The sequence below is a fragment of the Paraburkholderia sp. BR10923 genome (genome assembly GCF_040948765.1).
GTDB lineage: Bacteria > Pseudomonadota > Gammaproteobacteria > Burkholderiales > Burkholderiaceae > Paraburkholderia > Paraburkholderia youngii.
The window spans coordinates 111,412-167,677 of sequence record NZ_JBFPKO010000019.1 but is presented as its reverse complement, the minus strand read 5'-3'; the positions used below and the strand labels follow the sequence as shown (position 1 = coordinate 167,677).

General features: G+C 65.2%; 51 protein-coding genes (2 of these 51 running past the window's edge). 20 read left to right on the top strand and 31 right to left on the bottom strand.

What is annotated here, in order from left to right:
• On the top strand, positions 1–11 hold the end of the coding sequence (locus AB3X94_RS29235; RefSeq protein WP_176105652.1) for a hypothetical protein. It extends 208 nt beyond the left edge of the window; the window shows 11 of its 219 coding nt (coding positions 209–219); the start codon falls outside the window, past its left edge; the stop codon is at positions 9–11.
• Between the two features lie 176 nt (positions 12–187).
• Positions 188–1,687, top strand: coding sequence for an acetyl-CoA hydrolase/transferase family protein (locus tag AB3X94_RS29230; RefSeq protein WP_176110329.1), 1,500 nt, complete (start codon positions 188–190; stop codon positions 1,685–1,687).
• Between the two features lie 112 nt (positions 1,688–1,799).
• Here the strand turns inward: AB3X94_RS29230 and AB3X94_RS29225 are convergent, their stop codons facing one another.
• From AB3X94_RS29225 to AB3X94_RS29215, 3 genes are all read right to left on the bottom strand, one after another.
• On the bottom strand, positions 1,800–2,054 hold the full coding sequence (locus tag AB3X94_RS29225) for a GlsB/YeaQ/YmgE family stress response membrane protein (RefSeq protein WP_176105653.1): 255 nt from the start codon (positions 2,052–2,054) through the stop codon (positions 1,800–1,802).
• A gap of 162 nt (positions 2,055–2,216) precedes the next feature.
• A complete protein-coding gene (locus AB3X94_RS29220; RefSeq protein WP_176105654.1) occupies positions 2,217–2,924 on the bottom strand; it encodes an MgtC/SapB family protein in 708 nt (235 codons plus the stop codon).
• Between the two features lie 474 nt (positions 2,925–3,398).
• Positions 3,399–4,562 carry a metallophosphoesterase gene (locus tag AB3X94_RS29215; RefSeq protein WP_368591700.1) on the bottom strand — a complete coding sequence of 388 codons (1,164 nt, stop codon included), beginning with the start codon at positions 4,560–4,562 and terminating at the stop codon, positions 3,399–3,401.
• 429 nt (positions 4,563–4,991) lie between these two features.
• On the opposite strand from AB3X94_RS29215, the gene AB3X94_RS29210 reads away from it, so the two are divergent.
• Positions 4,992–5,339, top strand: coding sequence for a hypothetical protein (locus AB3X94_RS29210; RefSeq protein WP_176382735.1), 348 nt, complete (start codon positions 4,992–4,994; stop codon positions 5,337–5,339).
• 59 nt (positions 5,340–5,398) lie between these two features.
• Here the strand turns inward: AB3X94_RS29210 and AB3X94_RS29205 are convergent, their stop codons facing one another.
• The gene (locus AB3X94_RS29205) at positions 5,399–5,983 is read right to left on the bottom strand and encodes a malonic semialdehyde reductase (protein ID WP_368613403.1); all 585 of its coding nucleotides are present in this window, start codon (positions 5,981–5,983) and stop codon (positions 5,399–5,401) included.
• Between the two features lie 140 nt (positions 5,984–6,123).
• Between AB3X94_RS29205 and AB3X94_RS29200 the strand changes: the two genes are divergently transcribed.
• The 7 genes from AB3X94_RS29200 to AB3X94_RS29170 all read left to right on the top strand — a co-directional run bounded on the left by AB3X94_RS29200 (position 6,124) and on the right by AB3X94_RS29170 (position 16,090).
• Positions 6,124–6,726, top strand: coding sequence for an alpha-ketoglutarate-dependent dioxygenase AlkB (locus AB3X94_RS29200; RefSeq protein ID WP_368591698.1), 603 nt, complete (start codon positions 6,124–6,126; stop codon positions 6,724–6,726).
• Positions 6,727–6,907: 181 nt separating this feature from the next.
• Positions 6,908–7,894 (top strand): ABC transporter substrate-binding protein, encoded by a 987-nt coding sequence (locus AB3X94_RS29195; RefSeq protein ID WP_176105659.1) that lies wholly within the window; start codon positions 6,908–6,910, stop codon positions 7,892–7,894.
• Positions 7,895–8,148: 254 nt separating this feature from the next.
• On the top strand, positions 8,149–9,795 hold the full coding sequence (locus AB3X94_RS29190; protein WP_368613402.1) for a sugar ABC transporter ATP-binding protein: 1,647 nt from the start codon (positions 8,149–8,151) through the stop codon (positions 9,793–9,795).
• A complete protein-coding gene (locus AB3X94_RS29185; RefSeq protein ID WP_176123189.1) occupies positions 9,792–10,835 on the top strand; it encodes an ABC transporter permease in 1,044 nt (347 codons plus the stop codon). Before AB3X94_RS29190 ends, AB3X94_RS29185 begins: the two co-directional genes overlap by 4 nt.
• The gene (yjfF, locus tag AB3X94_RS29180) at positions 10,832–11,932 is read left to right on the top strand and encodes a galactofuranose ABC transporter, permease protein YjfF (RefSeq protein ID WP_176105662.1); all 1,101 of its coding nucleotides are present in this window, start codon (positions 10,832–10,834) and stop codon (positions 11,930–11,932) included. The genes AB3X94_RS29185 and yjfF overlap by 4 nt, the downstream gene beginning before the upstream one ends.
• 408 nt (positions 11,933–12,340) lie before the next feature.
• Positions 12,341–13,255 (top strand): polyphosphate kinase 2 family protein, encoded by a 915-nt coding sequence (locus AB3X94_RS29175; protein WP_368613401.1) that lies wholly within the window; start codon positions 12,341–12,343, stop codon positions 13,253–13,255.
• A 78-nt stretch (positions 13,256–13,333) separates the two neighbouring features.
• Positions 13,334–16,090, top strand: coding sequence for an HAD-IC family P-type ATPase (locus AB3X94_RS29170; protein ID WP_368613400.1), 2,757 nt, complete (start codon positions 13,334–13,336; stop codon positions 16,088–16,090).
• A gap of 20 nt (positions 16,091–16,110) precedes the next feature.
• Here AB3X94_RS29170 and AB3X94_RS29165 read toward each other — a convergent pair whose 3' ends face one another.
• The 9 genes from AB3X94_RS29165 to AB3X94_RS29125 form a co-directional block, all read right to left on the bottom strand.
• Entirely contained in the window at positions 16,111–16,920 is an 810-nt protein-coding gene (locus tag AB3X94_RS29165; protein ID WP_368613399.1) for a class I SAM-dependent methyltransferase, read from the bottom strand.
• A gap of 605 nt (positions 16,921–17,525) precedes the next feature.
• Entirely contained in the window at positions 17,526–18,461 is a 936-nt protein-coding gene (gene mdcH / locus AB3X94_RS29160) for a malonate decarboxylase subunit epsilon (RefSeq protein WP_368613398.1), read from the bottom strand.
• A complete protein-coding gene (locus AB3X94_RS29155) occupies positions 18,461–19,159 on the bottom strand; it encodes a malonate decarboxylase holo-ACP synthase (protein ID WP_368613410.1) in 699 nt (232 codons plus the stop codon). The genes mdcH and AB3X94_RS29155 overlap by 1 nt, the downstream gene beginning before the upstream one ends.
• The gene (mdcE, locus tag AB3X94_RS29150) at positions 19,159–19,974 is read right to left on the bottom strand and encodes a biotin-independent malonate decarboxylase subunit gamma (protein WP_368613397.1); all 816 of its coding nucleotides are present in this window, start codon (positions 19,972–19,974) and stop codon (positions 19,159–19,161) included. The genes AB3X94_RS29155 and mdcE overlap by 1 nt, the downstream gene beginning before the upstream one ends.
• Positions 19,971–20,855, bottom strand: coding sequence for a biotin-independent malonate decarboxylase subunit beta (locus AB3X94_RS29145; RefSeq protein ID WP_368613396.1), 885 nt, complete (start codon positions 20,853–20,855; stop codon positions 19,971–19,973). The genes mdcE and AB3X94_RS29145 overlap by 4 nt, the downstream gene beginning before the upstream one ends.
• Positions 20,852–21,172, bottom strand: a complete 321-nt coding sequence (locus AB3X94_RS29140; protein ID WP_176105670.1) for a malonate decarboxylase subunit delta — start codon at positions 21,170–21,172, stop codon at positions 20,852–20,854. The genes AB3X94_RS29145 and AB3X94_RS29140 overlap by 4 nt, the downstream gene beginning before the upstream one ends.
• A 5-nt stretch (positions 21,173–21,177) precedes the next feature.
• A complete protein-coding gene (locus AB3X94_RS29135) occupies positions 21,178–22,146 on the bottom strand; it encodes a triphosphoribosyl-dephospho-CoA synthase (protein ID WP_368613395.1) in 969 nt (322 codons plus the stop codon).
• A 2-nt stretch (positions 22,147–22,148) separates the two neighbouring features.
• Complete coding sequence (mdcA, locus tag AB3X94_RS29130; RefSeq protein ID WP_368613409.1) at positions 22,149–23,819, bottom strand: malonate decarboxylase subunit alpha; 1,671 nt, start codon at positions 23,817–23,819, stop codon at positions 22,149–22,151.
• Positions 23,820–23,863: 44 nt separating this feature from the next.
• On the bottom strand, positions 23,864–24,634 hold the full coding sequence (locus tag AB3X94_RS29125) for a GntR family transcriptional regulator (protein WP_176105672.1): 771 nt from the start codon (positions 24,632–24,634) through the stop codon (positions 23,864–23,866).
• Positions 24,635–24,840: 206 nt separating this feature from the next.
• On the opposite strand from AB3X94_RS29125, the gene AB3X94_RS29120 reads away from it, so the two are divergent.
• The gene (locus tag AB3X94_RS29120) at positions 24,841–26,139 is read left to right on the top strand and encodes an MFS transporter (protein ID WP_176105673.1); all 1,299 of its coding nucleotides are present in this window, start codon (positions 24,841–24,843) and stop codon (positions 26,137–26,139) included.
• A 31-nt stretch (positions 26,140–26,170) separates the two neighbouring features.
• On the opposite strand, the gene AB3X94_RS29115 is transcribed toward AB3X94_RS29120, so the two are convergent.
• Positions 26,171–27,103 (bottom strand): DMT family transporter, encoded by a 933-nt coding sequence (locus AB3X94_RS29115; RefSeq protein ID WP_368613394.1) that lies wholly within the window; start codon positions 27,101–27,103, stop codon positions 26,171–26,173.
• Between the two features lie 102 nt (positions 27,104–27,205).
• Between AB3X94_RS29115 and AB3X94_RS29110 the strand changes: the two genes are divergently transcribed.
• Positions 27,206–28,063 (top strand): LysR family transcriptional regulator, encoded by an 858-nt coding sequence (locus AB3X94_RS29110; protein WP_176368242.1) that lies wholly within the window; start codon positions 27,206–27,208, stop codon positions 28,061–28,063.
• Between the two features lie 26 nt (positions 28,064–28,089).
• Here AB3X94_RS29110 and AB3X94_RS29105 read toward each other — a convergent pair whose 3' ends face one another.
• From AB3X94_RS29105 to AB3X94_RS29080, 6 genes are all read right to left on the bottom strand, one after another.
• A complete protein-coding gene (locus tag AB3X94_RS29105; protein WP_368613393.1) occupies positions 28,090–29,145 on the bottom strand; it encodes an ABC transporter ATP-binding protein in 1,056 nt (351 codons plus the stop codon).
• Between the two features lie 57 nt (positions 29,146–29,202).
• On the bottom strand, positions 29,203–30,807 hold the full coding sequence (locus AB3X94_RS29100; protein ID WP_368613392.1) for an ABC transporter permease: 1,605 nt from the start codon (positions 30,805–30,807) through the stop codon (positions 29,203–29,205).
• On the bottom strand, positions 30,808–31,839 hold the full coding sequence (locus AB3X94_RS29095) for an iron ABC transporter substrate-binding protein (RefSeq protein ID WP_368613391.1): 1,032 nt from the start codon (positions 31,837–31,839) through the stop codon (positions 30,808–30,810).
• Between the two features lie 71 nt (positions 31,840–31,910).
• On the bottom strand, positions 31,911–33,215 hold the full coding sequence (gene efeB / locus AB3X94_RS29090; RefSeq protein ID WP_368613390.1) for an iron uptake transporter deferrochelatase/peroxidase subunit: 1,305 nt from the start codon (positions 33,213–33,215) through the stop codon (positions 31,911–31,913).
• Positions 33,216–33,252: 37 nt separating this feature from the next.
• The gene (locus AB3X94_RS29085; RefSeq protein ID WP_368613408.1) at positions 33,253–34,347 is read right to left on the bottom strand and encodes a hypothetical protein; all 1,095 of its coding nucleotides are present in this window, start codon (positions 34,345–34,347) and stop codon (positions 33,253–33,255) included.
• A gap of 181 nt (positions 34,348–34,528) precedes the next feature.
• Positions 34,529–36,052 (bottom strand): carbohydrate porin, encoded by a 1,524-nt coding sequence (locus tag AB3X94_RS29080; RefSeq protein ID WP_176105680.1) that lies wholly within the window; start codon positions 36,050–36,052, stop codon positions 34,529–34,531.
• 280 nt (positions 36,053–36,332) lie between these two features.
• On the opposite strand from AB3X94_RS29080, the gene AB3X94_RS29075 reads away from it, so the two are divergent.
• The 4 genes from AB3X94_RS29075 (at position 36,333) to hutC (AB3X94_RS29060) (ending at position 39,529) form a co-directional block, all read left to right on the top strand.
• Positions 36,333–37,010, top strand: coding sequence for a hypothetical protein (locus AB3X94_RS29075; RefSeq protein ID WP_176105681.1), 678 nt, complete (start codon positions 36,333–36,335; stop codon positions 37,008–37,010).
• An 86-nt stretch (positions 37,011–37,096) separates the two neighbouring features.
• Positions 37,097–37,933 (top strand): arylamine N-acetyltransferase, encoded by an 837-nt coding sequence (locus AB3X94_RS29070; RefSeq protein ID WP_368613389.1) that lies wholly within the window; start codon positions 37,097–37,099, stop codon positions 37,931–37,933.
• A gap of 23 nt (positions 37,934–37,956) precedes the next feature.
• Entirely contained in the window at positions 37,957–38,637 is a 681-nt protein-coding gene (locus AB3X94_RS29065; protein ID WP_176105683.1) for an isoprenylcysteine carboxylmethyltransferase family protein, read from the top strand.
• A gap of 112 nt (positions 38,638–38,749) precedes the next feature.
• Complete coding sequence (gene hutC / locus AB3X94_RS29060; protein WP_176105684.1) at positions 38,750–39,529, top strand: histidine utilization repressor; 780 nt, start codon at positions 38,750–38,752, stop codon at positions 39,527–39,529.
• 20 nt (positions 39,530–39,549) lie between these two features.
• Here hutC (AB3X94_RS29060) and hutC (AB3X94_RS29055) read toward each other — a convergent pair whose 3' ends face one another.
• From hutC (AB3X94_RS29055) to AB3X94_RS29035, 5 genes are read right to left on the bottom strand one after another with little or no spacing between them, the layout of a single operon-like run.
• Positions 39,550–40,362, bottom strand: coding sequence for a histidine utilization repressor (gene hutC / locus AB3X94_RS29055; RefSeq protein ID WP_176105685.1), 813 nt, complete (start codon positions 40,360–40,362; stop codon positions 39,550–39,552).
• On the bottom strand, positions 40,359–41,246 hold the full coding sequence (locus AB3X94_RS29050; protein ID WP_368613388.1) for an amino acid ABC transporter ATP-binding protein: 888 nt from the start codon (positions 41,244–41,246) through the stop codon (positions 40,359–40,361). The genes hutC (AB3X94_RS29055) and AB3X94_RS29050 overlap by 4 nt, the downstream gene beginning before the upstream one ends.
• Positions 41,247–41,259: 13 nt before the next feature.
• A complete protein-coding gene (locus AB3X94_RS29045; protein ID WP_176105686.1) occupies positions 41,260–41,922 on the bottom strand; it encodes an amino acid ABC transporter permease in 663 nt (220 codons plus the stop codon).
• Between the two features lie 28 nt (positions 41,923–41,950).
• Positions 41,951–42,601 carry an amino acid ABC transporter permease gene (locus AB3X94_RS29040; protein WP_176105687.1) on the bottom strand — a complete coding sequence of 217 codons (651 nt, stop codon included), beginning with the start codon at positions 42,599–42,601 and terminating at the stop codon, positions 41,951–41,953.
• A gap of 50 nt (positions 42,602–42,651) precedes the next feature.
• A complete protein-coding gene (locus AB3X94_RS29035) occupies positions 42,652–43,479 on the bottom strand; it encodes a transporter substrate-binding domain-containing protein (RefSeq protein ID WP_176105688.1) in 828 nt (275 codons plus the stop codon).
• A gap of 238 nt (positions 43,480–43,717) precedes the next feature.
• Here AB3X94_RS29035 and AB3X94_RS29030 point away from each other — a divergent pair, with 238 nt between their 5' ends.
• Positions 43,718–44,692, top strand: a complete 975-nt coding sequence (locus AB3X94_RS29030) for an isopenicillin N synthase family oxygenase (RefSeq protein ID WP_176105689.1) — start codon at positions 43,718–43,720, stop codon at positions 44,690–44,692.
• A gap of 11 nt (positions 44,693–44,703) precedes the next feature.
• Positions 44,704–46,140, top strand: coding sequence for an FAD-binding oxidoreductase (locus tag AB3X94_RS29025; protein ID WP_176105690.1), 1,437 nt, complete (start codon positions 44,704–44,706; stop codon positions 46,138–46,140).
• A gap of 236 nt (positions 46,141–46,376) precedes the next feature.
• On the opposite strand, the gene AB3X94_RS29020 is transcribed toward AB3X94_RS29025, so the two are convergent.
• Entirely contained in the window at positions 46,377–49,793 is a 3,417-nt protein-coding gene (locus AB3X94_RS29020) for an alpha/beta fold hydrolase (RefSeq protein WP_368613387.1), read from the bottom strand.
• 268 nt (positions 49,794–50,061) lie between these two features.
• Positions 50,062–50,853 carry a hypothetical protein gene (locus tag AB3X94_RS29015; RefSeq protein WP_176105692.1) on the bottom strand — a complete coding sequence of 264 codons (792 nt, stop codon included), beginning with the start codon at positions 50,851–50,853 and terminating at the stop codon, positions 50,062–50,064.
• Between AB3X94_RS29015 and AB3X94_RS29010 the strand changes: the two genes are divergently transcribed.
• The gene (locus tag AB3X94_RS29010; protein WP_368613386.1) at positions 50,852–51,010 is read left to right on the top strand and encodes a hypothetical protein; all 159 of its coding nucleotides are present in this window, start codon (positions 50,852–50,854) and stop codon (positions 51,008–51,010) included. The genes AB3X94_RS29015 and AB3X94_RS29010 overlap by 2 nt on opposite strands.
• Positions 51,011–51,248: 238 nt before the next feature.
• A complete protein-coding gene (locus tag AB3X94_RS29005) occupies positions 51,249–53,144 on the top strand; it encodes an ATP-binding protein (RefSeq protein ID WP_368613385.1) in 1,896 nt (631 codons plus the stop codon).
• 38 nt (positions 53,145–53,182) lie between these two features.
• On the opposite strand, the gene AB3X94_RS29000 is transcribed toward AB3X94_RS29005, so the two are convergent.
• The 4 genes from AB3X94_RS29000 to AB3X94_RS28985 form a co-directional block, all read right to left on the bottom strand.
• On the bottom strand, positions 53,183–53,926 hold the full coding sequence (locus AB3X94_RS29000; protein ID WP_368591670.1) for a response regulator: 744 nt from the start codon (positions 53,924–53,926) through the stop codon (positions 53,183–53,185).
• Positions 53,927–54,362: 436 nt separating this feature from the next.
• On the bottom strand, positions 54,363–54,560 hold the full coding sequence (locus AB3X94_RS28995) for a hypothetical protein (RefSeq protein ID WP_368613384.1): 198 nt from the start codon (positions 54,558–54,560) through the stop codon (positions 54,363–54,365).
• Positions 54,535–55,539 (bottom strand): cytochrome d ubiquinol oxidase subunit II, encoded by a 1,005-nt coding sequence (cydB, locus tag AB3X94_RS28990; protein ID WP_176123156.1) that lies wholly within the window; start codon positions 55,537–55,539, stop codon positions 54,535–54,537. Before cydB ends, AB3X94_RS28995 begins: the two co-directional genes overlap by 26 nt.
• A 22-nt stretch (positions 55,540–55,561) precedes the next feature.
• A protein-coding gene (locus tag AB3X94_RS28985; RefSeq protein ID WP_368613383.1) for a cytochrome ubiquinol oxidase subunit I crosses the window boundary here: on the bottom strand, positions 55,562–56,266 show its 3' end. It continues 720 nt past the right edge of the window; 705 of the gene's 1,425 nt are visible here — the last part of the coding sequence; its start codon lies off the right edge, out of view; it ends in the stop codon at positions 55,562–55,564.

Sequence of the window (56,266 nt, the reverse complement as noted above, 5' to 3'; positions counted from 1 at the left end):
TCGGCAGCTGAGTCCGGCTGCTTCACGCGCAACACCTGTCGCGGACCTGTCACGCGACCCAACACCTGCTCGCGACGCCGTCCGATCGAGACGCCGCAGCGGGTGCGGCTACCGCCTATTGAGCGAAGCACACCGCAGACGTGCGCACCAGTAGACGGAGCTGGCGACTATGGAGAGACTCCCTTTCATGTACGAAGACCGAATTCGCTGCACCGCGCTGCGCGGAAAAATCACCACGGCCGCCGACGCGGCGCTTCTGATACACGACGGCATGCGCGTTGGCGCAAGCGGTTTCACGCGCGCGGGCGACGCGAAAGCGGTGCCGGTCGCGCTTGCCGAGCGTGCGCGCCAGTTGGGCGAGCCGCTGCGCATCACGCTGATGACGGGCGCCTCGCTCGGTCATGACGTCGACCGCATGCTGACCGAAGCGCACGTGCTCGCGCGCCGTTTGCCGTTTCAGGTGGACAAGACGCTGCGCGACGCAATCAATCGCGGCGAAGTGATGTTCGTCGATCAGCATCTGTCCGAGACCGTTGAGATGCTGCGCGCGAACCAGCTCGGCAAGCTCGATGTCGCGATCATCGAGGCCGCCGCGATCACGGAAAGCGGCGGTATCGTGCCGACAACTTCAGTCGGCAATTCGGCGAGCTTCGCGATTCTCGCGGACAAGGTGATCGTCGAGATCAATCTTGCGCAGCCACTCGAGCTCGAAGGCCTGCACGACATCTGGATTCCGGGGCGCCGGCCGCATCGCGAGCCGCTGCCGATCGTGCGCGCGCAGGATCGCGTCGGCACACCCGCGATCGAGATTCCGCCGGAGAAAATCGCGGCGATCGTGATCACTGACATGGCCGACAGCCCGTCCACCGTGCTGCCCGCGGATCGCGAAACCGCGTTGATCGCCGGCCACTTGATCGAATTTTTCCAGCACGAAGTCACGCGTGGCCGCATGCCGAAGCAGTTGCCGCCGTTGCAGGCTGGCATCGGTACGATCGCCAACGCGGTGCTGGCGGGCTTCGTCGATTCGCCTTTCGATGTGTTCGAAATCTATTCAGAAGTCTTGCAGGATTCGACGTTCGATCTGATGGACGCCGGCAAGGTCGCGTTCGCGTCCGGCGCGTCGATCACGTTGTCGGCCGCGCGGCAGGCGCAGGTGTTCGGCGATATCGAGCGCTATCGCGACCGGCTCGTGCTGCGTCCGCAGGAAGTCAGCAACCATCCCGAGGTGATTCGGCGGCTCGGTCTGATCGCGCTCAATACCGCGCTCGAATTCGATATCTACGGTAACGTCAATTCGACGCATGTCGGCGGCACGCACATGATGAACGGCATCGGCGGCTCGGGCGACTTTGCGCGCAATGCGTCGTGCGCGGTGTTCGCGACCAAGTCGACCGCGAAGGACGACCGCATCTCGAGCATCGTGCCGATGGTGCCGCATTGCGACCACAACGAACACGACGTCGACGTCGTCGTCACCGAGCAAGGTCTCGCCGACCTGCGCGGCCTCGCACCGCGCGAACGTGCGACGCTGATCCTCGAGCATTGCGTACACCCGCGGTATCGCGAACTGTTGCGCGACTACTACCGCGATGCGTTGCGTTGGGGAGGGCAGACCCCGCATTGCCTCGATCAGGCGTTTGCATGGCATACGCGGCTGCGCGATACCGGCTCGATGCTGCCGGCCTGATGTGCAACGGCCACAGCGCACACAATCGCCGCGATAAAAGCAGCAGAAACAGGCAATAAAAAAGCGCCAGCGGCACGAGCCCGCTGGCGCTTGATGAAATCGAATGCTGTGCTCAGGAGCCTCGTCGCACGAGCCGGATAATAAACAGCAGAATGACCGCGCCGATCACCGCGGTGATGATCGAGGCGATCCAGCCGCTGCCGATCGAGATATGCAGCACGCCCGCGAGCCAACCGCCGATGAACGCCCCGATGATCCCGACGATGATGTCGACGATCAGGCCGAAGCCGCCACCCTTGACCAATACGCCCGCGAGCCAGCCAGCAATCGCGCCGATGATGAGCCATGCAATGATGCCGTGTTCCATATTCGAGACTCCCTGGTTGAGTGTGAACAAATCACGGTGACAGAGCTTAGTCGAAGGTTATGGGACGGTCCACGTTCGGGACGCGGAATTAACACTATCTGAATCTGCTGCAAGCTAAGTGTAGACGATGCGCGCGAACAGAGGAGACTTGTGCACAGCGCTTCACTCCGGTGTCGGTTCCGCTTCCCGCGCGGTCCAACTGACGCTGGAGACGCTCTTTTCCATGCTCAGGCGGCTGGCCATCTGTTCGAGCTTCGATTGATCCTTCGGATGCATCGTCAGCGTCGCCGTCACGCGAATGCGCGCCGGCTCGTCCTCGACATCCTCGCTGGTCAGGCTCTGGAAAGACAGCGGCGCCGAGTACATCGAGTTGGAAATCGCGGTGCGAATGTGGATCTCGTCGGCTTCGCGGCAGACGATCGTCAGCACGTACTCGCGCACGAGGTCGGCGTTTGAAACCGGTGTCTGGTTGATCATCCGGCTCACTTCGCGCAGTACGGTGTTGGCCAGCAGCACGACCGCGGTGCCGGCGAACGCCGGTCCGTAATGTCCCGCGCCGCTCAATACGCCGACGGCCGCCGAGCACCACAGCGTCGCCGCGGTGTTGATCCCCTGGATCGAACCCTTGTCGCGCATGATGACGCCGCCACCGAGAAAGCCGACGCCCGACACCACATAGGCCGCAATCTGCGTAATGCCGCTGACGCCGTTGCCGGTCAGCACGCCGAGCGTGACGAACAGGCACGCGCCGCTCGCCACGAGCGTGATCGTGCGCAGGCCGGCGGTGCGCTGGCGCATCTGTCGTTCGAGGCCGATTGCGACGCCGCAAGCAAAAGCGGTCAGAAGCCGCAGGAAGAATTCGAGTGTCATCGTTCAGAAAGGTTGGCGTGCGCGCTGTCGCAGTGTGAAGCCTACGCGTGAGAACACCAGATCGTCTACCTCGTGCACGGCAAGTGCATGCGGCGGGACGAAGTACGCGCGCACACAAGTGCAGCGGCCGGAGCGTGCGGCATCGGCATGGCATCGAGCCACGCCGTGCTTTACCGCCAGTACGCGAATGACAATGAAATGAGAGCGACATGCGCCATCGAGCCCGAGGGCAGGACGGCGACAGAAAAGACTGACGCGGAAATCCTGGGGCTCAGGCGAGCGGGCAAATCGATACTCGGCTCGTACAACTGCTACTGTCCAAGATCATGATTCCAGTTAGAAGAATTGCGCGAATTTTAGAGGGCTGCGCAAAGATCAGTCAAGCCGCGAGCGGCACGGAGTGTGCATTTAGTGTTGCCCTAGCCTTAATGCTGAAAGGCTGCAATTAATTGCTCCGGACTGCGAATGTTGAGTTCAATCGGGTTCGGCCGGTACGAGTCTCAACCGTGTGATCTCCGAAGGCGCGCCGAGTCGTTTGGGCGGTCCCCAATAGCCCGTGCCGCGACTCGTATAAACCCATAGTCCGTCCAGACGCGCGAGGCCCGCCGTAAACGGCTGCTGCAGCCGCACGAAGAAATTCCACGGAAAGAACTGACCACCGTGCGTATGACCCGACAACTGCAGCGTGAAGCCGGCCGCCGCGGCCGCTTCGGCCGAGCGCGGCTGATGCGCGAGCAGCACCCTGATCAGCACGTCCCCCGGCGCGCCGGCGAGCGCCGCGACCGGGTCGCTGCGATGCGCGGGATCGTGATGACCCGCCGAGTAATCGGTGACGCCGGCGATCACGGCGCGCGCGCCGTCATGATCGACGATCACGTGTTCGTTCAGCAGCACCCGCAAGCCGAGCCGGCGGAATTCAGCGATCCACGAGTTCGCGTCGGAGTAGTACTCGTGATTGCCGGTCACGAGAAACGCGCCGTGCCGCGCGGCGAGCCGCGACAGCGGCTGCGTATGCCGGCTCAACTGCGGCACGCTGCCGTCGACGACATCGCCCGTCACCGCGATCAGATCCGGCTCGAGCCGGTTCACCGCGTCGACGATCGCGTCGACATAGCGGCCCTTGATCGTCGGGCCGACGTGGATATCGCTGATCTGCACGATCGTGAAGCCGTCGAGCTCGGCAGGCAGATCGTCGATCGGTACTTCGATCGTGACGACACGCGCGCGACGGCGCGCGTTGACGAGGCCGATCAGCGTCGACAGCAGCGCGAGCAGCGGCACCGCCGCCGCCGAGCCGGTGCGCCAATGCGCGATCGTGAGCGTGTTCGGCCAGATCGCGTCGATCGTCAGCAGCGACGCCAGCATCAGATCGCGCGCGAAGGTCAGTACCAGCAGCGACGAGAAGAAGCCCATCGCGAGCAGGCCAACCCACGCGAGCCGGTCGCCGAGCGGCTGGCGCTTGAAGCCGCGCGCCATCATGCCGACCGGAATCAGGTAGATCGACAGCAGGAGCCACAGCACGCACAGTCCGCGGCCGGCCGAGTCGATCGGCATGTCGGGAATCAGGCGCAATCCAACGTAGATATGCAGCAGGATGCCAATCAGGATGATGCGGACAAGAAACGATGAACGTCGCATAAAGAGGATCAGGACGGGAAGGGGGCCAAAGGGCCGGCATGACAGCGACAGCGGGGCGGCGATCCGTTGGCGGGCAGTGCTTGCGTGCGCGACGGTTAGCGAACGCGGCGAATCATTCTACCGACATGTTGGGTCCCTTGCCGTGGCTGCAATATTCATGCTCCCGCACCGCACGAGACGCCCGCCGGAAGGCGCCGGGACGCGCCACGACAGCGCTTCGCCGGGGACAGGCGCATTCCGTGCTCAGCACATACTTACAAGGGCACGCGCGAAGCATTTGATGCCTATGCAAACGAATTAAATGGGCTTTGAATTGTATTCATGCGTGGAGTATGCTTGGAACCAAACAGCCTGTTGCCGGGGCAGCGCAGCGCGCTTCGGGCATGACTGGATCTGTCGCCGGAGAAGATCGGCGGGGGGAGGCACACCATGAAGCTGCTCAAACCGGGCCACCTGTGGCATCACGCGGACGACGTGCATCATGCGCATCATGCGCATCATGTCGGATACGAGGGTAGCCATGTGATGCTGCCGCTCGTCGGCATTTCGCTGATGGCAATTGCGCTTTACATCGGCGTGCGCGGCATCGATTTCTCCGAACTCGGCAAAAGCGCGCTGTTCGATGTCGTGATGGTGTGTGTCGCGCTCGGCATCGCGGGCCTGTTCGGCGCGGTCGGCGCGTGGCTGCGCTCGAATGGCGACGAAGCCGATGAGGGCTTCTGCTTCGTCGGCGCGTTGATCGGCACCGTGGTGTTTTATATCGCGCTGCTAACCTGACGAGATTCGATGCAACGCGAGGCGCGACACCCGCCGCGCCATCCATCATCAACGCACCTTCACATTATCCGCGCCGCTTCGTCGAACGAAAAACGCGGGCTGCGAGGAAACAGCCTGGACGGATCGCCATAGCCGAGATTGATCAGGAAGTTCGACTTCACCGGCGTGCCCGCAAAGAACGCTTCGTCGACCTTGGCCTGATCGAAGCCCGACATCGGCCCGGTGTCGAGCCCGAGCGCACGCGCGGCGAGAATCAGATAGCCGCCTTGCAGCGTCGAATTGCGAAATGCCGTGTCCGCGATCAACCGCTCGTTGCCGACGAACCAGCTGCGCGCATCGGCATGCGGAAACAGTTTCGGCAGCTGCTCGTAGAAGGCCATGTCCATGGCGACGATCACCGTGACGGGCGCGGCCATCGTTTTCTCGAGATTGCCGGCCGACAACGCCGGGCGCAGTTTCTCCTTGCCCTCCGGCGTCCTGACGAACACGAAGCGGCCCGGACTCGAATTGGCCGAGGTCGGGCCGAGCAGGACGAGCTCCATCAACTCGCGCAGCACGGCGTCGTCGATCGGTTTGTTCTGCCAGCCGTTGTGCGTACGCGCGTCGCGAAAGAGCTGCGCGAGCGCCTGATCGGAAAGTGTCATGGAAGCGACCCGTGCGAAAGAATAGAGGGAACGCGCAGAGCCGCGTCGAATGAAAGAGCAAGGCGCGTGAATCAGCGCGTGAGCCGTCGTCGCCATAATAGCCAAGGTACTGACTCGTCCGCTTGCATCCAGGCATTCCGATGAACACTGATCTTTTCAACGACCTGCCGACCCCCGACGTCGACTGGTATCCCGACTGGCTCGGACCGGCCGACGCCGAACGCCTGCTCGCCCGCCTGATCGACGAAGTGCAATGGCGCCAGGACATGATGGGCACGCCTGGCGGCCGTGTTGCACTGCCGCGTCTGACCGCCTGGCAGGGCGAGCCAGACGCGGTGTATGTCTACTCGGGCATCCGCAACGTGCCGCAAGCGTGGACGCCCGCCGTCGCTGAACTGAAGGCCGCCGCGGAGGCGACCAGCGGCGCGCGTTTTAACAGCGTGCTGCTAAATCGCTACCGCAGCGGCGCCGACAGCATGGGGTGGCATGCGGACCGCGAGCCCGAACTCGGCAAGCAACCGGTGATCGCGTCGGTGAGTCTCGGCGTCGCGCGCAGGTTCGATCTGCAACACAACCGCAGTGGCGTCGTGCAATCGTTCTCGCTGAAGGGCGGCAGCCTGCTCGTGATGAAGGGCGACACCCAGGCGCAGTGGCGCCATCGGGTGCCGAAGGAGCCGCGCGTGAGCGGCGAGCGCATCAATCTGACGTTTCGCTGGGTCACCCCGAGAGTCACGCCGACCTAAATCAGCGAGCGGCAATGCTCTGATCGGCGCGCTATACCAAAATTGGTATCGAGGGCGCGAATCATATGATTGGACGGGTAACGCGTCGCACAGTACGCTACATCACGATCCATGCGCCGTGAGGGCCACGAGGGCCGGGCTGACCGCTGGGTCGTCTACACAACAACGATTGGAGACTGTCATGGCGAATACACGACGTGCCGCGTGTCGCGCTCTGGGCGCGCTCGCGCTTTCCGCGAGTCTCGGAGTGCTAACGCTGGCCACGCCAGGCGCGCATGCCGAAGACAAGAAAATAACGCTCGGTTTTGCGCAAGTCGGTGCGGAAAGCGCATGGCGCACCGCGAATACCGAATCGGTGAAGTCGGCAGCGACGGAAGCCGGTATCAACCTCAAATTCTCCGACGGGCAGCAGAAGCAGGAAAACCAGATCAAGGCGATCCGCTCGTATATCGCGCAGAAGGTCGACGTAATCGCGTTCTCGCCGGTTGTCGAATCGGGCTGGGAACCGGTGCTGCTCGAAGCCAAGGCGGCGAAGATTCCGGTGATCCTGACCGACCGCAACATCGACGTAAAGGACCCGTCGCTGTACGTGACGATGATCGGCTCGGACTTCCTCGAAGAAGGACGACGCGGCGGCAAGTGGCTCGAGGAGAACTACAAGAACGATAAAGGTCCGATCAACATCGCCGAGCTGCAAGGCACGGTCGGCTCCGCGCCGGCGAATGACCGCCACTCGGGTCTGATCGAAGTGATCAAGAGCGATCCGAAGTTCAAGATCATCGCGTCGCAAAGCGGCGACTTCACGCTTGCCGGCGGCAAGCAGGTGATGGAAGCGTTCATCAAAACCTACGGCAACAAGATCAACGTTGTCTATGCTCACAACGACGACATGGCGCTCGGCGCGATCCAGGCGATGGAAGAAGCCGGCATGCATCCGGGCAAGGACGTCGTGGTGGTTTCGTTCGACGCGACCAAGGGCGGCTTCCAGGCGATGGCCGCCGGCAAGATCAACGTCGACGTCGAGTGCAGCCCGCTGCTCGGACCGCAGCTGATGACGGCGGTGAAAGACGTGGTGGCTGGCAAGCCGCTGCCGAAGCGCATCCTGACTCAGGAGACTGTCTTCCCGATGAGCGTCGCTGCGCAAACTTTGCCGTCGCGTAAGTACTGACGCGGCGCGCAACGCCGCCGCGGCATCGCTCGCGCGAGTGCCGCGGCGTGTGCGGTGTTCAGGCGCCCGGGCCGACGCGGCCCACGGCGCGAAGGAGATGTGCAGTACGGACGCATCGAACAGGTTTCTCCAGTGGTGCCTGACCGCCCGGGCTGCTTCCTTCTGCAGCGGGCGGTCTCTTTTCAGGAGCCTGCGTCCGCGGGAGCATGCCGCTGGGGCCTGCCGAACCATGCATAGCCGATCGAGCGAGGTCCATGACCCAATCCGCTACCGAACCGACTCAGCCGGACCAGCCGCAGCGCGGCACGTCGCCGGGTGCGCGAAGCCAACAGAATGACACGAGCGCGCGCGAACCGATCCTGGCGACCTCCGGCGTCAGCAAGACATTTCCGGGCGTGAAGGCGCTGCAACACGTCGACTTCCGCCTGTTTCCCGGCGAGGTCCATACGCTGATGGGCCAGAACGGCGCCGGCAAATCCACGTTGATCAACGTGCTCACCGGCGTGCTCGCACCCGATGCCGGCACGATCCGCCTCGGCGGCGAGGTGGTCGCGTTCGCGTCGCCGCAGGAAGCCGAGGCGGCCGGCGTGCGCACGCTGTACCAGGAAGTGAACCTGTGCCCGAATCTGTCGGTCGCGGAGAACATCTTCGCGGGCCGGCAGCCGCGCCGCTTCGGCGCGATCGACTGGCCCGACATCAAGCGGCGCGCGCAGGAAGCGCTCGCGCGCCTCGACGTGTCGCTCGACGTCACGCGCTCGCTCGACGCCTATCCGATCGCCGTGCAGCAGATGGTCGCGATCGCGCGAGCGTTGTCAGTCGATGCGCGCGTGCTGATTCTCGACGAGCCGACTTCGAGCCTCGACGACAGCGAAGTCGCGCAGCTTTTCAAAATCCTTCGCCATCTCAAGCAATCGGGCATCGCGATCCTGTTCGTCACGCATTTCATCGAGCAGACCTACGCGATCTCCGATCGCATCACGGTGATGCGCAACGGCGAGCGCGAAGGTGAATATCTGGCACGCGATCTGTCCGCGGATCAACTGGTCGCGAAGATGGTCGGCCACGAGCGCATGAGCGCGCGTCTGCGCGAAGCGGCGCACGAAGGTCAGGCCGCCGACGATCTGCAGGAGATCGCGCACGATCACCCGGAGCAAGCAACGGCAACGGCCAAGCAGCCGTTCATCGAACTGCGCGGCGTCGGCCGTCGCGGCACGCTACAGCCGATCGATCTCGAAGTGCACGCCGGCAAGATACTCGGCCTCGCGGGACTGCTCGGCTCGGGGCGCACCGAAACCGCACGTCTCTTGTTCGGCGCGGATCGCGCGGACAGCGGCACGATCCTCGTCGAAGGGCGTCCCGTGCGGCTGCGCACGCCGCACGACGCGGTGCGCCACGGCATCGGCTATTGCGCGGAAGACCGCAAGAAGGAAGGCATCGTCGCCGAGCTGTCGATTCGTGAAAACATCATGCTCGCGTTGCAGGCGCGGCGCGGCTGGTGGCGCAAGATCAGCCGGCAACGCGCGCGCGAACTCGCCGATACGTGGATCGAGCGGCTCGGCATCAAGGCGTCCGACGCCGAGCAGCCGATCGCGCTCCTGTCCGGCGGCAACCAGCAGAAGGCGCTGCTCGCGCGCTGGCTGGCGACCGATCCGAAACTGCTGATCCTCGACGAGCCGACCCGCGGCATCGACGTCGCCGCGAAGTTCGACATCATGGACCGGCTGCTCGCGCTGTGCGCGAACGGCCTGTCCATCCTGTTCATCTCGTCGGAGATCAGCGAGGTGCTGCGCGTCAGCCATCGCGTCGCGGTGCTGCGCGATCGCCGCAAGATCGCCGAGGTGGCCGGCAAGGCATCGAACGAAGACAACATCTACCGACTCATCGCAGGGAGCGGCGAATGAAGCTATCGAACTGGTTCGCGCGCGACGGCGTCGAGCGGCCGCTGCTGTGGCCGTGCGTGACGCTGCTGTTGCTGTGCGGACTGAACCTGCTGGTCAATCCGCATTTTCTCGCGCTGCGCACGCTCGACGGTCACCTGTTCGGCGCGCCGATCGACATTCTGAATCGCGCGGCGCCGCTGGTGCTGGTCGCGATCGGCATGACGCTCGTGATCGCGACGCGCGGCATCGACATCTCGGTCGGCGCGGTGGTCGCGATCGCGGGCGCCGCGGCCGCGACGATACTCGCGACTCAGGCCGTGCCGAGCGGTGCGCTGATCGTGCAGGCGCTCGTGGCCGCGCTCGTCGTCGGCATCTTGAGCGGCATGTGGAACGGGCTGCTCGTCGCGTTCGTCGGCATGCAGCCGATCATCGCGACGCTGATTCTGATGGTCGCCGGCCGCGGCATCGCGCAACTGCTGACCGCCGGGCAGATCATCCCGATCGGTGCGCCCGGCTATCTGTTCGTCGGCGGCGGCTACTGGCTCGGCGTGCCGTGCTCGGTATGGATCGCGACCGTAGCCGTGCTGGCGACCGCCGCTTTGGTCGAGGGCACGGCGCTTGGCCTGTTCATTCGCGCGATCGGCGTGAACCCGGTCGCGACCCGACTCGTCGGCTTGCGCTCGAAGGCGATCGTGTTCGCGGTGTATAGCTTCTCGGGCTTGACCGCGGCGCTGGCGGGCATCCTGATCAGCTCGAACGTGCGCAGCGCGGACGGCAACAACGCTGGCCTGCTGCTCGAGCTCGACGCGATTCTTGCCGTGACGCTCGGCGGCACGTCGCTGCTCGGCGGCCGCTTCAGTTTCGCGGGCACCGTGCTCGGTGCGCTGATCATCCAGACGCTCACGTACACGACTTATTCGATCGGCGTGCCGCCGGAAGCGACGCTCGTCGTCAAGGCGGCCGTCGTGCTCGCGGTCAGCGTGATCCAGTCGCCTGCGGCGCGCGCGCTCGCGGTGTCGTTCGGCGCGTCGCTCGTCAAATCGCGCGGGGTGGCACGATGACGCGCTTTCTCGAAGCACTCGCCCGCGTGATCGATCCGCGCACGCTGCCGATCGCGGTGACGGTCCTGCTGTTCTGCGCGCTATTCGGCTTTGGTTCGGTGATGTACACAGGCTTCTTCTCATGGCAGGTGCTGCTCGATCTGCTCGTCGATAACGCGTTCCTGCTGATCGTCGCGATCGGCATGACGTTCGTGATCGTGTCGGGCGGCATCGATCTGTCGGTGGGCTCGATCGTCGCGCTGACGACGATCGTCGCAGCCGTGCTGTCCGAGCACATGCACGTGTCGGTGTGGCTGATCATTCCGATCGTGCTGTTGATGGGCACGGTGTTCGGCGCGGTGCAGGGCGCGCTGATTCACTACTTCCGCCTGCAGGCGTTCATCGTGACGCTGGCGGGGATGTTCTTCGCGCGTGGCCTGTGCTTTCTGATCACGACGCAGTCGATCACGATCACCGATCCGACGTTCAAGGCGATCTCCGCGTTCCGTCTCAATGTTGGCGTCGGTTCGGTATCGGCGAACGTGCTGATCGCGCTCGTGGCGCTCGCGGCCGCGATCTATGTCGCCCATTTCACGCGCTTCGGACGCAACGTATATGCGGTCGGCGGCAATCCGCGCTCGGCGCTGCTGATGGGGCTGCCGGTCGCGCGCACGCGGGTCGGCGTGTATGCGCTGAGCGGCTTCTGTTCGGCGCTCGGCGGCGCAGTGTTCACGTTCTATGTGCTGTCGGGTTATGGGCTGCAAGGGCAGGGTATGGAGCTGGATGCGATTGCAGCGACGGTGATCGGCGGCACGCTGCTGACCGGTGGCGTCGGTTATGTGGTCGGCTCGCTGTTTGGCGTCGGCATTCTCGGCACGATCCAGACGCTGATTACATTCGACGGCACGCTCAGTTCGTGGTGGACGCGGATCGTGATCGGCGCGCTGCTGTGCGCGTTCTGTTTGCTGCAACGCTTGATCGAGCGGCATGCGAAGTCCGTGCGTCGGCCCGGCGGCACCAATGCGGTCACGACCACGGGGCATGGGCACGGCCATGACGAGCCGTCGACGACGGCGGCGTCGTCGGATTCGCAGGTGTTGGGGCGCGCGCCCGGCTAGGGCGCGGTCTTCCAGCGCGTCATACGGCGGCGCCCCGTTCTTCGGGGCGCCGCTTTTCCATCAGTCGCTAACGACTCGATTCGCTCGCGTCGCTGCCTTCGGTGCACGGCGATCGCGGCATCGTCCATGCCAGTCTGTCGTATTGGCGCAAGTGTGCCGAATTCGCGAGGATGCCGGTCCCCGACGAATCGCCCGTCCACCATTTCTCACCCGCGATGACCGCGCTCGAGACAGCCGCCGACGGCGCTGGTGTCGTCGCCAGCTCGCCGTTTTCGTCGCTACCCCACTGCGCAGCGACGTTGCCGATGAGCACGTTTCCGTTTGTGTGACCTATTATCAGAAAGAGTTGTGACCAGTACGACCGCGGTTGCGAGGCAACTGATTGCAGATGTCGTGGGGAAACAAGCGATGGTTCGCACGGAAATACTCAACGCGCTGCGGGCATACACCGATCCGTTCCGCGTCACGAGCGGCAAAGATTTCTTCCTGAAGAATTTCGATCCCGGCGAGACGCTGGGACTCAAAATGCATAAGGGAGAGGCGCAGCAACTGCTCCAGCGCGGATCGAAATGGCTCGCGATGGAGCAGGAGGTCCTCTACGCGCAGGATTCCTGGGCCGTGCTGCTGGTATTCCAGGCCATGGACGCCGCGGGAAAGGATGGGACGATCAAGCACGTGATGTCGCGCGTCAATCCGCAAGGGTGCGATGTCATCTCGTTCAAGCAGCCGTCGGATGAGGAACTCTCGCACGACTTCCTTTGGCGTTATTCGAGGAAAGTGCCTGAGCGCGGGCACATCGGTATTTTCAACCGCTCGTACTATGAAGAGGCGCTGGTGGTGCGCGTGCATCAGCATCTGCTCCGTGCGCAGAAGATTCCGCCGGTACGGGTCGGCAACAACATATGGGACGAACGGCTCGCCGACATCGCGCGCTTCGAAGACTATCTGACGCGCCAGGGCGTGGTCATAGTCAAGTTCTATCTGAACCTGTCGTATGGGGAGCAGAAGAAGCGGTTCATGGAACGCCTCGACAATCCCGACAAGAACTGGAAGTTTTCCGCATCCGACGTTCGCGAGCGTCGCTACTGGAACGACTATATGCAGGCCTATGAAGAGGCGATCCGCGCGACGGCCTCCGAAGCGGCTCCGTGGTACGTCGTGCCCGCCGACAACAAGCCTTTCACGCGCCTCATCGTCGCGGCGGCGATCGTCGAGGCCGTCGAGAAGCTCGACCTCGCATATCCGAAAGCGACGCCAGAGCAGATGAAGGATCTCGCCGCCGCGAGGGAGGAGCTCGACGCTGAAGCGGTGGACGAGACGTGACCCGATCAACCCGGGGACGATCCGGATCATTGAGAGCGGCCCCCTGACCCGAAATCACTGGAACCGGGAGACACGAGGATGAGCTCAGTTGAGAGTGCGACGCCGTGGCATGCGATGCCGGCCGGTGACATCGAACGGCAGTTCAACGTCGATCCCGCGCAGGGCCTCGATGCCGCGGAAGCGGCCGGGCGGCTGGCCACCTATGGGCCGAACCGCCTGCCGCAGGGCAAGAAGAGAGGGCCGGTCGCACGCTTCCTGATGCAGTTCCACAACATTCTGATCTACGTGCTGCTCGTGGCCGGTTTCATCAAGTTCATGATGGGCCTGTGGCTCGATGGCACGGTCATTCTTGCCGTCGTGATTCTCAACTCGCTGCTCGGCTTCATTCAGGAAGGACGCGCCGAGAAGGCGCTCGATTCGATTCGCAACATGCTGTCCGCCGAGGCGCGCGTGATGCGTGGTGGAGCGGTTCGCTTGATCCCCGCCGATGAACTCGTTCCTGGCGACATCGTGCTACTGGAATCGGGCGACAAGATCCCGGCGGACATGCGTCTCGTCGACGCGAGGAATCTGCACACGGAAGAAGCGGCTCTCACGGGCGAATCCCTCCCGGCCGAAAAGAGCACCGCGCCGGTGCCCGCCAAAGCGACGGTCGGCGACCGCGAGAACATGGCTTTCTGCGGCACGATGGTCCTGTCGGGCCGGGCAACCGGCGTCGTGGTGACGACCGGCAGCCATACGGAGCTTGGCCGGATCAACCAGATGCTCGCCGAAGTCAGCGCGCTCGAGACGCCGCTGCTGCGCCAGATCAAGAAATTCGGCTACGTCATCACGGCGGTTATCGCCGTTGTCAGCGTGCTGCTGTTCTCCTATGGGCATTGGCTCGGACACATGACGTTCGTCGAGCTGTTCCAGGCCATCGTCGGGATTGCGGTGTCGGTGATCCCGGAAGGCCTGCCGGCGCTGATCACCATCACGCTCGCCATCGGCGTGCAGCGGATGGCGCAGCGCAACGCCATCATTCGCCGCCTGCCAGCGGTCGAAACGCTGGGCGCCGTCTCGCGCATCTGCTCGGACAAGACGGGCACGCTGACCCTGATGGAGATGATGGTGACCTCCGCCGTGACGGCGGAAGCGGGCTATTCCGTTACCGGCGACGGCTACGCCAGCGAAGGACAGGTCAGCGCCGATGGCAAGCCGCTCGGCGCCGCGCCGGACGTGCTGAAGCTGATGGGCCGTGTGTCGCTGTTGTGCAACGACGCCGAGCTCTTCGAGGAAGAAGGGAAATGGAAAGTGGAGGGTGACCCGACCGAGGGCGCGCTCTATCCGTTCGCTTCCAAGCTGGGCATGGACCGTCCCGCCGAGACCGCGGCCGCGCCGAGGATCAACGTGATTCCGTTCGAGTCCGAGCACAAGTTCATGGCGACGCTGAACCGCTCGGCCGACGGCGAGATGCTGCTGGTCAAGGGCGCGCCTGAGGTGATCATCGATCATTGCGACCGCCAGCAAACGGCGCAAGGCCCGGTGCCGCTCGATCGCGAGCATTTCGCAAGAGAGGGCGACCGGCTCGCCGCGCAAGGCGAGCGCGTGCTCGGGCTGGCGTGGCTGCCGGACCCGGGCCTGCGTACGGGGACTCTCGGGCCGCAGGACCTGCCGCGCACCCTCGTATTGCTCGGCCTCGTGGGTCTGATGGACCCGCCGCGCAAAGAGGCGATCGAGGCCGTGCGCGAATGCCACGGCGGGGGCATCCGCGTGACGATGATCACGGGCGACCACAAGATCACGGCGGCGGCAATCGCAAGAATGCTGGGCATCGGCGACGGCAAAACGGCCGTGTCCGGCGCCGAGATCGAAGCGATGAACGACGCGGCGCTGCAGGAATGCGTGCGCAGCGTCGACGTGTTCGCGCGCGCGAGTCCCGAGCACAAGCTGCGGCTCGTCAAGGCGATCCAGGCGAATCGGCAGATCGTCGCGATGACGGGCGACGGCGTCAACGATGCGCCCGCGCTGAAGAAGGCCGACATCGGCGTCGCGATGGGGATCAAGGGCACCGAGGTGACGAAAGAGGCGGCGGGGATGATCCTCGCCGACGACAATTTCGCGTCGATTTCCGCGGCTGTGAAGGAGGGGCGCACGGTCTACAACAACATCGAGAAGGCGATGCTGTTCATGCTGCCGACCAATATCGCGCAAGGCGCGGTGATCGCGGTGGCGATCCTGTTCGCCTTCACGCTGCCGATCACGGCGCCGCAGATCCTGTGGGTCAACATGGTGACTTCGGTCGCGCTCGGCCTGACCATTTCTTTCGAGCCGCACGAGGCCGACGTGATGCGCCGCTCGCCGCGCGCAATTGACCGGCCGATCGTCACGCGTTTCGGCATCTGGCGCATCCTGTTCGTCGGCGCGGCGCTCGTGCTCTATACGCTATCGACCTTCTTCTGGATGAAGTCGCACGGGGCGTCGGATGATTTGGCGCGCACGGCCGCGGTCAACGCGATTACGCTGGGCCAGGTGTTCTATCTGCTCAACATCCGGTATCTGCTCGATTCGTCACTGACCGTGCGCGCCCATATGGGCAATCGTCATCTGTGGTACGGGATAGCCGGGGTCGTGGTGTTGCAGCTTCTATTCACCTATACGTTCCCGTTCCAGGCCGTTTTCCACACCGAGGCTTTGCCGTTGTCGGCGTGGGGGTGGCTCTTTGCGGGTGGCGTCCTGTTCTTCCTCGTGGTGGAACTGGAGAAGCTCGTCTTCCGACTCACCCCCGCATTGAGAGGATTCGTGACTTCGCAACAGGAGGGCGGCGCGGCGTTGCGCAATGATCCGACGGGGTAGGCCGCCTCGGCGGCCTACCGCTACATCTCATGAACGCGGCGGAGGATGAAATACAGATTTGCCGAGACCGCATTGACGATCGGTATCCGTTCGAAAGGCCGGTTCAGCTTCATGCCGATATTGGCCAGTGCATTGAGCGCTCCGCCGCCCTTGATGCCTTTTGCGAACGTCGGAAAGACCTGATGATAGCCGCATTCTTCTAGCACGAATCCCGAACTGAGAAACAGGCGCTTCGCGTCGCTGAGGCTGTACAGTCGATTATGGCCCGTGTACTTCTTCATCACTCTGCAGGCGTTTTCTGTTGCCGATAAGCGGTTGGGTAAAAATGTGATTATCAGCAAACCGTTGTCTTTCAGCACGCGCCATAGCTCATCGATGCTCTTTTGTTCGCGAGCCACGTGCTCGAGTACACCGCTTCCAATCACCACATCGAATTGATTGTCTTCGTACGGCAGCAGAAATTCATGATCGAGCGCTGCGAAAGATAATCCGGCGTACTGATGGAATTCCGCGAATTGCCCATCGTTGCATAGGTCGCACCCATATATCTCGATGTCCCGGTAGAGCGTACGAAGCATGCACGAATCTGGGGCGTGACGGCATCCCCAGTCGAGCACTTTCATTCCACGCTTGATATACGGTGCATAAATTTCGAACGCGCGCACATGGCGATCGAGACTGGCGTCGTTGGCAATGACCGATTGCACATAGTCCCGGTATTCACCATCGGCGCGATGTGCAAGGTAGTCCTTGCAAAGCTTGGCATAAGTCGTCCTGACCTGCTGCAATTCATTGCTCGGAATCGTTTCAGTGTCGATGGGTCTATGCATATCTCCCTCATATCGGTGCGAAGGCGGAGTTCTGCGCAACTCGTTTCCAGAATGCCGGCTGTTGCTACACGTGTGACATCAGATCGATAAATTCGCGGGAAGTTGATCAGTCTGAATTTGAACCTGCTGCTTCAACTGCGTTGCGGTTCAGGTTTTGTGTAAGGCTCGGTGCAGCCAGACTATCGCTCGAGGGCGGTGCACGCGACATGTGTCGCAGGCAACCCGGCAATGGAACGACGGGGAAAAAAATGTCGCGATAGTGCGGGACAACTCATGGATCCCTCTTTCCGAGTGCGCGCGCATGGGAGTGCGCTCGAGAACGGGTCGACTTCTTTCAAGGATAGCAGTTGGTCCCTGCGCATTTGGCCAGGAATCTCCACGTTTCGCGCCTTATTGTGATGGTTTTGCGCCCTCGGCTCCCGGTGATGCGGTCGAGACCGGTCCGCCGGGTCGAAGTGGGCTCTGCAAGGTATGCAAATGAAATATCCGGGCGGAGAAATTGATTCGGGCGTGGCAGCGTTGCGTTAGGGCAGACACCTGGGCGAATCTCGCGTTGTTCAGCGGCCGACACATTCAGGGTCAACCGGAAGATTTATATGAAACGCTTATGCTCCGCGCTCGAGGCGCCTGCGCACCGTCCCGACCAGTCTGTCGAACGGCCATGCACTGGCAGCCAGCGCGCTAGTCTCCGAAAAATACTCCCTCACGATATCCGTCAACACCTGCCCCGGCGGCGCCTCGACCAGCACATGCGCGCCCATTTCCTGCATCACGGTGAGCGCATCGAACCAGCGCACGGTGTAGCGCATGTTCGTCGCAAGATCTTCGCGGATCGCGTCGGCCGTATACAACGGCCGTCCACCGCGATTGCCGATATAGATGCCGCGCGGCGTTTCGAAACGCAACTCGCGCGAGTACGCCAGCAGTTCGTCGCTCGCGTGCGCGAGCAACTCGCAATGTGAGGGCACGCTGACCGCGAGCCGGGTGGCCTTGCGCGCGCCGGCCGCCAGTGCGCGTTCGATGAACAGGTCGAGCGCATCGTTCGCGCCGGCCATCACGATCTGGCGCGGCGCATTGACGTTGCCGATATATACGGGTTGCCGCTGCTCTTGCGCCTGCTGCGCGACGAGCGTTTCCACCTGCAGCTCGTTCAAGCCGGATACGGCCGCCAGACCGTAGCCCGACGGGTAAGCGGTTTCCATCAATTCGGCGCGCCGCTGCACCATCAGCAAGGCATCGCGAAACGGCACCGCGCCGCTACTGACCGCTGCTGGATATGCGCCGACCGACAGCCCCGCGCTGATTTCCGCCACCAAACCTTCATCGGCGAGCGCGCGCGTGATCGCGACGCCCGCGATCGTCAGGCCCAGTTGCACGGCGACGGTCGAGTCCAGAGCGTCGGGCGAGTCGAGCGTCAGCACGTCGACGCCGAGCGTGTCCGATGCTTCGGCGAACGTGTCCTGTACCGCGCGATGCGGCGGCAGTCGATTCAGAAAGCCTTCGCTTTGCGCACCCTGACCGGGGAAGATAAGCGCCAACATCAGGTAGCGCCATCCTGAGCGACCTCGGCCCACGGATTGGCGATCAAGCGGGGACCGCTCGCGTGGCGGGCCAACACGCGCGCCTTTCCCGCAGCCCACTCCGCGAGCGTGACGCCGCCCGCGGGCGTTTCGAGTTGTGCATCGATGCGCACACCGATACGAGCCGAGAGCGTTTGAAGTTGCTCCAGCAAGGCACTCGCGACCTTCAACGCCAGCGGTTCGGGCACGCGGATCAACAGATCGAGATCGCTGGCTTCGTTCACGGTGGGAGCATGCGTCGCCAGTTCGAATCCCGTGCTACCAGAAGGACCCCATGCGAATCCAGAAAGCGGACCGCTCCGGTCACGTTGCAACGAATTCAGCGCAACGAAGGAAGGCAATGCATCACGTTCGGGACCGGGTCGCGCCTGCGCCAGGGACTCCGGCGCTACGACGCCGACGATATCGTCCGCATGCGCCCACGTGCCGTAACGCTGCGCTCGCTCTGCGCCGCGCACGCCGATCGCGACGAAACCTTCAACGGCGAGCGCGCGTCGCACGACCGCATACGGTGCACGTTCGAACGCAGCGCGGACCCACGCGGGTTCGTCATCGAGCGCATCGAGTCGTCGCAAGCGCAGCAGATCATGCGGCCGCCAGCGCGCGTCGCACGACGTGGCGCCAGCGGTCGGAAAGGGCGCAGCCGCACACACGCGCATCACACGGCGTCCCACTGTTCGGCAAGACGCCGCCGCACCTCGATCGACGCGGCGCGAGTCTGCCGCGCCGCAACCGATTCCAGCCGACGCGCGAGCGTCCGATCCCCGTCGCGCGCGCTGCGAATCTGTTCGACCAGCACGGTGCGCACGCGCTCGATCTGCGCCGCGTCGGGCGCATCCGCATCGACGCCGTCGATCAGCCGATCGAGCAGCCCCAGCTTCGCGAACGAGGCCATCGAATACGACATCGGCACGATCGTCTCGCCGAGTTCGTCAAGTTCTTCGACCGTGCGGCGCGTGACGCGCGCGGCTGCTTCCTTGCCCATCGCGTGGACCATCGTGCCGGGCACGTCGAGCGCGACGATGCGGTTCGCCTGATAGCCATGCGCGAGGAACGCGCCGGACATCGCCGGACCGACGATCAGCGCGATCACCGGATGGCCGGCGTCGCGTGCACTCGCGTAGGCGTCGACCGCGGCCGCGCAGGCGAGGTGGATGCCGAGCATTTCCTCGCGATAGCCATACGCCTGGCTCTTCACATCGACGATCGCGACGATCGGGCGGCGTGTGCCGGCGCCTCGATCCGCCTCCATGACTTCGCGCACCGCGCGCGCGAGTTGCCAGCCCTGTTCGAGTCCGACCACGTTGCTGGTCGCGCGTGGAAAGCGGTTCGCGGCATCGGGCACGACCGCGATAAAGCGCGCGGTGTCGCCGCCGAGCGGCGCATCGCTGCTCCAGACGGGCGCGGCGCTCGAAGATTCGCCGGCCAGTGCGTTGAACCAGCGCGCGCCGCGCGTGAGTGTCGTGTCGCTCATACCTGCTCCTTGTTCGATGCATCGCCCGCTTGCGGGTTGTACACATCACGCATTGTCTCGGGCGTGACGCTCGCCGGATCGATCCGCGCGAGCCGCCGCAGGAACGTGTCGACCTGCTCGCTGCGATGCGCGGCCGGCACGCCCTGCGCGAACGCGGCGAGCACGGCGGCGCGCACCGCGTCGGCATCGTCATCAACCAGGGTATCGGCGAGCGCGCTCGCGACGCGCTGCTCGCCGCCGATCAGTTGCCACACGCGGCGGCGATCGCTCGCATCGAGTTCTTCGATCCCGGCTTCCTGCTCGATCACTTCGGGTCCGTTCATGCCGAGCCGTCCCTGCCTGGTCACGATCAGATACGAGCACAGCGCGGCCGCGAGCGACATGCCACCAAAACAGCCGACCATCCCCGCGATCACGCCCACCACCGGCACGTGCCGGCGCAGCGCGACGATCGCCGCCTGAATCTCGGCGATCACCGCGAGCCCGAGGTTCGCTTCCTGCAACCGCACGCCGCCGGTCTCGAACAGCACGACCGGGCGCACGAGCTTGCCGCGCTCGCAGTCGCGCCGCGCCATCTCGAGCGCCGCGGCGATCTTGCTGCCCGACACTTCGCCGATGCTGCCGCCCTGGAACGCCGCTTCGATCGCCGCGACCACGGCCGGTTCGCCGTCGATCGTGCCGCGCGCGATCACGCAGCCGTCGTCGGCCTGGCAGACGATGCCCTGCATGGGCAGCCACGGCGACGCGATGCGGTCGAACGGTCCAAGCAGTTCGCGGAAGCTGCCCGCGTCGAGCAGCGAACGGGCGCGCTCGCGCGCGGGCAGTTCGATGAAGCTCTCGTGCAGCAGCGGTGCGCGGTGAATGCTGACGCTCGTGCTCATATGCTGTCTCCTTCCTCGGCCGCTTCGACCGCCTCCGCGAGCCGCAGCGCGACTACGCCCGGCGTCGCGCCGAAGTCGTTGATCTCGATGTTCGCGGCGCCGTCGTAGCGCGTGAAGAAGCGGTCGAGCACGCTCTTCCAGATGTGGCTGTAGCCGTCGACGCTGGTGCGCACGACCACGTGCGCAGCAAGCGCCGAGCCGCCTGCATCGGCGGCGGGCGACAGCAGCACTTCCAGATCGCCCGAGCCGACTACGCCGACGTGCGCGCGGGTCGTGACGGCGCGTTGCGCCGGATAGTCGAAGGTCAGATGTTCCATGAGGCTCAGCTCCGGCTGGCGTCGCGATGCGCCAGCATGTCGAGAAAGAGGGTGGCGGCGAGCAGATCGGCCGCGCCGCCAGGCGATGCGTTCAGCGCCAGCAGTTCGCGTTCGAGCGCGTCGAGCGCGACGCGGCCCGCGGCTGTCGAACTGCCGCCCGCGTCGAGCACGCGTCGTGCGCCGCGCTGCCCCGCATGCAAGCCGGCGAGGCCCGCGCGATGCAGCAGGCAGGTGTCGTCGAGCGTGCTCATGATCGCGAGCAAGGCGTCGATGCGCGCGGTGTTCTCGTCGATGCCGCGCGCGCGCGCCGCGCGTAATGCGGGCAGGCCGACGTCGAGCGCGTGCGGGAAGCCGTCCTGCGCTTCGCGCCGCGCGCCGCCGACCTGATAGCGCCGACGCGCGCGTTCGCCGTGGCTATCGGACGAACCGGCGAAGCGGTCCGGGAAGCAGGCGATCTGCGCGGCCAAAGTGCAGACGCGCGAGGTATCCAGAGGGTTCGGCGCGCCAGGTCCGTGCGTACGCATCGAGGCACTCGAAGACGTTTCGAGCGCGACGCCCGCAACGAGCAAGCCGATGATCCAGATCGCGCCGCGATGCGCGTTGCAACCCCCGGTCGCCTGCATCATATCCAGTTCGCCCGCGCGGCCGATCTGCGCGAGTTCGGCGCGCAGCAGCGCCGACGGTTCGCCGCGACGGCGCGCGGTGCGCGCGAGCGCCGCGAACGTCGGTTGGAGCGCGTGCGCGGAGCGCCGCATGATCGCGAGATCGAGGTCGCGATGCGCGCCGCTGCCACGCCGGTCGACGAGCGCGGGCTTCGGCGTGAGCTCGGCCTCGTCGATCAGCGCGGTGATCGCGTCGCGCGCGAGTTGCGCGTCGGAAAACGGCGCCCCCTTGGGCGATGTGCCGCACGCATCGCGCAGGACAGAAGCAGCCGGCGCGTCCAACCGTTCGACAACAGCAGCAGCGGACGCCATCGTCACCAACTCCGGAAGCGCGCGGGCGGCGCGTACAGTCCGCCCGACCACGTGACCAGATCGTCGATGCTGCGCGCCGCGAGCAGCGAACGCTTCGCTTCGCCGCGCCGGATGCCGAGATCTTCCGGATACGCGACGATGCCGCGCCGGCGCAACTCGGCGGTTTTCTCGGGTTTTGCGCGCAGGCCGATCGGCGTGACACCGGCCACCGCCGCGATCGCCGCGCGTCGCTCGTCGATGCCTTCGGCCTTGTGCAGATGCGCGATGCCTTCCTCGGTGACCACATGGCTCACGTCGTCGCCGTAGATCATCACCGGCGCGATCGGCATGCCGTTTTTCGCGCCGACGGCGATCGCGTCGAGTTCATCGACGAAGGTCGGCTCGCCGCCTTTCTTGTACGTTTCCGCGAGCTGCACGACGAGCTTCTGGCCGCGCGACACCGCGCCGTCGCCCTTCAACAGCTTCAGCCACGCCTCGCTCGCATGACGCCGGCCGCGCGGATCGTGGCCCATGTTCGGCGCTCCGCCGAAACCGGCGAGCCGTCCGCGCGTGACCGTCGACGAATTCGCGTCCGCGTCGATCTGCAGCGTCGAGCCGATGAACAGATCGACGCCGTATTGGCCGGCCAACTGACACAGCACGCGGTTCGAGCGCAGGCTGCCGTCGTTGCCCGTGAAGAACACATCGGGGCGCACCTCGATATACGCCTCCATACCGACCTCGCTGCCGAAGCAATGGATGCTGTCGACCCAGCCCGATTCGATCGCGGGGATCATCGTAGGGTGCGGGTTGAGTGTCCAGTTGCGGCAGATCTTGCCTTTGAGGCCGAGCGCTTCGCCGTAGGTGGGCAGCAACAGTTCGATCGCCGCGGTATCGAAGCCGATGCCGTGATTGAGCGACGTGACGCCATACGGCTCGTAGATGCCGCGTATCACCATCATCGCGGTCAGCACCTGCAAGTCGCCGATATGACGGGGATCGCGCGTGAACAGCGGCTCGACCGCGAACGGCCGGTCCGCCTGCACGACCACGTCGACCCACGAACCCGGAATGTCGACGCGCGGCAACTCATCGACGATCTCGTTGACCTGCACGATCACGATGCCGTGACGGAACGCGGCGGCTTCGGCGATGGTCGGCGTGTCCTCGGTGTTCGGGCCGGTGTACAGATTGCCGTGACGGTCGGCCTTGTCCGCGCACAGCAGCGCGACGTGCGGCGTCAGGTCGACGAACATGCGCGCGTACAGCTCGACATAGGTATAAATCGCGCCGATTTCCAGCTGGCCGTCTTCGAGCAGTTGCGCGACGCGCAGACTCTGCGGCCCCGCGAACGAGAAATCGACCTTGTGCGCGATGCCGCGCTCGAACAGCGTCAAGTGTTCAGGACGACTGATGCTCGAAATCAGCAGATGCACGTCGTGCAGCTTTTGCGGATCGACCTTCGCGAGCGAGCGCGACAGGAAATCGGCCTGTTTCTGGTTGTCGCCTTCGAGCGCGACGCGCTCGCCGGGCTGGATCAGCGTTTCGAGCGCATCGATTATGCGGTGCGTGGGCAGCACGCCGTCTTCGAGCCACGGCGCGATGGCCGCGAGGCGGCGGTTCTTCTCGTCGCGCCGGATCGTCCATGAGCGGGCAGTGGACCGCGATGCGGCGGCTTCGGCGGGGTGGTTCATCGGCTCGGTCATCGGCTCATTCATCGGCTCATTCATCGGTTCAGTCAGCTCCCGGTGTGGACGCGCGGGCGTCGGCCGCGCGGCTTCGGTTGATGCGCCAGCGCTTCTTCGCGCGCGCGCTCGGTCAGGAAACGATGCAGAAGCTCGCCGGTGCCGAGCAGATGCGCGACCACCAGCGACTGCGCGGTCGCGATATCGCGGCGCTCGACGGCTTCGAGCAACGCGGCGTGCTCACTGTCGGACTCGCCCTTGTACGACGGCAAGCCGAACTTCAACCGCAGATAGCGTTCGCCGCGCCGGTGCAGCAAGCCGATCATGTCCTCCAACTGCGGCCGGCCGGCGGGCGCGTACAGACACATATGGAACGCGGCATTGCGCGTCACGTATAGCGACGGGTCCTCTTCGCGCTCGGCGGCGCTGCACAACTGCGCGGCTTCGCGCAGCGTCGCCGCGGTGTGATTCGGAATCGCGAGGCCGAGCGCGAGACTTTCGAGCGCCGAGCGGATCTCGTAGATCTCGCGCGCCTCGCTGGCGGACAAAGGCGCGACGGTCGCGCCTTTGTGGACGGCTGCGCGCGCCCAGCCCTCGCTTTCCAGCTGGCGCAGCGCCTCGCGCACGGGAATCGCGCTGACGGAGAAATGCCGGGCGATCGCGTCCTGGCGCAATGGTGCGCCGGGCGCGAGCGTGCCGTCGACGATCGCCGCGCGCAGCGCCTCCGCAATCATGTGCGAGGTGCTTTCGCGGGGTGCCGCGGCCGGAAGAAACGAGCCGGGCACGGGCGCGTCCAGGGGAAAACCTTCAGTTGCGTCGGTCATAGTATCAAATATTATATATAAAAAGACGCGTATTTCAGCGCGGGCAAACCCGGACGGGTCTTCACCCACAATCCCGGCAATTTCCCCGCGCCGTCCTCTGAATCAGTTGTACGAGGACATCGCCGATCAATCAACGTCGTCGATCCAACCCCAAGCGCGCCCGTCGTTTTTCGTTACGTTCAACCATCGTAGGCTGGAGGAGCAAGATGAATACAGTGACCGACCGACGAGCGCTCGCGCGTCAGCGCACACCGCTCAATCGTTCGCAGATCGCAGGGTTTTGGGGCGCGTGGGCCGGCTGGACGCTCGACGGCATGGACTCGTTCATTTACGCGCTGGTGCTCACGCCAGCGCTGACGGAGTTGCTGCCGCGTTCGGGCTTCGCGGCCACGCCGTCGAATGTCGGCCTTGCGGGATCGATCCTGTTTGCGCTGTTCCTGGTCGGTTGGGGGCTGTCGTTCATCTGGGGACCGCTCGCCGATCGCTTCGGCCGCACCAAGGTGCTCGCCGCGACGATCTTCACGTTCGCGATTTTCACCGGGCTTGCCGCGACCTCGACCAATGTGTGGCAGCTCGGTATTTATCGCTTCATCGCGGGCGTCGGCATCGGTGGAGAATGGGCGCTTGCGGGCACCTACGTGGCCGAGGCGTGGCCCGAGGATCGCCGCAAGATGGGCGCCGGTTATCTGCAGACCGGCTACTACGCGGGCTTCTTTCTCGCGGCCGCGCTCAATTACACGATCGGCGTGCATTTCGGCTGGCGCGCGATGTTCCTGACCGGCGCGGTGCCGGTCGTCGTCGCGATTCTGATCCTGCTGCGCGTGAAGGAGCCGGAGAAGTGGCAGAAGGCCGAGGCAAAGACGGTGCGCGTGAAGCCGCTGCGCGAGATCATGGGGCCGGCTTACCGGCGTCGCACATGGGTCGCGTGCATTCTGCTGACGATCGCCATCATTGGATTGTGGGCAGGCGCCGTGTACGAGCCGTCCGCGGTGATCCAGCTCGCGACGCGCGCCGGCATGTCGAAGGGCGATTCGATGCGCACGGCGTCGCTGGCTACCGGCCTGCTGTCGATCGGCACGATCCTCGGCTGTCTCGCGCTGCCGCCGATGGCCGAGCGCATCGGCCGCAAGATGACGTTGGCGGTGTACTTCGCGGGGATGGCGGTGTCGATCGCGGCGAGCTTCGGCTGGGCGTTCTATCTGCCGAACGGGCTCGCGCCGTTCATCGCGTGGCTGTTCGTGCTGGGCTTTTTCGGCGGCAACTTCGCGTTGTTCAGCCTGTGGCTGCCCGAGCAGTTCGAAACCCGCGTACGCGCGACCGCGTTTGCGTTCTGCACGTCGTTTGGACGCTTCGTCGGCGCGGGCGTCAACTTTCTGCTCGGCGCGGCGGTGCTGCATATGCAGACGCTCGGTGTGCCGGTCGCGTTGACCGCGCTGGCCTTCGTGCTCGGCCTGTTCGTGATTCCGTTCGCGCCGGAGACGAAGGGCGAGACGCTGCCGCAGTGAGCACCAGGCGGGCGGCGCGCCTTACTTCGCGTTACTTCGCGTGACTGCGCGCCCGCCCGGCCGGATGCAGCAGCGTCAGCAACGGCCAGCCGAGATTGACGCCGAGACTCGCGGCGACGATCAGCGCCATGCCGGCCAGTTGCGCCAGCGACAGCGCCCGGCCATACACGAGCGCATCCACGACGATCGCGGTCAGCGGATAAACGAACAGCAGCACCGCGATCACCGGCGTGCTGAGCTTCGGCAGCGCGCCGTAAATCAGCACGTACGACAATCCCGTGTGCAGCACGCCCATGCCGATCAGCCAGAACCACTGCATCGGCCCGATATGCGTGAGCGTCAAAGGCGCGATGAACGGCGCGATCAGCGGCAGGCAGATCACGCCGACCGCGCATTGCATGAGCGTCAGCAGATGCGGGCGCATGTCGCCGAGGCTTTTCGCGATCAGCGTGACGCTCGCGTACAGCAGCGAGCCGAGCAGCGCTTCGCTCAAGCCGATCAGGTAGCTGGTGTGGCCCTGCAGATTGCCGGCCGCGATGACGCCCGACGCGAGCACGAGCCCGACGAACGCCGTCGCGATCCAGCCGAGCCGGTCCGCGCCGAGCCGTTCGTTAAAGAGCGCCGCGCCGATCAGCACGACCCAGAACGGCTGCACATGAAACACGACGGTCGCGACCGCGATGCTGGTGCGATGAATCGCGTCGAAAAAGCCGACCCATTGCGTAACCATCAGCACGCCGGAAATCAGCGCGAGCGCGACCGTGCGGCGCGTGAACTGCGCGCGCGTGAAGAAGCCCTTCCACGCGCAATAGGCGGCGAGCGACAGAAAGCCGAACAGGCAGCGGAAGAACACGAGCGTCAGCGCATCGAGCCGCGCCTCCTCGACGAAAACGCCGATCGTGCCCATCAGCAGCCCGCCGCCCGCCAGCGTGATCGCGCCTTGTTGACGTGAGGTGAGGGACATGCGCAACGACTCCTTGAGATGATGCCTGCGAGTATTGCGCCGCTTGCGGGCTTATCACAAACGAATTAAATTGAGCAATTCCATAAGTCCGGTTGATAAATCGTGAACCCTGAATTCGACGTCGATCTGCTGCGCAGCTTCGTCGCGGTCGTGGAGGCGGGCAGCTTCACGAAGGCGGCGGCGAGCGTGCATCGCTCGCAGGCGGCGGTCAGCATGCAGATCAAGCGGCTCGAAACGATGCTCGGCACGACGCTGTTCGCCCGCAACACGCGCAACCTGTCGCTGACACGGCCCGGCAACACGCTGCTCGAATACGCGCGGCGCGCGCTCGCGTTGCAGGAGGAGGCGTGGTCGGCGATCGTGCGGCCCGAGGTGACCGGGCGCGTGGTGCTCGGCGCGCCGGACGACTATGTGTCGTCGCTGCTGTCGCCGGTGTTGCGGCGTTTCGCGACGCTGTACCCGCGCGTCGAGATCGAGATCGTCTGCGCGCAGAGCACGGCGCTTGCGCCGATGCTCGCCGACAACAAGATCGACCTCGCATTCGTCACGCGCGACCGCAAGCTGCGCGGCGAATTCGTGCGCAGCGAGCCGATGGTGTGGGTTGGGGCGTCGGTCGATACGCCGGTGTTGAAGGCGTCGCCGTTGCCGGTGGGGTTGTACGAGCCCGGCTGCGTCGCGCGCCAGCATACGCTCGCCGCGCTGGATGGCGCGCGCATCCGCTATCGCGCGGCGTTCAGCAGCGCGAGCCTGATGGGACTCGTCGCGACCGTGGATGCCGGTTTGTCGGTGATCGCGCTGACGCGTTGCAGCGTGCCGCCGCGGCTCGCGATTCTCGGCGACGCGCAAGGCCTGCCGAAAATCGCACCGCTCGAAATTGTCGTCGCGCGCAGCGCGAAATCGGATCGGCCGACCTGCGATTATCTGGCGCAGCAGATGGTGCAGGATCTGTCGTTGCGGTAGCCGAGCGTGCCAGCCCTGGTCGCCCTTCAAGCCCGCGTATAGGCGGTCACTTCACCCTCGACCGCTAGCCGCACGCGCTCGCCCGGACGCGGGCACAGATGACCGGGCACGCGTGCGCGCACCATCGTCCGCGTGGCGGACTGCAATTGCAGCGCGACGCTCGCGTCCTGCCCCTGGAAGATCACATCGGTGACGAGCGCATCGTGCGCGGCACCCGTGCGCGCGGTTTCGTCGGCGCGCAGCAGACGGATCTGCTCGGGACGCAGCATCACGTCGACCGCGCCGTTGCCGACGGGCGCGGCCAGTGCTAGTTCGCCGAGCTCGCAGCTCGCGCGATCCTGTTGCGCGACGCCCGGCAACAACACCGCCTCGCCGATGAACGACGCAAGCTCGCGCGTCACCGGACGGCGGTACAGCGCTTCGGGCGTCGCGGTCTGGATCAGCCTTCCGTTCCACAGCACCGCGACCTCATGCCCGAGCGACAACGCCTCGGACTGATCGTGCGTGACCAGCACGGCAGTCGCGCCAGCCGCGGCCAGCGCATTCGCGACCGCCTGACGCGTCTCGACGCGCAACGCGGCGTCGAGCGACGAGAACGGCTCGTCGAGCATGACCAGCGTCGGCGCCGGTGCGAGTGCGCGGGCGAGCGCAACACGCTGCTGCTGACCGCCCGACAACTGCTGCGGCGCGCGCTCCCCGAAATGCGCGGGCAGACCCACCAGCTCCAGCAGCTCGGCCACCCGGTGGCGCGCGCGACGCTGCGTGCGCGGCAGGCCGAACACGATGTTGTCCGCAACCGACAGATGCGGAAACAGCGCGCCTTCCTGCGGCACATAGCCGATGCGGCGTTGCTCCGACGGCACGTGCAGGTTGTCGCCGACGACACGTCGGCCGTCGATCTCGACACTGCCGCCGTCGGCGCGCTCGAAGCCGCACAAGAGCCGCAGCAGCGTGGTCTTGCCGCTGCCCGAGGGCCCCAGCAACGCGAGCAGCGTGCCGCGCTCGACCGAAAGATCGATGCCGTGCAGCACGGGATGACCGTCGAACGATTTCTGCAGTCCGCGGATACGAAGTTCGCTCATGAAATCCCGAAGAAAGTCGAACCAAAAGCAGCGATGAAAAAGCCGACGCGTGCCGGGTCAGCCGCGCTCGCCGAGCAGCGCCGAGCGGCCGAGCAGCGCGAACAGCAGCCCCGACGCGCACAGCGAGATGCCGGTCAGCAGCGCCGCATACGGCGCGGCGGCGGCGAACGCCATCGTCGACGTATCGGCCCACACCTGGGTCGCGAGCGTTTGCGTGTCGAGCGGCGACAGCAGCAGCGTCGCGTTCAGCTCGGTGACGACCGAGATGAACACCATCGCGGCGGCCGCGCCGAGCCCGGGGCTCGCGAGCGGCAGCACGACGCGCACGAGCGTCTGCGTCCAGTTCAGGCCGAGCGCGCGCGCGGTTTCCTCGAGGCGCGGCTGCGCCTGCATGAACGCCGCGCGCACGCTGACCAGCGCGACCGGCATGAACAGAATCGCGTAGGCGACAATCAGCAGCGTAGCGCTTTGATAAAGCGGCTGCAGCGCATGCACCGCGAGCGACACGATCGCGAGCGCAATCACGAGCCCCGGCACGCCTTGCGCGAGAAACACGGTGCGCTCGAACAGCGTCGCGAAACGGGTCGGGTAACGCACCAGCAGAAATGCGAGCGGCACCACGAGCAACGTGGTCAGCACGGCGGCGGCGAGGCCGAAACCGAGCGAAGACATCGTCGCGTTCCACAGCAAGTCGGGCGAGACATCGGCGGGCGTCACCGCGGCCGCGCCCGGCTGCGTGAGCCAGAAGCCGATCATGCCGAGCGGCACGCCGAGCGTCGCGAGTGTCAGCAGCGCAAAGCCCGCGACGACGAGCCAGCGCCACGCACCGAGCTCGTAGCGCAACACCGCGCGGCGCGTGCCGCGATCGACGCGCTCGTAGCGCGCCGCGCCGCGCACGCGAAACTCGAATGCAAGCACGACGAGGCAGATCACGATCAGCAGACACGCGAGCAGCGATGCGCCGCCGGCGTCGAAGCTGGTGCGGAATTCCGCGTAGATCTGCGTGGTGAAGGTATGAAAGCGCAGCAGCGTGAACGCGCCGAACTCCGACAGCACGCCGAGCGCGACCAGCAGCATGCCGCCGAGCAGCGCCGGACGCAGTTGCGGCAGCACGACGCGCACGAAGCTGGTCCAGCGGTTGCAGCCGAGCGCGCGGGCGCTTTCTTCGAGTGCCGGGTCCATGCCGCGCAGCGCGGCGGCGACCGGCAGATAGACGAGCGGAAAATACGCGCAGGTCAAGACGAGCAGCGCGCCGTTGAAATCCTGCAAGTCCTCGCTCAACGACACCCACGCGTAGCTCGAAATGAAAGCCGGCATCGCGAGCGGCGCGGCGCACAGCACGGCCCACGCGCGCCGCCCCGGCAGATGCGTGCGTTCGACGAACCACGCGGCGGCCGTGCCGATCACCGCGCAAACGAGAGTCGTGGTGACGGCGATCAACACCGTATTGACGAGCAGCTCGCCGACGAGCGGCCGCCAGATCAGATCGAGCGCGTCGCCGATGCCGAAGCTCGCCGCGCGCCAGAACGTAAACGCAATCGGCAGCAGCACCAGCAAAGCGCTGAGTGCCGCCGCCGCAAGCAGGCCGCGCGGCGCGCGCGTGCGTGCACGCGCCGGGGCAGGGGGGACAGCCGGCGGACCGGCTGACAGGGCTTCGCTCATTTACAGCAGGCCTGCCCGACGCAGCAGTTTGCCCGCCTGGCTATCGTCGCCGAGCTGCTGGATCGTCAGCGTGGGCGGAGTCAGTTCGGCAAACGGTTTGAGGACCGGGTCAGGCGCGACACCCGCATGCAGCGGGTACTCGAACATCACGTGGCTATTGGCCATCAACTGCTGCGCGCGTTCGCTGACCAGGTACGCGAGAAACTTCTGTGCGCCGTCCGGGTTGTGCGCGGACTTCAGCACGCCCGCGCCCGAGACGTTGACGAGCGCGCCGGCGTCGCCGTGGCTGAAGTGGTAGATCGCGCTGCGGGTTTTCGCATCGCCGATTTCCGCATGCAGACGCGACCAGTAGTAGTTGTTGATCAGACCAGTGGCGACCGCGCCGCGATTGACCGCGGCGACCAGGCCTTCGTCGTCGTCGAAGATCTGCGAGTTGGCTTTCAGGCCCTTCAGCCACGCGAGCGTCTGCTCGTCGCCCTTCAGTGCCAGCACCGCGCTGACGAGCGGCAGGAAGTCGGCGTCGCTCGGCGCGATGCCGACCTTGCCTTTCCATTCAGGCTTCGCGAGGTCGAACACCGATTGCGGCAGTTGCGACGGCTGCAGCTTCGCCGTGTTGTATGCGAGCACGCCCTCGCGCGCGGTTACGGCGACCCATACGCCGCTCGGCGAATTGAAGCGCGCCGGCACCGCGCCGAGCGTCGCTGCGTCGACCTTGGCGAGCAGACCCTTTTCTTCCAGCAGCATCAGCTCCGGCGAATTCTCGGTGAAGTACACGTCGGCGGGCGAGGCCGCGCCTTCCGCGACGATCTGCGCGGCGAGTGCCGGGCCTTCGCCGTTGCGGATTTTCACCGGGATGCCCGACTGCTTTTCGAAGTCCTTCGCGAGCAGATTGACGACCTGCTCGTGCTGCGCGTTGTACAGCGTGATCGATGCCGCATGGGCCGCCGACGGCATCGTCGCGAGTGCGGTGAGCGACAGCGCGGCCACGCTACCGAGTGCGCGCAGGCGGGAGGCAAACCAGGAATGGGCCATGTTGCAGAAGTCCGTTTAGATTGTGTTTAGTGAGCGAGGCGCTGCGCGCCCGGCGTGCTTCATGTGCTTCATCACGCTTCGAACAGCCCCGCGCCGACATACGAACCCGGCTTCGCCCCGGGCGGCACGACGAAGATCGCGCTGCCCACGTGGGTCGTGAACTGGTTCATCATGTCGAACTTCGCGAGGCGGTCGTTGATCGGGATGAAGCCGGTGCGCGGGTCGCTCTGATGCGCAATGAAAATCAGCCCCGCGTCGTACTCGGTTTCCTGACGCCACGGCGGCCAGCGCTCGATATAGAAGTTCGTGCCTTCGTTGTACGAATACGAGCGCCGCAGAATCTGCGCGCCGTTGTTGCTCGCCTGATTCGACAGACGCACGTGCGAGTTCTCCGGGATCACCGGATCGCCGTCCTTGTCCTCGGCTTTCAGGTCCACCGCGTCGAACTCGTTCTTGCTGCCGAGCGGCGCGCCGCTGTATTTGTGGCGGCCGAACACCTGTTCCTGGAAGCCGAGCTCGGTGTTGTCCCAGTGTTCGAGCGTGATGCGGATGCGGCGCACGACCGTGTAGGTGCCGCCTTCCATCCACGGCGCGTCGTTGGTGGCGCGGGCCCACACGAACTGGTTCATCAGTTCGGGTTTCGCGGTCGACGGATTGTTGGTGCCGTCCTTGAAGCCCATCAGATTGCGCGGCGTCTGGCCGCGCGGACCGGACAGAAAACCGGCCTGGCCCCAGCGCATCGCTGCGACGCCGTAGGCCCGGCGCGACAGTTGGCGCACCGCGTGAAACGCGACCTGCGCGTCGTTCGCGCATGCCTGGATGAACAGGTCGCCGCCGGTCTTCTCCTTGATCAACTGATCGCCGTTGAAGCGCGGCAGATCGACGAGCGCGGCGGGGCGGCGCGACGCGAGCCCATAGCGGTCCTTGCCGTCCTTCGTGAAGAGGCCTCGGCCGAAGCCGAACGTGATGGTCAGACCGTTCGGGCCGAGGCCGAGCGCGTCGCCGGAATCGGGGGCGGGCTGGTCGTCGCCGGCGGGCATCGCGAAGGCCGTGCCGCCTTGCGTCAGGCGCGCGGCTGCTTCGGTCCATGTGCGTAGCAGTGCGATCACGTCGTCGCGCTTGTCGGTGGTCAGATCGAGCGCGGCGACGTAGGTGTGGCTCTGCTGCGGCGTGACGATGCCGCCTTGATGCGGACCGTAGAACGGCTCGACCGCGAGCTGCGGATCGGCGTTCTGCGCGCTATGCGCGGGCGCCGTCGCGAGCGCGTCCGGCGAGCTCGCGAGGCCGGCGCCCAGCGATGCACCGGCGGCGACCGCCGCGCCACCCGCTTTGAGAAAGCCGCGTCGTGACGGCCGTGGGGGTTGATCGTTTGTCATGGTCACTTCACCTTCCTGCAGCCTGCGTGGGTGCCGCTTACTTCGCGAGCACCAGCGTGTTCACGTCGTCTTCGACGTAGTAGAAGCCGTCGCCTTCTGGCGTCATCGCGATACCGAACAGGTCGCCGTTGCCGGGGGGCGATTGCGCCTTGTCGGTATCGATCCAGCGTGCGTATAGCTGCTTGCCGCTCGCCGGGTCGATTTCGACGACCTGGCCGTTCAACGCGTTGGTCACGAGCAGGTGGCCGTTGGGGGCGGTGGCCATCGCGAGCGGACGATGCAGCAGGCCGTCGGCGCTCAGCTGGCGGCCGACGCCCGCGCTGGTGTCGCGCGTGAGCGGATCGTCGATCTCGGTGATGCGGTTGCCGATTGCGTCGGACACGTACAGCAGTTTCTGATCGGCCGACAGTGCGAGCCCGGTCGGCCCGACGAGGAACACGCCCTTGTCGGCCTGCGCGCCGAAGCCGCTGCCGATCACGGTTTCCTTCTTCACGACGGGCGGCTTGCCTTGCGGTACGTCGAGGTCGATGCGCAGCACGGTGGCCTGCTTGAATACGGGCGGATTGCCCTCCGCGCCGCCGACGCCGAAGCCCGCGTTGCTGACGAACAGCGTCGCGCTCGCGCCGTTGTCGACGACCGCCATGTTGCCCCACGGGTCGTTGATGTTCGGCGTCGAGATCGTCGAGGCGATCTTGCCTTGAGGGTCGATCACGATCAGGCAGCCGGCGCCTTTGGTGCCAGTCGTGCCGTCGTTGCTCGGCGTGCTGCCGACGATCACCCAGCCCGACTTCAGCATCGTCATCGCGGTCGACAGGCCGATGCCGCCCGGACATTCCTTCAGATCGCGCGGCACGGTCGCGAACACCGTCATCTGTCTGGTGTCCGGGTGATAGTCGATGATCGTGCTGCCAGTGCCCTGCAGGTTCGTCGAGTTGTTGAAGTTGCCGACCAGCACGTCGCCTTGCTTCACGGTGCCCGCGCTGACGGGCGCGACCACGATCGCGTACGGGTTCTGGTCGCCGTTGTCGGGGACGGTGTTGATCAGCGTCGTGTGATGCCTGATCGTTTCAAGGAAGCCTTGCGGCTCGGCCTGCGCGGGCGCAGCCATCGTGAGGGCGGCAGCGCCGGCCATCGCGGCGAGCAGGGAGCGCGCGGCGCGCGGCGCAAACTTGCGCGTGACTGGGTTCACGATTGGGCCTCCGTGCGGGCGCACAAAGCGGGAGTGGCGGTGACGGTCGAAAGCATGGGAAGTGCTGGTCCGGTTGCGTGGGGTGGCATGTGCTTGCGTGGATGAAAGCGCGCGGCGGGCGGCATCAGAAGTTGATATTGGTCCGCACGCCGACGACGAACGTATTGCGCAGCGGCTGCGTCGGGTCGTTCGGGTTCTGGCCCGCACCGGCGTTGAACGTGTATTGCGCGTCGGCCTGCACTTGCCACCACGGATTGATCTGGTACTGGTAGGTCGCCTCGAGCGTGGTTTCGCTGGTGCGCACGCCGTACGGGCTGCCGTTGAATGCCAGGAAGTCCTTGTCGAGTCCGTTCACGTGGCTGCCGACCTTGATGTAGGTCAGCGCGAGGCCGGCGCTGTCGTTGTCGCGGCCCTTGAACGGCGCCTTCAGCACCACGCCGAGGTTGGCCGCGACTTGCACGAGATTGCGATCACCCGGCGCGCCCATCACGCGCGCGAACACGCCGAGGCTGCGTGGTTCGTCGGGGTCGGGGCGCCACACCATCTGGTCGGCGACCGCATAGAAGCTGTAGTTGCCGCTGTGATTCGCGGCGATGCCGGTCGACGCAGGATTCGCGAGCGACAGTCCCATGTTGTCGAAACGCCGATCGGCGAATTCGTTGGTGTTGTACCAGACGCCGAGCTTGTAGGTGCCCGGCAGACCACCGCCGCCCGTGCCGACCATTTCGCCGTCGGACGGCTGGTTGATCGCGTACTGCAGCTCGCCGATCCACAACGCGCCGTTATGCAGGTTGAAGTTCGTGCCGCTCATGTTGTTCGGGTTGTTGCCGAGCGGATCGCCCGAATACACGCCGGCCAGCGCGGTCAACGCAGGGGTGATCTGGCCGCGCACGCGCACGCCCAGACCCGCGAGCGGATAGGCGGGACCGCCCGACGGCAGGTCGTATGAGGGCAGCGCGGGCCAGCCGAACATGGTGTTGAGGAACAGCGCCGCATACGTGCTCGTGATGAATTCCTGGTCGAGACTCTGCTGACCGATCTTCACGTCGACGCGTTTGTTGAGGAACGACTGCTGATACCAGAGCTCCCACAGACGCGTCGCGTTGTCGGCCTCGATGCCGCTCGCCGTGTTCAACGTGCCGAGCTTGTTCGCGCTCAGGTTCGAGCCGTGAATCTGCAGCGCGCTGACGTTGAAGAGGCCGCCCGGCAGGCCGAACGCCTTTTGCGTATCCATCTGCAAGGTGGCGGTGGTCAGGCCGTCGTAGTCGGCGCCGCGCGCGAGACCGCCGCGCAGATTGGCCAGCACTTCGCTGGTTTCGGTCAGCGTGAAGGTCATGCCGTACTTGCCGAGCCACGGACGCAGGCCGCCCATGTCGCCGAGCATCTGCTGACGATTCCAGAAACCGGTCCACTGGTTGGTCTGCGTCGCCTGAATGTTCAGGTCGGCTTCGGGCGCTTCCGGGTTCGCATCGGGATTGGCTTCGGCCAGCGCCGCGTGGCCGGTCAACGAGGCCCACGCGACGGCCGTGCACAGTGCGACGCGCCGCATCGAAGGCAAACGCGTACGATGAATTGCGCCGGTACGTGCCGAAGCGTCGCAAAAGGGAGGCGCGTTGGCGCGCAGTCCATTGAGTTGGGCGAACTTCATCGAAATCCTTATTAGTGTTGTTTCGTCCGATGCCGAAGCAGCTGATGGCGAGATCGTACGCAGGCCATTTGCGAGAGTCAACACAAATGAGAACGATTCGCATCAAGATTACTGGCATGTAAACCCGGGATTTACGGACCGCTCGTAAAGCGCATGAAGATGTAATGATGTCGTAACAGCAACGTAATGAAATAGTATTGATGTGGTCAGACCGAACGCGCGAAAGGGTGAGGTGTCGAAGTGCACGAGTAACCCCGAAAGTCAAAGTGAGGAGGTCGAAATGAGCAAGCGCATTCTTCTGGTTTCGTTGCTGGCGAGTGGCGGTCTGTTGTTGGGCGGCGCCGCGCACGCGCAGTTGAATCTGAAGCAGTTCGGTATCGGCGGGGGCGGTGACAGCTCGGCCGGTGCCGGGGCGTCGTCGGGCGGCGTGTCGCAGCTGCTGCAGAGCTATGTTGGCGCGAACCAGCAGGTGCTGAGCGGGCAGTCGAGCCTCGCGTCGGCGATGGGCATGACGAGTGCGGCCGGCCAGGCGCAGCAGGCGGCGGGGCTGCTCAGCGGTGGCACGCCGTCGGTCAGTCAGTTGACGCAGGTCGGCAGCACACAGGAGTCGCTGTCGCAGAAGCTCACCGATGCGTTCGCAAATCATGCAAGTGGCGGCGCGTCGGCGACGCCGGTCAACAAGGAAGCGTTCACCCAGGGGCTGTCGTCGCTCGGCAAGGGAGTGAGCCAGTATTCGAGCTTGCAGTCGGGGCTTGGCAGCCTTGGTCAGATGAGTCCGTCGTCGCTGCTGCAATCGGGCCTCAATCCGCAGACCGCGCAAAGCGCTTCGTATATCGCGCAGTCGGCGCCGGGGCAGTTGCAGTCGCTGATGTCGACGCTGAGCTCGGCCGTGCAGTTCGCGTCGAGCCACGGTATTACGGTGCCGTCGATCGCGACGTCGGCGTTGAAGGGCATGTAGGCGCGTTTCGCTTCGCCTCGCGCGATCGATTCAGCGCGAAAGCGCTATGATCGCGTCGAACCCGCTCCTCAACTGGAATTCCGCCGATGTCCCACTCCGTCAATCTGGAAAACTACTTCGCCCGCATCGGCTATCAGGGCCCGCGCGCCGCCACGCTCGAAGTGCTGCGGGCGATTCACCTGCTCCATCCCGCCGCGATCCCGTTCGAGAACCTGAACCCGCTGACTCGCCAGCCGGTCAGGCTCGAGCTCGCAGCGATCGAACGCAAGCTCGTGACCCAAAAGCGCGGTGGCTACTGCTTCGAGCAGAATATTCTGTTCGCGAACGTGCTGATGCAACTCGGCTTCAAGATCACGCCGATGCTTGCGCGCGTCATATGGGGCCGCGAGCCCGGCACGATCTCGCCGCGTACGCACATGGTGCTGCGTGTCGATATCGACGGCGACGAATGGATCGCCGACGTCGGCTTCGGCGGCGTCACGCTGACCGCGCCGCTGCGCCTGACCGCCGGCCTTGCACAACCGATTCCGCTCGGCACGTTCCGTCTCGCCAACGCGGGGCACGACACCGTCTATCTCGAGGTGCTGGCGCCGGACGAGAGCTGGTCGCGCGTCTATCACGTCGATCTGCGCGCAGTCGAGTGGGTCGACTATGAAATCTCGAACTGGTACACGTCGACGTCGCCCGATTCGAAGTTCGTGAATAACCTGCTGGCGTGCCGCGTGCTACCCGAACTGCGCCTCGCGCTATTCAACGATCAGTTGAACGAGCGCGACGCGCAAGGGCAGATCGTCAGCGAACGGCGCCTCGCGAGTGCCGCCGAACTCGCCGACTGCCTGCGCGAGCGCTTCGGCTTGAACCTGGAGGACATCGATATCGCCGACGTGTTCGAGCGCGTGCGCACGCGTGATGCGTCCGCATAACACCAGCCCATGAGGGAGCCGCGATGGTCGCACGTCTGATCCTGCAATCGCTGGCCTGGCTGGCGTTCATGGGCGTGCTGCTGTTCGGCGCGGCCGGCACGCTCGCGTGGCCGGCCGCGTGGTGGTATCTGCTGGAGCTGGTGGTGTTGAGCCTGTGGGTCGGCTTGTGGCTCGCGCGTCATGATCCCGCGCTGCTCGCGGAGCGGCTCGCGCCGTTCGTGCAGGCGCAGCAGAGCCGCTGGGATCGTGTGTTCATGGTCGCGATCGGAGCCGCGTGGTGCGGCTGGCTGGTCCTGATGGGCTTCGACGCGATGCGGTTTCGCTGGTCCGGGCCGCTGCCGTTGTGGCTGATGGGCTTCGGCGCGCTATGCGTGTTCCTGTGCATCTTCATGTGCCGCTTCGTGTTTCGCGCGAACAGCTACGCCGCGCCGGTGGTCAAGGTTCAGGCGAGCCGCGGGCACAAGGTCGCCGACACCGGGCCTTACGCGTACGTCCGTCATCCGATGTACGCGGCCGCGCTGGTGTTCTTCGTCGGCACGCCCTTGATGCTCGGCTCGTGGTGGGGGCTTGTGGCGCTGCCCGTGATGGCGTACGGCATGGGCTGGCGCGCGGTGCGCGAGGAGCGGCTGCTGGCCGAGCAACTCGACGGCTACACGGCGTACATGGAACGTGTGCGTTATCGTTTCGTGCCGTTTATCTGGTAGCGCGTCCAGGTGGTCTCGCCGCCGTCGAAGCGGGTAAGATGGCTCCCGGCCGCCGGAGAACCGGCCACGGTGTACCTGATGTAACACCGGCGAATCACCGATGAGGTTTGGAGTGAAAACAACTACACAGGCGCGCATCGCGCCCGCCGCACAGGCCGAGCAGAACCAGGACGCCGCCGATCGCAACCGCGACACGCCGGTCAAGGCGATGCCCGCCTACGAGCAGATCAAACGCTACGTGCTCAAGCGCATCAGCGAAGGCGCATGGAAGCCGGGCGGACTGATTCCTTCCGAAACGGAGCTGGTCAAGGAGTTCGGCGTCGCGCGCATGACGGTGTCGCGCGCGCTGCGCGAGCTGACCGCCGAGCGCGTGCTCACGCGCGTGCAAGGCTCGGGCACCTTCGTCGCGCCGCAGCGATATGAATCGACGGTGCTGGAGATCCGCAATATCGCCGATGAAATCGCCGCGCGCGGTCATCGTCATTCGGCGCGCGTGCTGACGCTCGAACCGAGCCACGACGCCGAGGCGCTCGAAGCGCTCGGTCTCGCGAGCGGTCCCGCGTTTCATTCGTGCATCGTGCACAGCGAGGAGGGCGAGCCGATTCAATACGAGGACCGTTTCGTCAATCCGAAAGTGTTCCCCGAATATCTGCAACAGGACTTCTCGGTCGAAACACCGAATCACTACATGGTGCGGCTCGCGCCCGTGCAGCGTGCCGAGTTTCGCATCTATGCGCAGAAGCCCGACGCCTATGTGCGGCGTCATCTGATGATGGATATCGGCGAGCCGTGTCTGCTGCTGTGGCGGCGCACGTGGGTCGGCGAGAACGTCGCGACGTCGGTGCGGCTATGGCATCCGGCGTCGCGGTTTCATCTGGCGGGGACCGTGTAGCCCGGTTGCTGAAGCACGCTTTATCCCTGCCGCTGCGACGTATTCGGCGAAAAGCGGCAACCAAGCCGGTAGCGCGAACCCGGATGCACGAAACGCGCGAACGTCACCGCAACGCCGCTCGTCCACGTGCGGCGTGTCAGCGTCAGGCACGGTTCCTCCGCGTGAATCTCGAGCAGCTCGGCTTCGGCGGGCGTCGGCAGCGCCGCGTCCACGACGTGTTCGAGATCGTGCATCGGCACGGCCGTCAGCAGATACTCGGACGGCTTCAGCGCCGAAAAATCGTGCTGCAGAAAATCCGGCGCGACGGCCGGATTCACATAGCGATCTTCGAGCTGCACCGGCAGGCCGTTCTCGCGATGCACGCAGACCACGTGAAACACCGAAGCGCCCGGCGCCAGCCCCAATGCGTTCGACACCGTGACCGATGCGGTCTCGCGCTGCAATAGCACCATGTCGCAACGATATGCGTGGCCGCGCGAGCGGATCTCGTCGCCGATATGGGCGATCATCAATAGCGTGGATTGCGGCTTGTTCGGTGCGACGAAAGTGCCGACGCCCGATACGCGGGTGACGAGCCCCGCGTCTGCGAGCTCGCGCAGCGCGCGGTTGACCGTCATCCGCGATACGCCGAGCGTCCCGACGAGATCGAGTTCGGAGGGCAGACGATCGCCCGCCTGGCGTTCGCCCGAGTCGATGATCTGGCGGATGTGCTGCTTGACCTGCTCATAGCGCGCGGCGGGCGCCTCATCACTGCCGCGCGCGGTTCTGGCCGCGGCGCGGGCCGCGCTGGCGGAGAATTTGCCGTGAGGCTTGCTGCGAGCGGTGGTGCTCATAGGGGCTGGGTGTCGTCTGGGCCGCGCGTCCAGAACGCATTACGGTCGAAATAGTTTTGCAGAAACTGCCGCAGACGCGGCTGCGCGGCATCGTGAAACACGTCGCGCGGCTTGCCCTGCACGGCAATGCGGCCTTGGTCGATGAACATGACCTTGTCGGCGACCTGCGCGGCGAAGCCCATTTCGTGCGTGACCACGGCCATCGTCATGCCGTCGCGCGCGAGCTGCTTCATCACCAGCAGCACTTCGCCGACGAGCTCTGGATCGAGCGCCGAAGTCGGTTCATCGAACAGCATGATGTGCGGCTCCATCGCGAGCGCGCGTGCAATCGCGACGCGCTGCTGCTGACCGCCCGACAGCTTCGCCGGATACGCATCGCCCTTGTGTGCGAGGCCGACCGTCTCCAGCATCGCGTTCGCGCGGCGGCGCGCTTCGTCGTTCGACAGGCGCCGCACGCGCAGCAGCGCTTCCATCACGTTGCCGAGCGCGGTCATGTGCGGCCACAGGTTGAACTGCTGGAACACCATGCCGACGTTGCGGCGCACGCGGTTGATCTCGCCATGCGACGCGCGCACGCGTTTGCCGTTGCGCTCGGTATAGCCGAGCAGTGCGCCTTCGATGCGCACGTCGCCGTGATCGTAGGTTTCGAGCGCGGCGAGGCAGCGCAGCAGCGTGCTCTTGCCCGAGCCCGACGGCCCGATGATGCAGACCACTTCCGAGCGCGCGATCTCGAGATCGATGCCGCGCAGCACCTCGACGTCGCCGAAGCGTTTGCGCAGATCGCGCACTTCGATCAGCGGCGCGGCATTCGATGCGTTCGCCGTTGCGCTGGCGGACGGCGCGGATGATTGCGCGGGGGAGTGCATGTCGGCGATGGCGTTCATAGGGGTCCCGGAATCATGCCATGAAGCGTGCGAGACGGGCTTCGGCCCACATGCCCGCGCGCGAGGTCAGCTCGACCAGCGCGAGATAGCACACGCACAGCACCAGCAGCGTTTCGACGAAAGCGAAGGTGGCCGAGCCGATACCGGTCAGCACGAAGGTCAGTTCGGGCACCGTGACGATCGACAGCACGGCCGTTTCCTTGCTCAGCACGATGATCAGATTGGTCAGCGCGGGCACGATCAGCACCAGCATCTGCGGCGCCTGGATGCGTGCGATCGCCTGCCAGCGCGTGAGCCCGAGACACGACGCCGCTTCGAGATGGCCTTTGGGCACCGACTGGAAGCCGGAGCGGAACGCCTCGGCGAAATACGCGCTGCCGTAGAGACCCAGGCCGACGATGCCGGCCGTCATCGGTTCGAGCGTGAGCCCGATCGACGGGCCGCCGTAGTACAGCAGAAACAGCTGCACGAGAAACGGCGTGCCGCGCAACAGTTCGATATAGACGCGCAGCGCGGCGCGCAGCCAGCGTCCGCAGAACAGTTGCAGCACCGCGATCAGGAAGCCGATCACGAGACCGATCGCGACGCCCGCGGCCCAGCTGGCGAGCGTCGTCGCGAGACCGGCGGCGATAGGCTGCAGGTTGTGCGTGATGACGGTCGGATCGAACGTTTGCATGGCGAGGTTGGCTTAAACGTGAGTCGATTCAGGCGTGCTGCAAACGGTGCTCGGCCGCATGCGCGACGAGCGCGAGCGAACCGCAGATCACGAAGTAGATCAGCCCTGCCGCGACATACGCTTCGAGGGGCCGGTAAGTGCTCGCGGCGATGTTCTGCGCGGTGCGCGTCAACTCGGCGACGCCGACCACCGAGATCAGCGAAGAAGCCTTGATCAGCAGCACCATTTCGTTGACGAGCGACGGCAGTGTCAAACGGAATGCTTGCGGCACCAGAATGCGCCGCAGCGTATCGAGCGGGGAAAGCCCGAGCATGCGCGCGGCTTCGAGATGTCCGGGCGGGATGCTTAGAAACCCGCCGCGCAGAATCTCGGCTATATACGAGGCCGAGCACAACGACACCGCGCTGATCGCGGCGACGATCGGCGACACGTTGATACCGGCGAACGGCAACAGGTAGTAGACGAGCAGCAATTGCACGAGCATCGGCACGCCACGAAAGAAGAACACGTAGGCGCCGCCCGCGAGCCGCGCGGCGCGATGCTGCGACAGCCGCGCGGTGCATACGCCGATGCCGACGAAGAAGCCGATCACGAGCCCCGTCAGCGAAATGCCGACGGTGGCGAGCGCCGCATGCAGCAGCAGCGGCAGGCCCTGAACGAAGACGGTCGTGTTGAACATGGGTCGCGGCCGGTGGAACGGGAAGGACGACGCGTGCCGCCCACGGACGCTCAGTAGTTCGGCGTGGGCATCGTGGAAGGCATCTCCATCGCGACACCGAACCACTTCTTCTGCAACGCGGCGAGCCGGCCATCCTTTTGCATCTTCACGAGCGCCGCGTTGAACGCGTCGGCGAGCGGCTTGCTGTCGGCGTCTTTACGCAATGCATATGCGAAATAGACCTTCGCGCCGAACGGCGGCTGCACGACCGCGAACATCTCGGGGCGCTGCTTGGCGACATACGCGATGTTGGTCATCGAGTTCGCCACCGCGGCGATGCGGCCTGCCGCGAGGTCCGCGTAAGCCTGATTGTTGTCGACGTACTCGCGGATTTCTGGCGGCTTCGGCAGCGTGGCCGCGTAGCTCTTCAGCTGATCGAGCTGCGCGGAGCCCTTGCCCGCGCCGATCGTTTTGCCCGCGCTATCCGCCGATTGCTTGATCGACGCATCGTTCGCGCGCTTGAGCAGCGCGTCGGTCGCATCGGCGACGGGCAGCGTGTACGTGTAGCGTTCCATGCGCGCCTTCGTGACCGTCAACGGGCCGCCGACCATATCGAACTTGCCCGCTTCGAGACCGGGCAGCACGCTCGGCCACGGCAGATCGATGAAGCGCACCTTGACGCCGATTTCCTTGCCGATCTCCGCGAACAGGTCTTTGTTGAAGCCGGCCTGCTGACCGTTCTCGAGGAAGTCGAACGGTGCGAACTGCATTTCGGTGCCGACCACCAGTTCGCCGGCTTTCTTCACTTTGGCGAGCTGGTCTTCGGCGTGCGCTGCGACGCTCGCCGCGCACAGCGCCAGCACGACCAGACCACATTTCCAGCCTGCAAGGATACGCATGGGGTTCTCCGGGGGCGAATTGGTGTTGGGTGGCCGGCGTGTCGAAGTCTTGGTTGTGGACCCGCCGCGCCGACGCAGATCGCGGGCCCTGCAGGGCAGTATATACTGCGTTTCCGGCGAAAAATAAATGCTCGCGCGAGTAGAGAAAAGCCCTTATATGGAGGTACGCGAAGCAACTTGCAGCAGTGCTTTTGGCGGTATATACCACTGCAATACCGATCCTCCAAGGAGCAGCGCGATGCCCGCGACTCGCATTCCGATCATCGATGTCGCCGGCGTGCGCGCGGGCGATCAGCAGGCGCTCCGACGCGTCGCGAAAGAAATTCATGAAGCGTGTACGACGATCGGTTTTTTCTACATCGTCAATCACGGCGTACCGCAAGCGACGATCGATGCCGCCGCGCAAGCCGCGCGCACCTTCTTCGCGTTTCCGGTCGACACCAAACGACGCGCGGCCGTCAATCATCGGCATCGCGGTTTCAATGCGCTGGGCGACGCGACGATGTACCAGGCCAAGCGTCCCGACTACAAGGAGTTCTTCAGCATCGGCCTCGAACTGCCGGAAGACGATCCCGACGTGCTGGCGGGGCAAGCACTGCGCGGGCCGAACAACTGGCCGGACTTCATGCCCGGGTTGCGGCCGGTGCTGTATGACTATTACGAGGCGGTCGGCGCGTGCGGCGCCGATCTGCTGCGCGCGGTCGCGGTGAGCCTCGGCGTCGAAGAAAATTTCTTCGTGCCGCGCTACACGAAGCGCATGCAGCGCACGCAAATGGTCTACTACCCGCCGCAGCCGCCGCAATCGGATGAAGATCAGTTCGGCGTGGCGCCGCATACCGACTACGGCTGCATCACCTTGCTGTGGCAGGATCAGGTCGGCGGCCTGCAGGTGCGCGAAATCGCCAACGATACTTGGGTCGAGGCGCCGCCCGTCGAAGGCAGCTTCGTCGTGAACGTCGGCGATCTGCTCGCGCGCTGGACCAACGACCGCTTTCGCTCGACGCTGCATCGCGTGATCAATGCATCGGGGCGCGAGCGCTATTCGATCGCGACGTTCTACGATCCGACCTATGGCGCGCTCGTCGATCCCCGTGAGCTGGGCGCGAGCGACGCGCAAAGCAAATATCAGCCGGTCGCCGCGGGTGACTATATCCTCGGCCGCATCAACGATTCGATGGGTTATCGTAAGAAGCTCGCCGCTACGGCACGGTAAGGAACTCCTGCATGACAGAGCAGAGCATCACTGAAGACAAGAGGACCCAGATCGCAAGCGCGACCGCGCCTCTCGCGACGACACTCGAGGCGTTGCGCGCCGCGCTCGGCGCCGACGCGGTGCGCGTCGGCGAACAGATCGGCGAACACGCGATGACCGACTGGACGCGCCACGAGCCGACACGTCCGGCGGCGTTGCTGCTGCCGCGCACGACCGACGAGGTATCGCGCGCGCTCGCGATCTGCCACGCCGCGCATCAGCCAGTGGTGCCACAAGGCGGCATGACCGGACTCGCGGGCGGCGCGATCGCGCGCGCCAACGATATCGCGTTGTCGCTGGAACGCTTGAGCGGTGTCGAAGAACTCGACGCGGCGTCGGCCACACTGACCGTGCGTGCCGGCACCACGTTGCAGGCCGCGCAGGAAGCCGCCGAGCAAGCAGGCTTCGAACTCGCGCTCGATCTCGGCGCCCGCGGCTCATGCCAGATCGGCGGCAATCTGGCGACCAACGCGGGCGGCAATCGCGTGATCCAGTCCGGCACCGCGCGCGATCAGGTGCTCGGTCTCGAAGTGGTGCTCGCGAATGGCGACGTGCTCAGTTCGCTCGGCAAGATGGTCAAGAACAACACCGGCTATGACCTGAAGCACTGGTTCATCGGTTCGGAGGGCACGCTCGGCGTGATCACGCGCGCGGTGTTGCGGCTGCATCCGCGACGCGCGGCGCGTCATACGGCGCTAGTGGCGCTGAACGATTACGATGCCGCGGTGAGCCTGCTGCGCCGTCTCGCGACGCGCTTCGGCAACGACATCGGCGCGTTCGAGCTCATGTGGCCGGACTTTTACGATTTCGGCGTGAAGCTGACCGGCGCGCGCTCGCCGTTCGACGCCGCGTATCCGCTCTATGCGTTGATCGAGCACGCGGGCTTCGATGCCGACGACGCTGGCGAACGCTTCGCGCAAGCGCTGAGCGATGCGCTACAGGCGGGCGCGCTGCGCGACGCGGTGATCGCGCAGTCGGTCGCCGATGCGCGCGCGCTATGGGCGATCCGCGAGTGCACCGCGGAGTTTCCGCTCAAGCTCGACCCGATCAACTTCGACGTGAGTTTGCCGATCGGCGAGATCGGCAGGTTCGTCGACCGTTGCCGCGCGGCGCTCGATCAGCGCTGGCCCGGCAACGAAGCGTATTTCTTCGGGCATATCGGTGATTCGAATCTGCATCTGACCGTTGATGGCCATTCGATTCCTGGCGTCGATCATCACTCGGTCTATGCGTTTGTCTACGAGATGCTGGGGCCGTTGCGCGGATCGGTGTCGGCGGAGCATGGCATCGGTTCACTCAAGCGCGAGTTCCTGCCGATTTCACGCTCGCCAGCCGAGCTTGCCGCGATGGTCGCGATCAAGCATGCGCTCGATCCGCACGGCGTTCTGAATCCGGGCAAGCTGTTTTGATACTGATGGTGAAGCCACCCGAGGTCATCACGTGAAGTTCGGCTGCCTGTACTTGCGTGGCCGCGACGCCGTTGCCGAGCAGCCCGGCAGTGAACAAGGCCAGAAGGAATCTTTTCATCGGTATGGTTACAGAGGGCGAAGGAGATCGATGCGCAACCGCAACCATACCGGAATGGCGGCGCGACGAGAACCCGCCACGCGCGGACAACGCGTGGCACATCGGCGATGCCGCGCCGTCAATGCGCGTTCAGATAGCGGACGACCAGCGGATAAACATCGACCGCCGCGTTCTTGCCGAAGATGCAGTCGATATGCCCATAGCCGGGAACCAGATGCCGCTCGTACGGCTGCTCGGGGAAGCGCTCGCGCAGCAGGTCGTAAGTGCGTTCGGTGCTGACCGGCAGATAGGTTTCGTTCTTCTCGCCGTGGATGAAGCCGATCGGCAAACGCATGCCCTCCAGTCCTTTCATGCCGTTTGCACCGCTCAGATACACGTCGTCGCCGCGCGCATCGACGACATGGCCTGCGCGGACCATCGTGGCCAGATGCTGGAACACGGCCATGTCGTGAATGCCGAACAGTTCCTGCAGGTTCGCATGCAGCGTCTCGTTCAGCTTGTCGTGCTCATAGAGCAGGCCATACAGGAACGTCGCGCGATGACAGATCGCATTGCCGCAGCCCTCGTCGTGATCGACCGGATAGAGACGCAGCGCTTCGTCGAACAGGTTCGCGGGCCACGAATCTTCCTGCGTATAGGCAGTGAGGTCGCGGATGCGCAGATGCTGCATCAGGTCGGGAATATGCAAGCCGGCCTTGATCCGTTGCAGCGTGCCCGGCACCGGATGTGCGGACACCTGCGAAATCACCGCCGAGCGCACACCCTCGAGTCCGTATAGCAGCGACATGCTGAGTGCGAGGCCGCCCAGGCAGTGGCCGAGTACCTGGATGTTCGGCGCGCCAGTCACCTCGCGAATCTTCGCGACCGCGGCGGGAATGTCCTCGCGCGCGACCATGTCGACGTTGGCCGGCACGAGCACGCTCGGCAGTTCGATGCTGACGCGCAGATCGACGAGCCATACGTCGTAGCCCGACGCGACCAGATATTCGACGAGGTTCGTCGAGATCAGATCGGTCGAGAAGATGCGGCTCGAGACGCCCGAGCCGTGGATCAGTAGGACCGGTTTCGACTCTTTGTCCGCGGCTGGATCGAAGTAGCGCGTGAGCTTGAGCCGCGTGCGGTCCGGTGTATCGAAGTAGGTGATCTGCGGCGCCGGCGCGCGCAGCGTGCGCTTGGCGCGCGGCGGCGTGTAGGGATCGTAGAACTGCAGCGGCGCGGCGACGCCGCCGTATTCGGTGAACAGCACGCCCGCGAAGAATTTGCCGAACTTCAGCGTCCATTCGAGGCGTGTCTTCAGGTCGGGCGCGTGCGTGACTTCGAGGGTGCGCTGCTGCTTCAGGAAGTTTTCCGGCGTAATGACGAGCGTGGCGGTGCCCACGACGGGCGCATCGTCCTTATCCGACGCGCGTATCTCCGCATACAGCGTGTTGGTCTGCTCCCACAGGTTGATCGGCGACGTGCGCGTGATGATCTTCCTGCCGGTCAGATACCAGGTGTTGCCTTCGGCCGCGTCGAGCGTCATCCGGTAGTTCATGTTGCGCTCGTCGACGTCGGACTCATCGACGACGAACAGGTTGAACGTGCCGTCGCTGATCGTCAGCGGTTGTGCGGAGAGGGCGCCGCAGGTCAGCGTGCCGGCGGTGCGCGCGAGGTGATCCGGGTTGCTCAGCATGTCGGCGAGATCGTCGGACTCGACCGTCAGCGTGAATTCGATCGGGCTCTTTGCAGCTTCGCCCGCCACCTCGGGCGTGTAGGTGCCGACCATCGTCTCGGTGAAGCGCAGGCCGATCTTCTGCGCGGGCGGCGCGGCGGCGGTGCCCTTCGACGCGTAATCGATCGACCAGTCGTGCGCTTTGGCCAGCAGCGCGCAGTTGCGTTCGGCGAGCGCGGAGATGGTCAGGAGCGGATTGACGCCGAGCGACATCGGCATCACCGCGCCATCCATCACGTAGAGACCGTCATGCACCGCGGCGCCGTCCGTGGCGCTGAACACGCGGCCCAGATGATCGACCACGCCATGCGCGGCGTCCTCCGCCATGCCGCAGCCGCCGAGCGGATGCACGGTCACGGTGCGCCGGCCGGCGATCTTCGTCGAAATCGGGTTGCGCAGATATTTGCCGCCGAGCGGCTTGCTGGCCTCGATCAGCGCGTCCTCGACGGTCTGGAAGATCGGCTGGCGTCCGGCGTTTTTCCATTCGATGCGCGCACGGCCTTTATCTCCGATCTTGATGCGGCCACTTTCGTCGTCGTGCGCCATCACGAGGTAGCTTTGCGTGTGATTGAGCGCACCGTGGTACGGGCCGCGGATCAGGCTCTCGATCGTGCGGGCGTCGTAGGCCGCGCGTTCGAGCAGCGACGGGGCGCCGGCCGCATCCACGCCTTCGAGCGGCGCGACCGCGCCGAGCATGCCGACGAGCGCTTCGCCGACCGGCCCGGCCAGCGAGCCTTCCTCGATCACATAGCCATCCCTGACGTTTTTCTCGGCGGCGCGATTGTCGATCAGGCCGGTGATGGTCGGCCCGACCGGAGGAATCTGCCCTGGCTTGTGCTCGCCCCAGCCGACGCCGTTGATCGGGTCCTTCGTGTTGTATGCGAAGGCGAGCACGTCGCCGTTGCCGGTGAAGTGCTGGCCGAGCATCTCCGACGTGCTCAAGCCGGCGGCGCGCGAGCGCAGCAGCAGCGCGGTCGAGCCGATCGTGCCCGCCGCGACGATGACGATATCGGCCAGCACGAACAGATCGGGCGCGTCGTAGCTTTCGCGGCCCAGCTTCACGAGCTGGAAGTTGACCTTCCATTGCTGGGTGTCGGGATCGCGCAGCACCGAATGCACGGCCGTGCCGGTGAAAATCTGCGCGCCGTGGGCGACCGCGTCGGGCAGATAGTTCATGTGGGTCGAGTTCTTCGCGTCGTAGTTGCAACCCGAGTTGCAATCGCCGCAACCGACGCAGCGCTGCTGCTCGACGCCCGCCGCGTTCGGGCCGTTCTCGAACGTGACCGTGATCGGCGGACGGCTGAAGCGGTCCGCCATGCCGAGCGCCTGCGCCGATTTTTCGAGCGCCTGCAGCTTCGGCAGCGGCGGGAAGTCGTCGGGGACCGGCGAGGGCGACAGCATTGTCCGGGCGAGCGCATAGCCGTCGTCGCGTCCGGCTTTGTCGGCGCGCAGCGCGGCGGGCCAGCGCGGGTCGTCCCACAGGCGCGGATCGGCCTCGAGCGCGACGTTCGCATTGATCAGCGACGTGCCGCCGAGCCCGCAGCCCACCACCGCGTTGACGTCCTCGTTCACGTGCACTTCGAGCAGCGCGAGCGGCGAACCGATCTGCGCCTCGGCCGTGTTGTACTGGATATTCTCGGCGCCCTGTACGGGCGTGCGCGGATACTCGCCGGCCATGAATTCGCGGCCGCGCTCGAGCACGCATACGCGACGGCCCGCGCGCGCCATGCGGCTCGCGGCGATCGCGCCGCCGTAGCCCGAGCCAATCACCACCACCTCGTAATGCCGTTGCAGCGCCGTCGGCGCGCTCGATAAGCGGTTCATCAGGACCACCTCGTCTGGAATCGGATGCGGGGAAAGGAAGCGCGGCTTCGGAACAAAGACGGCGTGCTGCGGCAGCTTTTTTATCGTAGGCGGAATATCGCTGCAAAAAAAGCGAATGCAAAAAATGCGCGCCATGAAGGGGCGCGCCGAAGTCGTAGCGTGCGACGTTCAGGGCGGCATGACCGGCCGGCCATTGCCGGGTGTACCCGGCCGTACGGGCATGCGCTCTTACTCCGCTTCTTATGTGGCCTGTTGGTTCTCCGAACTATTACGCGGCCACTTCATTGAATTCGCTATCGCTCGATTCCGCCGCGAGCAGATTCAGCGCAACCAGAATCGCCGCGCGACTGTCGACGTCGATCTCGATGCCGAGCGCGTCGGTGAGCCAGCGGCCGATCTTGGTGTTGGAAAATTCCGCGGCGCCGGCCGTCTTTTTCATCGTGACGCCGAGTTTGACGGCGCGATAGTGATAAGAGGGCACTCGATGCTGCGCCGCCACCGCCGAAAGCCCGCCTTTGCCTTCCGAGCACCAGCCGAGGCTGCCGGCCAGCACGATCCGCTCCGGTTCGTCGAGCCCTTCGATGAACTCGCGCGCCGCGCGCCGCACCTGTTGTTCGTCGAGGCCGTATTGCAGCAGCACGCTTTCCACCGGGTCTTCGAGCGCGTGCGCGTGCAGATCGATTTCCTGCGCGACGCCCTCGGTTTCCATCGACACGTTGCGCTGATGGCACGCGCTGCGCAGGCAGTCGATCAGATAGCGGCGGAAATACGCGCACACTGCGTAGCTGTTGGACGGCGCGCTGTCGGCGCAGGCGTTCGTTTCGGTGTGGCCGGGCGCGAGGCGCAACACCTTCGCGTAGATGAACTGCGCGACCAGTTCTTCCTTGTCCTCGCCGAGGGCCTGCAATTCGAGCGGGTGATAGGTCCGCAACGCGCGCTTGACCAGTTCGACCATCGACACCATTTCGTCCGCGGAGAGCCGGGTGCGTCTGCGCCACAGGTCGGGCAGGATCGCGTCGTCGAGTCGGCGGGCGAATTCGTAGCTCGGGACTGCGCCCATGGAAACCTCCGTCACGGTTGGCAGGGAGCGCGGTGAGCCGCGGCGCGTGGGCCGCGAAGCGGGGGAAGTTGCCTGTGATGCCGCGCTGAAACGTGAATGCAGTATGGTTCGCGGCAAGACCTTCGCCTATATGGAAGAAGTGTTAGCTGATGGGTAAACTGCCGGGTAAACCTTCTGACGGATTGCTGACGATTCGTCTGAAGCGTGCGCATTCGCCGTAGAATGAAGCGCGCGGGCGGCGCGTTTGGTCGCCCGGTTCGACCGCGGCTTTCCCGGAGCACCGCCGCCTGGTCAGTGCTTCGTCTCGACGTAGTTGCCATGCCCCCGCGATCAAACTGCGTGGGATCGGAGCAGGCGCTATAGCGCTAACGCCGATCGACAGAGGAGACCGCCCGATGCGGGCCGACCCGATCCAGCGTGCCATCGACGAAGACCTCGTGCGCGTGCTCTACGCGCAGGACCCGATCGCGTTCTTTTCGCACTGGTTTTCGATCGCGGTGCTGGTGGCGATCTACTGGCCGCATGTGCCGGCGCCGCCGTTGTTTATCGCGTGCTTCGTTTTTTATGCGCTCGCCAATTGCGCGGGCCTCACGCTGTGGATCTGCAATCGTCGCTATCCGCAGCTGCTGTCGCCGCGCGACTGGATCTATCTGCACGCGCTGCGCGGCGTGCTCCTGTACAGCGGACCGGGCTTCGCGGTGTGGTTCGCGTTCCAGAGTCCGCAAACCGATCTGCCGCTATTGCATACGGTGCTGCTGGTGACGCTCGCGGCCGGCGTGTTCATGTCGAATGGGTTCGATCTCCTCAATTTTTCGACGTCGATTCCGTTTCTGCTGCTGCCGTCGATCGTGCTGCATTTCGGCTCGCATACGTTCGATCGCACGATTCTCGCGATCGTGCTCGCGTTTTTCTTCTGCGCGATCAACGTCTACGCGATGAGCTATCGCAAGCTGTTTCGCCAGGTCGTGCAGGCGCGTGTCGATCAGCAGTACCTCGCGGAATCGCTGGCCGCGCAAAAGCGCGTCGCCGAGGAAGCGAGCCTCGCGAAGACGCGCTTTTTCGCGGCCGCAAGCCACGATCTGCGCCAGCCGCTGCATGCGATCGGCCTGCTCGCGGCGTCGCTGAACGACCCGGCGGCGACGCCCGCGCAGCACGCGAAGACGGCCGGGCACATCGTCTATAACGTCGAGGCGCTCAATCAGCTGTTCAACCAGGTGCTCGATCTCGCGCGGCTAGAAAGCGGGGTGACCCAGGTGATCCGGTTGCACTTCCGGCTCGCCGAGCTGTTCGAGCGGGTCGGCAGCCAGTATCGTCCGCAGGCCGCGGCGAAGGGGCTCGCGCTGCGCATCGCGCCGACTTCGATGGTCGTCTATGACGATCCCGTGCTGCTCGAGCGCGTGCTCAGCAATCTGCTGTCGAACGCGGTGCGTTATACCGAGCAAGGCGCGATCTGGCTCGGCTTCCGGCGCGCGGGGCGACAAAAGGGCGGCTATATCGAGGTGCGCGATTCGGGCGTCGGCATTGCGCCGGAGGAGCATCAGCGCATTTTCGAGGAGTTTTACCAGGTCGAGAATCCGCAGCGCGACGCGCGTCAGGGACATGGGCTCGGATTGCCGACCGTCAGGCGGCTGGTCGGCCTGCTCGGCGGCGAGTTGCAGCTGCGCTCGGCGCCGGGGCGCGGCTCGGTGTTTCGCTTTGCGGTGCAGGCAGGCGACGCGAGCGGCATCGTCGCGAGTCTGAACGATTCGGTCGCGGGCGGCCCGGCTTCGCTGGGGCGGCGCGTGCTGTGCATCGACGACGAGCCGTCGATACTCGAAGGCCTCGTGAGCCTGCTCGAGCGCTGGGGCTGCGAGGTGCGCGTCGCGCGCGACGAGGCCGGTGCGCTCGCCGCGCTGGCGGACGGCTTCGTGCCCGACGCGGTGCTGTGCGACTACCAGCTCGCCAATCGTCGCACCGGCGCGCAGGCGCTGAGCGCGATGCGCGGCGCGCTCGCGCGCGAGGGGCACGGCAATGTGGTCACGCTGCTGATCACCGGCGATATGGCGTCGGCGGAGCTGGCGGCGCTCGCGTTGCAGGGAATTCCAGTGCTGCACAAGCCGGTGACGCCGGCGCGGTTGCGGCGCACGCTGGAAATGCTGTGGCAGCAGACGGAACTCGACAAGGGGCGGCTGGCGGGCCCAGTAGTGTTGGGAGACGGGGCGGCACAGGTCGGTTCAGCGCAGTCGCGCGCGGGGGGCGGCTCGCCGCAAACGGAAGCGGGCTCCGGGGCGCAAAGCGAAACGCAGCCTTAGCAACGGGAATCAGCGACGGTTGGCGCTGCGGCGCAGCGCTAAAGCGTTTTCCCCGCCTCCAGCCATCCATTGATTACCGCGATCGCCGTCGAGCGGTTATGCACGCCGAGCGCGCGGAAGATCACCGACAGATGCACCTTCACGGTACCCTCGGCGACGCCGAGATCGCGCGCGATCATCTTGTTGGTCCAGCCGCGATGCACGAGCCGCATGATGTCCTGCTGACGCGGTGACAGATTCTCCAGCAAATGCTGCTGGTGCGGCTGCAGCGACGGCACCGGCCTGAGCGGTTCGGTCTGCGCGGCGGCGCTCGGGGGCGGCGCTGCTGCCGATGCATCCGCCTCTGCGCCCGCGCAGCCGGCCGCCTGCGTCTCGCGCGTGCCGAGCAGACTCAGCGCTTCCATCGGCACATAAGCGCCGCCGGACAGCACCAGTTCGATTGCCTTCAGCATCACGCTGGCGGGCTGGCGCTTCGGCACGAAACCGAGCGCGCCGGCCGCGAGCACCGCGCGCATCTCGTCGGGCGATTCCTCCGCGGACAGCACCACGACCGGCAGCGCCGGATTCGCCTTCAGCAGCGATTCGAGCGACGTCGCGCCGCTCATCCCCGGCATATGCAGATCGACGATCGCCAGATCGTGATTGGCGTCGGGGCGCGCGGCGGTCGCAAGGGTTTCCCAGCTGTCGGCTTCGTCGAACTGGGCGTCGGGATCGAAGCCGCGCAGCATGCCTTTGACGCCTTGCCGGATCAGTTCATGGTCGTCGGCTACAAGAAACTTCATGATGTCTCCGCGAGTCGAGCCAGTCCGTTGAGGGCTGCCGCCGATGCACATTCCGCCGTTGCGGGCTGCGCACTTGCAGCGTAAATAACTGCGGTACTCATGACACACATCATGGCCGGTCTTCCGCGCTTCTTGGTCGATCCCAGGGACCCCGGACGGGCCGATCCGATTGCCGTTCTCTCGTGCTGCGATTCGCATCCGGCATCGTTCCAGCTCGCCAGGGTCCCGCTCCCTTGCCGTGCCGCGCGCCGCTAGCAGGGCTGCGACGCGCATGGCCGGCTGCCGGCATCGTTCGATGCGCTTCGTGATGTTAAGGCAGGTCTCCCGCGCATAGGTTCCGGCTTGCTACGTAGACGAGGCGTGCGCAGCTTTTTTGAAGCGCTGGCGCGCGATCCGGGAGATTATGCCCACCGGATCGACACGGGTTCGCGCGCCGCTATCTGACCGCAAACAGCGTCGCTTTCATCAGAAGCTTGAAGGCGAAACCGAGCGACATCGCCGCGGCCACGCCGAAGCACCAGAGCGCGATGAAACAGAGCCAGCCCGGCAGCTTGCGGCCGGGCGCTGCCGCATTGGCAGTGGGAGCCGAAGCGCGGACACTCAGCTTTTCAGTGATAGTGATGTTGGTCGCCATGACGCACCTTACCTCGAAAGACCCAGTAACCCATCGTCGTATAGGCGACGATGATCGGCAGGATCACCGCCGCGCCGGCCAGCGTGAACGTCTGGCTCGTGCGTGGCGCGGCGGCTTCCCATAGCGTGAGGCTCGACGGAATCGCGTACGGCCACAGGCTCACCAGCAGCCCGAGATAGCCGAGCAGCACGAGCGCCAGCGCGAGCACGAACGGCGTGTTGTGGTGGCGCGCGCGCACCGCGCGATGCATGAAGAACGCGCAGATCGCGACGAGGAACGGCACCGGCAGCAGACGATAAAAGATCCCGTCATGGAACCAGCGTTGCGCGATGCCCGCATCCATCAGCGGCGTCCACAGGCTCACGAGCGCGATGAAGCCGAGCAGCACCAGCGTCAGCGGCCAGACCACGCGATGCAGTCGGCGCTGCAGGTCGCCTTCGGTCTTCGCCACGAGCCAGCAGCAGCCGAGCAGCGCGTAAGTCGCGACGAGCCCGAGGCCCGTCAGCAGGCTGAACGGCGTGAGCCAGCCGAACGCGTCGCCGGCATACGCGCCATCGACGACCGGAATACCTTGCAGGAAAGCGCCGAGCACGATGCCCTGGAAAAACGTCGCGCCCGCCGAGCCGCCGATGAACGCGAGGTCCCACAGATGCCTGGTGCGACGCGACTTCGCACGGATCTCGAACGACACGCCGCGAAAGATCAGGCACACGAGCATGAACACGAGCGGCAGATAGAGCGCTGACAGCACGGTCGAGTAGACGACCGGAAACACCGCGAACAGCGCGGCGCCGCCGAGCACGAGCCAGGTTTCGTTGCCATCCCATACTGGCGCGACGGTGTTCATCATCAGGTCGCGTTCTTTCTCGTCCGGGAAGAACGGAAAGACGATGCCGATGCCGAGGTCGAAGCCGTCCAGCACGACGTACATGAAAAGGCCCAACGCGATGATCGCGGCCCAAACGACGGTTACGTCCATATTCTTTCTCTCGTAGCGTGGGTTAGACGACGTCGATCATCCGATCGGCGGCGGACAGCGGGCGGCGCGCGGTCTGTGCGGGCGTCGGCTGCGGCATGTCGTGCGGCGTGTCGTGCGGCTTGCCGCCAGGCAGTGCGGGACCCGAGCGCATCAGCTTCAGCATGTAGTAGATGCCGGTGCCGAACACGAGGAAGTAGACGGCCACGAACGTCATCAGCGACAGACCGACCTGCTGCGTGGTCAGCGGCGACACCGCCTGCGACGTGCGCATCACGCCGTAGACGACCCACGGCTGACGGCCCGCTTCGGTGGTGACCCAACCGGCCAGCAGCGTGATGAAGCCGCTCGGCCCCATCGCGACGCACAGCCGCTGGAACCACTTCGCTTCGAATAGTCGCCCGCGACGGTGCAGCACCCAGGCCGCGATCGACATCGCGATCATCAGCACGCCGAGGCCGGCCATGATGCGGAAGCTCCAGAACACCACGGCCGAATCCGGCCGGTCCTGCGGCGGGAATTCCTTCAGCCCGCGGATTTCGTCGTCCCAGCTATGCGTGAGGATCAGGCTGCCGAGGTGCGGGATCGACACCGCGTAGTGCGTGGTTTCGGCCTTCATGTCGGGGATGCCGAACAGGTTCAGCGCGGTGCCGCCTTTTTCGGTGTCCCAGATGCCTTCGATCGCCGCGATCTTCGCCGGCTGATATTCGCGCGTGTTCAGGCCATGCTG

What these genes read in the sequence shown, in the direction of transcription:
- mdcA (WP_368613409.1), bottom strand. Translation starts at nt 23,819, where the DNA reads ATGAACCACCCCGCCGAAGCCGCCGCATCGCGGTCCACTGCCCGCTCA.
- AB3X94_RS29185 (WP_176123189.1), top strand. Translation starts at nt 9,792, where the DNA reads ATGAAGCTATCGAACTGGTTCGCGCGCGACGGCGTCGAGCGGCCGCTG.
- AB3X94_RS29020 (WP_368613387.1), bottom strand. Translation starts at nt 49,793, where the DNA reads ATGAACCGCTTATCGAGCGCGCCGACGGCGCTGCAACGGCATTACGAG.
- AB3X94_RS29125 (WP_176105672.1), bottom strand. Translation starts at nt 24,634, where the DNA reads ATGACCGACGCAACTGAAGGTTTTCCCCTGGACGCGCCCGTGCCCGGC.
- AB3X94_RS29220 (WP_176105654.1), bottom strand. Translation starts at nt 2,924, where the DNA reads ATGACACTCGAATTCTTCCTGCGGCTTCTGACCGCTTTTGCTTGCGGC.
- cydB (WP_176123156.1), bottom strand. Translation starts at nt 55,539, where the DNA reads ATGGACGTAACCGTCGTTTGGGCCGCGATCATCGCGTTGGGCCTTTTC.
- AB3X94_RS29025 (WP_176105690.1), top strand. Translation starts at nt 44,704, where the DNA reads ATGACAGAGCAGAGCATCACTGAAGACAAGAGGACCCAGATCGCAAGC.
- AB3X94_RS29215 (WP_368591700.1), bottom strand. Translation starts at nt 4,562, where the DNA reads ATGCGACGTTCATCGTTTCTTGTCCGCATCATCCTGATTGGCATCCTG.
- AB3X94_RS29230 (WP_176110329.1), top strand. Translation starts at nt 188, where the DNA reads ATGTACGAAGACCGAATTCGCTGCACCGCGCTGCGCGGAAAAATCACC.
- AB3X94_RS29165 (WP_368613399.1), bottom strand. Translation starts at nt 16,920, where the DNA reads ATGCATAGACCCATCGACACTGAAACGATTCCGAGCAATGAATTGCAG.
- AB3X94_RS29005 (WP_368613385.1), top strand. Translation starts at nt 51,249, where the DNA reads ATGCGGGCCGACCCGATCCAGCGTGCCATCGACGAAGACCTCGTGCGC.
- AB3X94_RS29050 (WP_368613388.1), bottom strand. Translation starts at nt 41,246, where the DNA reads ATGAACGCCATCGCCGACATGCACTCCCCCGCGCAATCATCCGCGCCG.
- AB3X94_RS29115 (WP_368613394.1), bottom strand. Translation starts at nt 27,103, where the DNA reads ATGTCCCTCACCTCACGTCAACAAGGCGCGATCACGCTGGCGGGCGGC.
- mdcH (WP_368613398.1), bottom strand. Translation starts at nt 18,461, where the DNA reads ATGTTGGCGCTTATCTTCCCCGGTCAGGGTGCGCAAAGCGAAGGCTTT.
- AB3X94_RS29225 (WP_176105653.1), bottom strand. Translation starts at nt 2,054, where the DNA reads ATGGAACACGGCATCATTGCATGGCTCATCATCGGCGCGATTGCTGGC.
- mdcE (WP_368613397.1), bottom strand. Translation starts at nt 19,974, where the DNA reads ATGAGCGACACGACACTCACGCGCGGCGCGCGCTGGTTCAACGCACTG.
- efeB (WP_368613390.1), bottom strand. Translation starts at nt 33,215, where the DNA reads ATGACAAACGATCAACCCCCACGGCCGTCACGACGCGGCTTTCTCAAA.
- AB3X94_RS29085 (WP_368613408.1), bottom strand. Translation starts at nt 34,347, where the DNA reads ATGGCCGGCGCTGCCGCCCTCACGATGGCTGCGCCCGCGCAGGCCGAG.
- AB3X94_RS29075 (WP_176105681.1), top strand. Translation starts at nt 36,333, where the DNA reads ATGAGCAAGCGCATTCTTCTGGTTTCGTTGCTGGCGAGTGGCGGTCTG.
- AB3X94_RS29010 (WP_368613386.1), top strand. Translation starts at nt 50,852, where the DNA reads ATGGAAACCTCCGTCACGGTTGGCAGGGAGCGCGGTGAGCCGCGGCGC.
- yjfF (WP_176105662.1), top strand. Translation starts at nt 10,832, where the DNA reads ATGACGCGCTTTCTCGAAGCACTCGCCCGCGTGATCGATCCGCGCACG.
- AB3X94_RS28995 (WP_368613384.1), bottom strand. Translation starts at nt 54,560, where the DNA reads ATGGCGACCAACATCACTATCACTGAAAAGCTGAGTGTCCGCGCTTCG.
- AB3X94_RS29040 (WP_176105687.1), bottom strand. Translation starts at nt 42,601, where the DNA reads ATGTTCAACACGACCGTCTTCGTTCAGGGCCTGCCGCTGCTGCTGCAT.
- AB3X94_RS29100 (WP_368613392.1), bottom strand. Translation starts at nt 30,807, where the DNA reads ATGAGCGAAGCCCTGTCAGCCGGTCCGCCGGCTGTCCCCCCTGCCCCG.
- AB3X94_RS29070 (WP_368613389.1), top strand. Translation starts at nt 37,097, where the DNA reads ATGTCCCACTCCGTCAATCTGGAAAACTACTTCGCCCGCATCGGCTAT.
- AB3X94_RS29120 (WP_176105673.1), top strand. Translation starts at nt 24,841, where the DNA reads ATGAATACAGTGACCGACCGACGAGCGCTCGCGCGTCAGCGCACACCG.
- AB3X94_RS29200 (WP_368591698.1), top strand. Translation starts at nt 6,124, where the DNA reads ATGAACACTGATCTTTTCAACGACCTGCCGACCCCCGACGTCGACTGG.
- AB3X94_RS29205 (WP_368613403.1), bottom strand. Translation starts at nt 5,983, where the DNA reads ATGACACTTTCCGATCAGGCGCTCGCGCAGCTCTTTCGCGACGCGCGT.
- AB3X94_RS29195 (WP_176105659.1), top strand. Translation starts at nt 6,908, where the DNA reads ATGGCGAATACACGACGTGCCGCGTGTCGCGCTCTGGGCGCGCTCGCG.
- AB3X94_RS29190 (WP_368613402.1), top strand. Translation starts at nt 8,149, where the DNA reads ATGACCCAATCCGCTACCGAACCGACTCAGCCGGACCAGCCGCAGCGC.
- AB3X94_RS29155 (WP_368613410.1), bottom strand. Translation starts at nt 19,159, where the DNA reads ATGCGCGTGTGTGCGGCTGCGCCCTTTCCGACCGCTGGCGCCACGTCG.
- AB3X94_RS29030 (WP_176105689.1), top strand. Translation starts at nt 43,718, where the DNA reads ATGCCCGCGACTCGCATTCCGATCATCGATGTCGCCGGCGTGCGCGCG.
- AB3X94_RS29210 (WP_176382735.1), top strand. Translation starts at nt 4,992, where the DNA reads ATGAAGCTGCTCAAACCGGGCCACCTGTGGCATCACGCGGACGACGTG.
- AB3X94_RS29170 (WP_368613400.1), top strand. Translation starts at nt 13,334, where the DNA reads ATGAGCTCAGTTGAGAGTGCGACGCCGTGGCATGCGATGCCGGCCGGT.
- AB3X94_RS29175 (WP_368613401.1), top strand. Translation starts at nt 12,341, where the DNA reads ATGGTTCGCACGGAAATACTCAACGCGCTGCGGGCATACACCGATCCG.
- AB3X94_RS29045 (WP_176105686.1), bottom strand. Translation starts at nt 41,922, where the DNA reads ATGCAAACGTTCGATCCGACCGTCATCACGCACAACCTGCAGCCTATC.
- AB3X94_RS29000 (WP_368591670.1), bottom strand. Translation starts at nt 53,926, where the DNA reads ATGAAGTTTCTTGTAGCCGACGACCATGAACTGATCCGGCAAGGCGTC.
- AB3X94_RS29095 (WP_368613391.1), bottom strand. Translation starts at nt 31,839, where the DNA reads ATGGCCCATTCCTGGTTTGCCTCCCGCCTGCGCGCACTCGGTAGCGTG.
- hutC (WP_176105685.1), bottom strand. Translation starts at nt 40,362, where the DNA reads ATGAGCACCACCGCTCGCAGCAAGCCTCACGGCAAATTCTCCGCCAGC.
- AB3X94_RS29105 (WP_368613393.1), bottom strand. Translation starts at nt 29,145, where the DNA reads ATGAGCGAACTTCGTATCCGCGGACTGCAGAAATCGTTCGACGGTCAT.
- AB3X94_RS29065 (WP_176105683.1), top strand. Translation starts at nt 37,957, where the DNA reads ATGGTCGCACGTCTGATCCTGCAATCGCTGGCCTGGCTGGCGTTCATG.
- AB3X94_RS29140 (WP_176105670.1), bottom strand. Translation starts at nt 21,172, where the DNA reads ATGGAACATCTGACCTTCGACTATCCGGCGCAACGCGCCGTCACGACC.
- AB3X94_RS29080 (WP_176105680.1), bottom strand. Translation starts at nt 36,052, where the DNA reads ATGAAGTTCGCCCAACTCAATGGACTGCGCGCCAACGCGCCTCCCTTT.
- AB3X94_RS29145 (WP_368613396.1), bottom strand. Translation starts at nt 20,855, where the DNA reads ATGAGCACGAGCGTCAGCATTCACCGCGCACCGCTGCTGCACGAGAGC.
- AB3X94_RS29135 (WP_368613395.1), bottom strand. Translation starts at nt 22,146, where the DNA reads ATGGCGTCCGCTGCTGCTGTTGTCGAACGGTTGGACGCGCCGGCTGCT.
- AB3X94_RS29035 (WP_176105688.1), bottom strand. Translation starts at nt 43,479, where the DNA reads ATGCGTATCCTTGCAGGCTGGAAATGTGGTCTGGTCGTGCTGGCGCTG.
- AB3X94_RS29015 (WP_176105692.1), bottom strand. Translation starts at nt 50,853, where the DNA reads ATGGGCGCAGTCCCGAGCTACGAATTCGCCCGCCGACTCGACGACGCG.